The following is a 56,160-nucleotide window of genomic DNA, read 5'->3' on the forward strand; positions in this document are numbered from 1 at the left end:
CAGCCTGAGCCTCTACCAGGTCATCCGCGAGTTGCAGACGCTCCTCGCGGTCTGGACCGGCGCCTGCCCCACCTGTCACCGTGACATACCCACACCCATACCAACCTGACCAAGCACTACTAGGGTCGGGCTCATGAGCAGCCGCAGCCTGGACCTTCGCGATGTCACGATCCGCTATGACGACCTCGGCCCCGGGGACGGGCCGCCCGTGGTGCTCGTGCACGGACACCCGTTCGACCGAACGCTGTGGGCGCCCCAGGTGGACGCGCTGGTCGCCGCCGGGTATCGGGCGATCGTGCCCGACCTGCGCGGCTACGGCGCGAGCGGGGTGACGCCAGGAACCGTCCCGCTGGCCGACTTCGCCGACGACATCGCCGCCCTGCTCGACCACCTGGACGTCGCACAGGCCGTGGTGGGCGGGGTGTCGATGGGCGGCCAGATCACCATGGAGATCCAGCTGCGGCACCCGGCGCGCGTGCGCGCCCTCGTGCTGTCGGACACGTCGTTCGCCGCCGAGACGGAGGAGGGCAGGGGGGCGCGCGAGGCGATGGCCGACCGGCTGCTCGCCGAGGGCATGGACGGCTACGCGGCCGAGGTCATCGACCGGATGCTGACCCCGTACAACGTCGCCGAGCTGCCCGACGTGGCCGCGCGGGTCATGGCCATGATGCGCGCCACGGACCCGAGGGGCGCGGCGGCCGCGCTCCGGGGCCGGGCCCAACGCCCGGACCACCGCGCCACGTTGACCGCCGTGCGGGTGCCGACGCTGATCGTGGTCGGGGCGGACGACGCGTTCACGCCGGTGGCCACGGCGCGCGAGATGCACGCGCTGATCCCGCGCTCGACGCTCACGGTGATCCCACGCGCCGGACACCTCCCCGGCGCGGAACGCCCGGCCACGTTCAACGCCGCGCTGCTGGACTTTCTCGGCACGCTGGATCGTTGAGGCCCCGGGCGGCCACCGGACGCCCTCCCGTCCGCCGCCCCGCGAAGCCCCGCAGGGACTTTACCTTCCGGTTGGTAAAGTGGACCCATGGCGACCGACACCAAGCTCCGCATCCTCGAAGGCGCCCTCGATCTGCTGCGCGCCGAGGGCGGTGGGGCGATCACCCTCGAGGCGACGGCCAAGCGCGTCGGGCTGACCAAGCCCGGGCTGATGTATCACTTTCCGACCAAGGACGCGCTGATGCTGGCCGTTGTCGATCACGCCGCCGCGCAGTGGGAACGGCTCCTGATCGATCGCGCGGGGCAACCGGCCGAGGCCGCCACCCCGTTCCAGCGCATCAGCGCCTATGTCGAGGTGGCGCTCACCGAGTCGTTCGACCGCGCGGACTTCGCGATCTACTCCGACGCCGCCTACCGCGACGCCTACACCGCGACCTGGATCCGCCGCCTCGACCCCTGGCTCACCGTTCCCGACGACCTGCCCGAGCCGGTGCGGGGCAGGCTCGTCGCCGCCCGGCTGCTGGCCGACGGGTACTGGACGGCCGCCGCAACGGGCGTCTTCCCCGCCGCCGAGCGGGACCGCGCCGCCCTCGTGGCCGTGGCGCGTGACCTGCTGAGGCAGGAGACGGCGCCGTGACCAAGTGGCTGCTGCTGTGCGCGGCGATCGCGTGCGAGGTCACCGCCACCCTCTCGCTGCGGGCCGCCCTCGACCACGCGGCCTGGTACGCGGTCGTGGCGGTCGGCTACCTCGCCTCGTTCGTCGCGCTGAGCCTCCTGCTGCGCACCGGCATGGGCATCGGCGTCGCCTACGGGATCTGGGGCGCGTCGGGCGTCGCGCTCACCGCCGTGCTGGCGACCGTGTTCTTCGGCGACGCGCTCACCGCCACCATGGGCCTCGGCATCGCGCTCGTCATAGGCGGCGTCCTGTGCGTCGAGCTCGGCTCACAGGCCGCACAGGCCGCCCGGGCCGCTCAGGCCCGCGAGGCCCGTCGGGAAGGACCGACACCATGACCTGGATCCTCCTCGCGGGCGCGATCCTCAGCGAGGTCGCCGCCACCCTCTCGCTGCGGATGGCCTCCCAACCCGGCGGCGACAGGCGGTGGTTCGTCGCCGTGGGCATCGGCTACCCGGTCGCGTTCAGCTTTCTCGCCCTCGCCCTCGACGCCGGTCTCGCGCTGGGCGTCGCCTATGGCATCTGGGCCGCCGCGGGCGTCGCGCTCACGGCGCTCGCCTCACGCGTCCTGTTCGACGAGCCGCTCACCCGCGTCATGGCCCTCGGCATCGCGCTGATCGGCGCGGGCGTCCTGCTCATCGAGCTGGGCGCCGGTCACCACTGAGGGCCGCGACGCATGGCCGCGCGGCGATCCGCCTCACGCGGGGCGGATCGCGCTGTGCCAGGGCATGATGTCGATCGCGTCATACTTCACGACATCGCCGGGCTTCGGCGCGTGGATCATCGTGCCGTTGCCGATGTAGAGGCCGACGTGGCTGATGTCGTCGTAGAAGAAGACCAGGTCGCCGGGTTGCAGCGCGTCACGCGTGACCGGGGTGCCGAACGTCACCTGGTCGAACGTGACGCGCGGTATCTCCACGCCCGCCTCGCGCCACGCGGCCTGCGTGAGCCCGGAGCAGTCGTAGGAGTTGGGCCCGGTGGCGCCCCACACATACGGCTTGCCGAGCTGCGCCTCCGCGAACGCGATCGCCGCGTCCGCCTGGCTCGCGTCCGAGCCACCGTCCGAAGGGGGCGGGGGCGTGTCGGCCTCCTCGCGCGCCGCCTCCTCGCGCGCCGCCTCCTCGCGCGCGGCTTCCTCCGCCTCGCGCTCGGCGCGTTCGCGGGCCTCGCGCTCCTCCCGCTCCTGGCGCGCCTGCTCGGCGAGGCGTTCGGCCTCCTCGCGCTCCAGGCGCTCGAGCTCGTCGAGCTCGGCCTGCTCCTCGGTGGTCAGCTGGTCGAGCAGGGTGCGCGCCTCGGCGAGCTTCTCCTGGACGCGTTCCTTCTCCTCCGCCAACTCGTTCTCGGCCGACTCCAGTTCGGTGAGCTCGGCGGTGGCGGCCGCGCGCTGCTCCTCGGCCTCGGCCTCCCGGTCGGCGAAGTCGTCGAGCGCGTGCTGCTGCGCGTCGCCGAGCCGTTCGAGGGCGTGCTGGGTGGTGAAGAAGCTGCGGAAGTCCTCGGCGAGCAGCAGCGCGGCCGTGTCGGGCATGCCGCCCGCGCCCGTGCGGTACTGGGCGGCGGCGTAGGCGCCGAGCGTGCGGCGCGCGTCGTTGACCCGGTCGGTGGCGGCGGCGGCCTCGTCCATCGCGGCGTCGGCCCGGTCCCGCTGCTCCTCGGAGGCCTCCTCGGCGGCGTTGTACTCCTGCGTGGCCAGGCCCGCCTCCTGGTAGAGCGCGTCGACCTCCTCGCGCACCGCGAGGGCCCGCTCGCGCGCCGACTGGGCGCGGTCGCGCTGCTCCTCGATCTCAGGGGTGTCCTCGTCATCGGCCGACGCGGTCGACGAGCCGAGCAGGGTGGCGGAGGCCAGGGCGAAGGCCCCGACGCCAACGGCCCCGCGGCGGGCCGTCGTTGAGTCCAGGATGCCGACGCGCGGCTTGCGGTGCGAGGCCAAGGCCGTGTCCTCTCCTCCGGAGTGCTCCGGTGCGTGCACCACCCGGCGCACACCACCTGGCGCTGCACGCTAACCACTCGAAGGGGGTCTTGTGAAGGCCGATGTGCGATCTGCGCGCAATCATTCCGTGACCTTGGACACGTGGACGGGCGGGGAGTTCGCGGTGCGGGCCGACCGAGCGGGCCGACCGCTCGGCGGGCCGCGCGACCGGCCGGACAGGCGTCGGCGCCCCGCGCCGGGGTCGGTCGCCTCCTCGGGGGGCCGACGCGGCGCGGGGCGCCGGAAGCGGGAGGCGGCTGCCCCCCAACGTCCCTTACAGGTCCGGGATCTCGGGGACCTCGGGGATCTCCGGCATGTCGGGCAGCTCCGGGATCTCCGGCATGTCAGGGAGCCCGTCGGTGAGTCGCTCGAAGCTCTCCTCGGTGCCGTCGCCCCACGTGACGTTGAGCTGATCACCCTCGACGGCGACCGTGCCCTCGGTCCAGGCCGCGTCGGCGGGCTCGCAGGTCAGGGCGAGCGCGTCGCCCTCGATCGTGCCGCTGCACACGGCGCCGGACGCGGCCTCCATGTAGGCGACCTGCCCGGCGAAGACGCTGAGTGCGTTCCCCGCCGACGTGAGCCAGTTGCCCTCGGGGTCGCCGCCACCGGCCGCGTCGTCCTCGCCGCCGGTCGCGCCCCCCTCGTCTCCTTCCTCTTCCCCGGCGCCACCCTGCTCCTCGGACTGCCCCTCGGTGGTGGTCTCCTCGTCGCCGTCGTCGCTGCTACAGGCGCCGACGAGCAACGTCACCGCCGCCACCGCGGGCAGGGCGAGCCGTATTGACCTACGCATGAATTCCCCTCGTCGATGGTTGTACGCGCACAGCCTAGGGGGCATCAAGGACAGGGCAGTCCGCCTCCAGCGGGTACGGGGTCCGCGTGCTGTCCTGCTGGAGCGCGCGCAGGAACTCCGTCATCTCCGTGGCGACCGGGGCGTGGCGGGCGATGATCCCGGCGGCGCCCCCGGGGATCCCCGTGGGCCGCTCGCCCTCGGCGCAGGCCCGCACGAACGCCGCGCGTTCCTCGCCCCACAGCCCGTACAGGGCGGTGACCAGCCAGATCACCAGGTGGTTCGAGGTGTAGCAGCGGTCATAGGTCCGGTGACGGCGGAAGAAGTCGGCCTCGTCGGGCGACAGTTCGAACCGGTCGGAGAGCGAGAGGCCGTAGTCGCCGAAGAAGAGGCGCCGCCCGTCCGTGAGGATGTTCTCGAAGTGGGCGTCGAAGTGCAGGAGCCCGCGGCCGTTCATGAACGAGACCCCCGCTTCCAGCTCGCGCTCCACCATGGCGCAGGCCACGTCGGCCGCCTCGTCGCCCGCCTTGACCTGGGTGTCCAGCCACCGGTGGAGGTTGTCGGGGATGTACTCGAGGAAGAGCGCGACGCTCGCCGACGACCGCTCGAGCGCCTCGAGTCGGCGGCGCACCGACGTTCCGCCGCCCCAGTGGGCGACGACGCGTTCGATGTCGGCCAGCTCGTCGGGCAGCGACGAGGAGCCGGGGAGCACCCGCCAGTGGTACATGAGCGGGAACCCCTCATGGTCCCCCGCGAGCACCCAGTTGGTCGTCATGGTGTGCACGGCCAGCTCGCGCCACGCCCCGAAGCCGGGCCCGCCGACGCCGTACTGGCAGAAGGTCGGGAGCCCGAACACGTTGGCCGTCGACCTGACGTTCCCCGGCTCGAGCTCGACGTCGGTGAGCGGCACGCGCTTGACGAAGACCCGGATCCCCGCGACGTCGAGCAGCGCCGACGCGCCGCCGATCCCGGCCCCGAAGGGGGTGGCCGCGTCCACCCGCTCGGCCAGCGCGCGATCGCCGAGCAGGGACAGGGCCGTGGAGACCGCGCCATAGGCCGCGACCCTGGAACCCTCGGGCGCCGAACTCATCGGCGCCCGGGAAGAATTGGTACGCATGTTCCGCACCGTAGCCGGAGCGGCCCGCGGCACGCGGGGCACGCACGTGGTGCGGGCGCGCCGGTCCTGGCCCGCCGTCAGGCGTTGCTGGTGCCGAAGCGGCGCCGGGGGCGGCCGGTGATCCAGCGGTACGCGGCGCCCAGCCACACGGCCTGGACGAACGCCCCGACGGCGACACCGGCCCAGGGCAGCGGCCCCGACAGCGACGTGAACCACAGCGAGGTCGGCGCCGTGACCGCGAACGCCCACACCCCGACGAGGCTGGCGTCCTCGTGCGCGACGAAGAGCGCGTCCACGGCGACCCACGCGACGACGGCGGCCACGAAGGCCAGATAGCCGAGGGCCAGCGGGTTGAGCACATAGTGGCGGAACGCCGTGCCGAGGGAGCGCGTCGAGGCGTCCATGTCGAACCTCCTGAAGGCCAGGGATACATCCGTCCCTAGGATCGCCGCGGGAAGCGCCCGCCGCATGAGTACCCGTACTCATGCGCGGCCCGTAACCTCGGGCGACGAGGCAGTTGTTCTGGCTCAGGTACCAGTCGTGGTACTGCCATTGCCCCCGTCCCGCGCCTTGACCTGGAGCCCACTCCGGGTGTGAGGCTCTGCGGCATGCGCTTCTACTCGCCGAGCCAGGCGGCCGAGCAGACCGGCTTCAGCCTGGACACGCTCCGCTACTACGAACGGATCGGCCTGCTCCACTCCATCGACCGGACCGCCGGTGGCCGCCGCCGGTACAGCGACAACGACCTGGGGTGGCTGCGCCTGTTGCGCTGCCTGCGGGACACGGGCATGCCGATCGCCGAGATGATCCGGTTCGCCCGGCTCACCCGGGACAGCGAGGCGACCGTGCCCGAACGGCTCGCCGTCCTCGAGGGGCACGACGCGCGCATCGAGGAACGGATAGCGCGGCTGCGCGAGCAACAGACGCAGATCCGCGGGAAGATCGACATCTACCGCTCCCGCCAGCAGACCCCGCCGAGCCCGGTCGCGTAAGTGCGTGCGTGGACCCGGGCGTAGCCGAAGGCCCCCGCCGCCGGAAGGGCGACGGGGGCCGACGTCGGGGTCAGCGCTGCGAGAACGTTCAGTTGCCGAACACCGCGTTGCCGAACCCGATCACGTTGAGGCTGTTGCCGCACAGGTTGATCGGCACATCGACCGGGATCTGAACGAGGTTGCCCGACACCAGGCCGGGCGAGCCCGCGGCGCCCCTGCGGCCCGGGCGCCGCTCTTGTGGAGGCAGCCGTGCGCGGCGCCCGGCTCGCCGCCCTTGCCCGGCTCGCCCTTGTCGCCGTGACCGTTGGCCACCGCGGGCCCGACGCACATCACGGCCAGCGCGACGCCGAGGCCCGCGGTCGCGGCGAGGTTCGTGCTCTTGTGGAGGGTGGGATTCATGCAGGGAAGGTTCCAGCGGCCACCCCGCGAACCCCGCATCGAAAAGGCCCCCTTCACCCACCCGGGGCCCAGATCCCCCGCCGATGGACCAATGTTCAGCCCGGCCGACCCCATCGCCCCGCCCACCTGGCCCGCACCGCGTGCCGCTGAACGATGGCGCGCGCCGCCGTCGCTCACGGACGGTCGGCGTCAGACGCCGCGGCCTCTTTCCCAGAGTTCTTCGACGTGCTCCGCGAACCGGTCGAACAGCCCTCCATCCCCGCACCGGCGCAGACGCAGCATCGGGGAGTCATGGCCGACCCCTCGGGCCAGGTGCGGCGTGACCAGCGCCTCCCGGTCGAAGCGGAAGACCGACAACGCAACGTTCTCGATGCTCTCCCGCTGACGCGTCACGTCTCCTTCCGGATCGCCGATCAGGAACCTGATACGGCAACCCATCTCCGCTTTGCGTCGCAAGGCGTCGACGTAGGCGGGCTGATCCAGCCACAGAAAGTAGTTGGTGTACCCGGCCAGGGTGATGCTCTCGGCGGCGCCCCGGGTCAGCTCTCCCCACACGGAGGAAGGGCAGGCGGAGCGGTACGGGTAACTCCGGACAAGCTCTCCGGTCCGTCCCGACCTTGAAGCTGTTCCTCACGGCCTTGGGCCACAACATCTGTGCCTCAGCTCCCAACGCCGCTGCGGCGTCCTCTCGGTTTCGCGCGTGCGGGACCAACTCGTCGTCGGCGATCCACCGTTCGACCGTCTTCCCCGAGACTCCCACCCGCGTGGCCAACTGCCGTGGGGAAAGCCCGGCGTCAGCCGTAGCAGTGCGCAAGGAACTGCTCAAGGCATCCCCAAGGGACGTTTGGGCGTTCTCAACGGTACCGCCCAGACGCCCCAACGGGCTGCGCCAACGACGCGCCATGACGCGGCTCCTTTGCCAGGTCTGCGGAGGACGCGCCGACCACAACGACGACGGCGTCCTCTGGCTCCTCGGCGAGGATCCGCGGGATCCGGCATCCTGGCCCGAGGACCTGCTCACCTCTCACCCCCCGCTGTGCCTGCCGTGCGCCGCGAAGTCCGTTCGTCTCTGTCCCCACCTGAGCCAGCGGTATGTGGCCCTGCGCGTACGAGAGTTCTACCTGGCCGGTGTGTGGGGCACGCTCCATCGCCCCGGCTTCCCCCTGCCCGTCGTGGCCGACGCGGCGGGGGTGGCGTTCGACGACGGGCGCCCGCGCTGGCTGCGCGCCCACTCGTTGATCACGCGGCTGGAGACCTTCACACCCGTAGACCTCGCAACGGAGACCCACTGAGACGCGCCACACGACCACGCGGTCGAACGCCCCGGCCACCCACCGCCGTACAACGCCCGCACGCCTCGGCGCGGTCGTCGCGCACCCACGCCGGGGGCCCGGGAGGGCCGGATCGCACCACGTACGGCGGGTGGGACGGCCCGAAGAAGGCCGCCGGGGCAGGGCTCAGTGCCGCTCCACCGCGTTGCAGTAGGGCAGCCCATCGCCCAGCCGCCCCGCGCAGAAGCGCCCGATCAAGTCGGCGAACTCCGCGGGCCGTTCGAGGGGCATCAGGTGGTCCGCCTCCCTCACCGTGGTGAAGGAGGCCGAGGGGAAGAGGCCCGCGACCTCGCGCACGGTGGACGGCGCGCACAGGGTGTCGAACTCCCCGGTGACCGCGAGCATCGGGACGTCGGGCACGGGCAACGGGCGGTAGACGTCGTGGCCGAGCAGGCGGGCGATGTTCTCGACGGCCGCCTCCGCCTCCTGCGTGGCGCGCCTGAGGAACTGCCGGTACAGCAGCCGGGAGACGGCCGCGCGCCTGCGCACCCGGCCCAGCGTCGGCGGCGACATGAACGTCTCGACCATGATCGCGGCGATCCGCTCGTGCTCCGCCCGGGCGCGCAGCTCCTCGAACTGCCGGGCCATCTCCGCGAACGCGGCCGGGATCGTCAGCCGCGTGCCGACCAGCGCGAGGCGGTCGAGGAAGCGCGGATACCGCTGCGCGAAACGCAGCGCGACCATGCCGCCGTAGCAGACGCCCACCAGGTTGACGCGTTCGAGGCGCAGCTCGCCCAGCATGTGCGCGACGGCCCCGGCGAGGAAGTCAGGCCCGTGGCGGGCCGGGAGGAAGTCCGCGTCGCCATAGCCGGGGAGGTCGACCGTGACGACGGTGCCGAGGGACGACAGCAGCTTGGTCTGCGGGGCCCACGAGGACTTGTCCTGCTCCGAGCCGCCGAGGATCACCACGGGGCGGACGCGGGCCGAAGGCTGGGCGACGATCCGGCACGAGTAACGGAAGCCGTCGAGGCGGAGGTTGCGGTCGACGGGTGCGCACGGCGCCGGACTCGCACCGGACAACGGTGCGTCGACTGCGTCTCGGCACGAGACGGATCGCACAGACATGGGCCGCTCCCGCAGGTGGTGACAGGGGACGCAGCGTCGCAGATGCGGGCGGGGAGCAGGCCGCCCACACGCCCATTCGGCGGCTCCCCGTCACCCACCGCGAGGCGACCGTTCCACCGGAGGCAGGGGAGGCGCCCTCCGGCCCACGGCGCAACCCGCCTCGGGCGCAGGCACGCGGCCCAGGACCGGCCGCCGCAGGGCGCGCGGCCCACATACCCACCGCTCCCCGGGTCTTGACGGGGTCCTGTCAGCCGCCCACGATGCTCTGGGAGCGCTCCCACTCGCCCATGTCCAGACGTCCGAAGGATCGAGCCGTGACCCACCGTCCTTCCCATCCTCCCCACGCGCCAGGTCGCGTCCCACGCGGCAGGCGACTCGTGGGCGCCACCCTCGCCGCCGGGCTGGCCGCCGGCGCCCTCTCGCTCTCGTCGCCGACCGCCGCCACCGCCCAGCCCACCAACATCATCGACAACGGCGACTTCGCCTCGGGCACCGACCCGTGGTGGTGGACGGAGAACGCCCCGAGCGCCAACGTCGAGGGCCGCCTGTGCTCCGAGGTGCCCGGCGGCACCGTCAACCCGTGGGACGCCATCGTCGGGCAGGACGGCATCGCGCTCGCCGAGGGCGAGTCCTACGAGCTGAGCTTCACCGCCACCTCGACCGCGCCGCTGACCGTGCGCACCAACGTCCAGCAGGCGGTGGACCCCTGGGTCTCCGAGCACTCGTCGGCCGACCCGGTGTCCGAGACCGCCGAGACGTTCACCCACGTCTTCACGGCGAGCACGGACCACGCGGCCGCGCAGCTGGCGTTCCAGGTGGGCGGGGGCGACGACCCCGTCACGTTCTGCCTTGACGACGTCTCCCTGACCGGCGGCGCCGAGCCCCCTGTCTACGAGCCGGACACCGGCTCCCCCGTCCGCGTCAACCAGGTCGGCTACCTCACCGAGGGCCCCAAGGCGGGGACGTTCGTCACCGAGGCCACCGAGGCGCTGCCCTGGACGCTCAACGACGCGGCGGGCGCCGAGGTCGCCAGCGGCACGACCGAGCCGCGGGGCGTGGACGCGATCTCCGCGGAGAACGTCCACACGTTCGACTTCAGCGAGGTGACGACCGAGGGCGAGGGTTACACGGTCACGATCGGCGAGGAGACGAGCGAGCCGTTCTCGATCGGCGGCGAGCTGTACGACACGCTGCGGACCGACGCGCTGGCGTACTTCTACCACAACCGCAGCGGCATCGAGATCGACGCGGACCTGGTGGGCGAGGAGTACGCGCGCCCGGCCGGGCACGTCAACGTCGCGCCCAACCAGGGCGACGACGGCGTCACCTGCTGGGCCCAGGACCCGTGCGACTACACCCTGGACGCGGCGGGCGGCTGGTACGACGCGGGCGACCACGGCAAGTACGTCGTCAACGGCGGGATCGCCGCGGCGCAGGTGCTCTCGAACTACGAGCGCACGCTGACCACCGAGGGCACGGGCGGCGACGAGCTGGGCGACGGCGCGCTCGCCGTTCCCGAGCAGGGCAACGGCGTTCCCGACATCCTCGACGAGGCGCGCTGGCAGCTGGACTTCCTGACGGCGATGCAGGTCCCCGCGGGCGAGGAGCTCGCGGGCATGGCGCACCACAAGCTGCACGACGCGCAGTGGACCGGGCTGCCGCTGCTGCCGCACGAGGACTCCCAGCCGCGCGAGCTGCACCCGCCGTCCACGGCGGCGACGCTCAACCTGGCGGCGGCCGCGGCGCAGGGCGCGCGGCTGTTCGAGGCGTACGACGCGGACTACGCGGCCGAGCTGCTGGCCGCGGCGACGACGGCGTACGAGGCGGCGCGGGCCAACCCGGACCTGTACGCGGACCCGCTCGACGGCACGGGCGGCGGCGCGTACAGCGACAACGACGTGACGGACGAGTTCTACTGGGCCGCCGCCGAGCTGTACATCACGACCGGCGACGACGCCTACCTGGCGGATGTGACGGGCTCGGAGCTGCACGGCGACGCGGAGGCGATCTTCCCGCCCGGCGGCTTCGGCTGGGGCTCGACGGCGGCGCTCGGCGCGTTGAGCCTGGCCACGGTGGACAGCGGGCTGAGCGACGCGCGGCGCGCGGAGTTCAGGGGGCTGGTCACCGAGGCCGCCGACGGGATCAACGCGACGGTCGCCGCGGGCGCCTACGGCGTGCCGCTGCCGGACGAGAACTTTGTGTGGGGCTCCAACAGCCAGGTCATGAACAACATGGTCGTGCTGGCCACCGCCCATGACCTGACCGGCGAGAGCGCGTACCGGGACGGCGTGCTCAGCGGGATGAACTACCTGCTGGGCCAGAACCCCCTGAACCTCTCCTATGTCACCGGCTACGGCGAGCGGTACGCGGAGAACCAGCACCACAGGCACTGGGCGAACCAGCTCGACGCCACGCTGCCCAACCCGCCCGCGGGCTCGGTGGCGGGCGGCCCGAACGCCAACCTCGAGGACCCGATCGCGTCGGACCTGCTCGAGGGCTGCGCCCCGGCGATGTGCTACGTCGACCACATCGAGTCGTACGCGACCAACGAGGTCACCATCAACTGGAACGCCCCGCTCGCGTGGCTCGCGTCCTACGTCGACGACCTGGGCGCGGGCGGCGGCGAGGGGCCGGGCACCGGCGAGCCCTCGGTCTGCGAGGTGTCGTATACCTCGAACCGGTGGAACGGCGGCTTCACGTCCGAGGTGCGCGTCGGCAACACGGGCGAGACCCCGATCAGCCCGTGGGAGCTGTCGTGGTCGTTCGACGACAGCCAGCGGATCACCAACGCGTGGAACGCCTCGGTCACCCAGAGCGGCCGTGACGTGGTCGCGCGGCCCGCGGCGTGGAACCGCACGGTGCCGCCCGGCGGCTCGGTGACATTCGGCTTCCAGGGCACGGCCTCGGGGTCGGTCGGGGATCCGGACGCGTTCACGCTGAACGGCGGCGCCTGCGACGTCGGCTGACCGCCCCCGCACGGGCCGTTCCGCCCCCCGCCCTTGGGGCGGGACGGCCTCCCCGGCCCGTCGGCCGCCGCTGCGGCCGACGGGCCAGGTCGTTCGATTCCGAAGGCCGTAGGGCCTGTCTGACAATCCCCGGCGGGCTCGCGACGACTGGCATCCCGCCTGGCCGCGTTGCCGAATCGCGCGAGTACGTCCCCCGGACTCCGTCCGGGAGGTGCCCCCACCGTACGAGCTGCGATCCGGCGCCTTGCCAGGCGGGCGCCATCCGCCGCTCGCTGATCCACCGGGGATTATCAGACAGGCCCTAGGCTGGCGGTATGCCTGTCTCACGGACCAGGAAGCCCAAGCAGAAGCCGCGCGAGCCGGCGCGGCCCGAGGCGCGTGGGCGCCGGAGCGCGCTCCGGCGGCTCACGGCGGCGCTGATCGCGGCGTTCCTCGTGTGCGTGCTGGCGGTGGGCGGCCTCTCGGCGCTCTCGGGCGGCGGCGACGGGGGCGCGGACGGCGAGGGCGACGGGTCGGTGCAGCCGCTGCCGTCGGACCACCCCGCGCTCGACGTGGCCCGCAGGGACGCCGACGACCCGCTGGCGCTCGGCGAGGCGGACGCGCCGGTCGTGATGATCGAGTACGTGGACTTCCAGGACGCGTTCAGCGGCATCCACGCCCGTGAGACGCATGACGCGCTGGTGGCGGAGTACGTGGAGAGCGGCGAGGTGCGGATCGAGTTCCGCAACTATCCGATCAACGGGCCCGAGTCCGACTCCGCGGCGCGCGCGGCGTGGGCGGCGGGGCAGCAGGGACGTTTCTGGGAGTTCTACGCGGCCGCGCTCGCCGAGGAGTTCCACCAGGGCAGCGGGCGGTTCGACGAGGAAGGCGCGCGGGCGCTGGCCGAGGAGGCCGGGGTGGCCGACGTGGAGCGGTTCGCGGCGGACATGGAGTCGGACGAGGCGTTCGACGCGATCCAGCGGGACGCCGACGAGGGGTTCGACCTGGGGGTCACCAGCACCCCGTCGTTCATGATCAACGGGCAGGCGATCGAGGGCGCCAGGCCCGTCGACGAGTTCAGGGAGCTGCTCGACCAGTTGATCGAGTCGGCCCCTTAGCTCGCCGAAACGACACGAGCGATCACTCTGCGCCATGACGTGCGCGGGCAAACGGTCACCGGTCGCCGTGATGCGGACGATTGCCGCCAATGCCGATCGGATGGCCGTGAGGGGTCCCTCGGCCGGTCTAGCGTCCTCCTCCATGGCCAAGCATCGGAAGAGCCGCCTCTGGCGGCGGACGCACCGAAAACCCATGCCCGTCGCCCTCCGCGCCGCCGCCACGCTGACCCTGGCGGGCGCCGCGTCGGGCACCATGCTGGACGGCTCGGCCCTGGCCGAGCCCGAGCCGACGCTCGCCGAGGTCGAGGAGCGCGTGGACGCGCTGCACGCCGAGGCGGAGGAGGCGACCGAGGCGTTCAACGCCGCGACCGAGGCGGCCGATGACGCCGAGGCTGACCTCGACGACCTGCGCGACCGCGCCGCCCGCCGCACCGCCGAGCTGAACGAGGCGCGCGACGCGCTCGGCTCCCAGGCGGGCGTCGAGTACCGCACCGGCGGCCTGCCCGCCACGCTCCAGCTCGCGCTGTCCGCCGACCCCGATGACTTCCTGCGCCGCGCCGACCTGGTGGACCGCGGCGACGTCGGCAGGGCCAGGGCCCTGCGCGACGTCGAGCAGCGCGTCCGCGCCGTCGAGCGGCTGCGCGAGGAGGCCGAGGACCGCGCCGAGGCGCTGGCCGAGGCGCGCGAGCGCGCGGCCGAGCAGCGCGAGGTGATCGACGACCGCATCGACGAGGCGGAGGAGCTGCTGGCCACCAGGACCGCCGAGGAGCGCGAGCGGCTGCTCGGCGAGGAGCGGTCAGGGCCTGTCGCCCCCGCGAGCGCCGCCGTCGCGACCAGCCCCAGGGCCGCGGCCGCGGTGAGTTACGCCTACGCGCAGCTGGGCAAGCCGTACGGCTGGGGCGCCACGGGCCCCGACGCGTTCGACTGCTCGGGCCTGACCCAGGCCGCGTGGCGCGCGGCGGGCGTCGCGCTGCCGCGCACGAGCTACGCCCAGGTCGACACGGGCACCCGCGTCCCGCGCGCCGAGCTGGCCCCCGGCGACCTGGTCTTCTACTACTCGGGGATCAGCCACGTGGGCCTCTACGTGGGCAACGGCCAGATCATCCACGCCTCACGCGCCGGCACCCCGGTCCGCATGGCCCCGGTCGACTCGATGCCGTTCGCCGCGGCCACCCGACCGGCGTAACGCCCCCGGCCGGGGAGGCGCCCGGCGTCCCATGGGGGGCGCGCCGGGCCCCGGCCGGGAAAGGCCCGCTCATCGGCGGGCGGCGCGGGGCGTTCGCGGGTATATCTCAAGAGTGCGGTCCCCGATGAGGCGGTCCCGCCCCGGGTGCGCGACGCCGACGCGTTCGAACGTTCACACGCTCGAACGGGGCATCGGCGAGCGGATGTTGACGTTCAAGGGCGCACCCACGCCGGGCCGGTCCCTGGCGTCCCTCGCGGCGTGGCAAACTGTCCGGCCTGCAACACCGACCCCCGAGCGGCCCCCACCCGATACGAAAGGTCGGCATCGCCATGTCTGTGACGCAACAACTGGGCGGGCCCGCGGCCCGCGGCCCCCTCCCCGGTACCGGCGGCCCGGGCGGCGGCCTGCGCGAGAGCGCGGCGCGGTTCGCGCTGCTGCCGCTGCGGCTCTTCCTCGGCCTGACGTTCCTCTACGCGGGCGTCGACAAGTTCACGGACGCGGGCCCGTTCAGCGACACCATGACCGCGGACACCGTGGAGCGGATGCTGGACGCGTCGAGGGACCAGGCCGCGGCGGGCTGGCTGACCGATCTGGCCCTCGACCACCCGGCCGTCTTCGTCAACGGCACGGCCGCGGCCGAGATCGCGGTGGGCGGCTGCGTGCTGATCGGCCTGGCCACGCGCTGGGCGGCGGCGGGCGGCGCGGTGCTGGCCCTGGCGTTCTGGCTGACGATCAGCTGGAGCACCGACCCGTACTACTTCGGCTCCGACCTGCCGTTCCTGATCGGCTTCCTGACGCTGCTGCTCGCGGGCGCGGGCCCGATCGCGGCGGAGCGCGTCATCGCGGCGCGGCAGGCGCGCAGGAGCGGGCGGCTGTTCGGCTAGGGCCTGTCTGATAATTCCCGGTGGATCAGCGAGCGGCGGATGGCGCCCGCCTGGCAAGGCGCCGGATCGCAGCTCGTACTCAGCCGTACTCGCGCGATTCGGCAACGCGGCCAGGCGGGATGCCAGTCGTCGCGAGCCCGCCGGGGATTGTCAGACAGGCCCTAGGGGCGCGGGCGCCCGCGCTCGACGGCGCGGCGCCGCGCGCGGCGCGCCGTCAGCGCGACCACGGCCACCGCGGCCGTGCACGCGAGCCCGAGCGGCAGCAGCGCGAACAGCACCGGCAGCGGAACGTCCGCCTCGCCCGAGGCGCGCAGCACGTGCAGGCCCGCGATGGCCAGCACGACGAGCCCGAGCACGAGACGCGCGGGCTCGAAGCGGTGCGGCCTGCCCGAAGTCGTCCTCCTCATGCCCGCTCCACCGCCAGCACGCCGAGTCCCATCCCGAGCCGCAGCTCGACGCTGCCGCTCGGCGTCACCCCGTCCGGCGGGGCATAGGTGTCCGTCCGCTCCTGGTCGATGCCGCCCCACGTCTCGTCGGGGAAGCCGCCCTCCGGCCAGGCCCCTGGCCGGGGACCGTAGTCGAACGCGCCCATCCCCATCTCCACGGTCACCGTCACCTCCGCGTCGCGCGGCACGATCACCCGCACCTGCCCCGCCCCCGCCTCGACGCCGGTGCCGAGCACCTCACCGGGGGCGAGCTCGATCGCGCTCAGGTCGAGCACGGCGGTGCCCGAGCCCAGCTCGTACCCGTCGCGGACGGCCGACGCGGTCGCCGGGCTCCACCGGGTGTCGGCCCAGCTCGTCGTGATGTTCTCCGGCAGGACCGAGGCGCCGGCGAGCAGCACGCCCGTCGTGACGACCGCGACCACGGTGCCGCCGCCGAGGCGCCCCCAGAACGCGCTGAGCACGAGCCCGGCCCCGAACACCGCGAGCGCGGACGCGAGTCCGACGACCAGCGTCGTGCCGAGCGGCTCGCGGTCCCACGCGGCGGCCGTGCCGAGCACCGCGGCGCACAGCGCGAGCAGCAGCACGGGCCCGCCCAGCCTGGCCTCGCACTCCCCGGGCGGCACCGGCGACCGCGGCGGCGGAACGGACCAGGGATCGCGCGGGCGTTCGACGTCGGGGACGCCGGGCGGCGGACCCGGCGGCAGCAGGTCGCCCGGCGACGCGTCGGCCGGACCCCACAGATAGCGGGGGCCGCCAGGCGCCCCGGGGCCGTGCCACCACGCGGGCCCGTGCGGGGCGGGCGGGGCGTGCGCCTCGGGCGGCGCCTCGGCGACGACCTGCGCGGTCGCCTCGTCCACGGGCGCGCCCGCGGCCCGCGCGCTGCGCGTCGCGTCGCGTCGGCGCTGCCACAGCCCGACCCCGGCCACCGCGCCGAGCAGCATCACCGAGAACCACGTGCCCGAGCTGCGGCGGCCGAGCGAGGCGAGCAGGAGCCCGCACCCGGCGACGATGAACAGCAGGGCCGTGAGCCCGGGGCCCTCCACGCGCCCCGAGAGCATGCGGCGGCCCTCGTTCTCCTCCTCCTTCTCGAACGGGATGAGCAGCCACGCCACCCCGTACGCCACGAAGCCCACGCCCCCGATGACCGAGAGCACCGCGAGCGGCACCCTGACGATGACCGGGTCGAGGTTGTAATACCGGCCGAACCCCCCGCACACGCCGCCGATCACCTTGTGGCGGCGGCTTCGGGTCAGCTGGCCGCCCTCGGGCCCCGGCTCGCGCCCTCCCTGGGGCTCCGGGGGCGCGAAGGGCCGCGGGGGCGCCTCGGTCGCGGAGTCGTCGGTCATCCCCCCATGGTGACGCAGCCGCGCCACGCCCGGATCCGGGGTGGCCCCGGAGGAATCCCTGAGCCGCCTCGGGGGGCACCCCTGATGCCGCCTTGACGCCGTTCGTGTGACGATCGAGGCATGACGACCGCCACCCCCGCAGGCGCGGGCCTGGACGAGGCCCCGGTGCGGAAGCTGTACCGGAGCGCCGAGGGCCGCTGGCTCGGCGGGGTGGCCCAGGGCCTGGCCGGTCATCTGGCCCTGCCCGTCTCCTGGGTGCGGATCTTCTTCATCGGCCTGCTCCTGTCGAACGGCCTGGGCGTGCTGCTGTACGGCATCTTCTGGTTCGTCGTCCCGCTGGGCGCGGCGGCGGCCAAGCCGGTGGCGCCGCGCAGGCGGCTGTTCCAGCGGCCCGACCGGGGGCAGTTGATCGCGGGCCTGGTGTGCGCGGCGACGCTCGGCGTGCTGGCCGCGAACGTCCAGTTCCCGATACGCGGCGGCTATCTGTGGCCGATGCTGATCATCGGCGTCGGCGCGGCCGTGGTCTGGCGCCAGGCGGACAACTCCCGGCGCGCGCACTGGGCCGAGGCGACCCGGCGCAGCCGCTGGCTCCCCCTGGCGCGCACCGGCGCGGGCGTCGCGCTCGTGTGCGGCGGGGTGGGCGCGTTCGTCGTGGGGCGCAGCGCCTCGGGCGACGGCAAGGGGCTGGCGCTGGTCGCCCAGGCGTCGGTGGCGCTGCTCGTCGGGCTCGCGCTGATGGTCGGCCCGTATGTGGTGCGGATGGTGCAGGACCTCAGCGAGGAGCGCACGATGCGCATCCGCGCCCAGGAGCGCGCCGAGGTCGCCGCGCACATCCACGACTCGGTGCTGCACACCCTCACGCTGATCCAGCGGAACGCCGAGCGGCCCCGCGAGGTCGCCAGGCTCGCCCGCGCCCAGGAGCGCGACCTGCGCGCATGGCTGTACAAGTCGGCGGAGCGCCAGGCGCAGCCCGACGAGGACGACGAGCCGGGCACGTTCGCCGAGTCGGTGCGGAGCACGGTCGCCGAGGTGGAGGACCACCACGGGGTGCCCATCGAGGTGGTGTGCGTCGGGGACTGCCCGCTCGACGAGCCGCTGCTCTCCCTGCTCCAGGCCGCGCGCGAGGCGATGGTCAACGCCGCCAAGTACGGTGGAGAGGGCGGTCCCGTACGGGTGTTCGCCGAGGTCGAGGGGCGTACCGTCTTCGTGTCGGTGCGCGACCGCGGCCCGGGGTTCGACCCGGACGCGGTCCCTGACGACCGGATGGGCGTGCGCGAGTCCATCATCGGCCGGATGCAGCGCAACGGCGGCAGGGCGCGGGTCCGGTCCACACCGGGCGAGGGCACGGAGGTCGAGCTGACGATGGAGCGATCGGAATGACGAACGGGCAGGGTTCACGCGGCGGGGCGGACCGGCCCCTGGCCCGGGTGGTGCTGGTGGACGACCACCGGATGTTCCGCGCCGGGGTGCGGGCGGAGATCGGCCGCACCGAGGAGACCGGGGTCGAGGTCGTCGGCGAGGCGGGCGACGTCGACCAGGCGGTGACCGTGATCAAGGCCGCGCGCCCCGATGTGGTGCTGCTCGACGTGCACCTGCCGGGCGGCGGCGGCGTGGAGGTGCTGCGGCGCAGCGCCCCGCTGATGTCGGCGACGGACCACCCGGTGCGTTTCCTCGCGCTCTCCGTGTCGGACGCGGCGGAGGACGTGATCGGCGTGATCCGCGGCGGCGCGCGGGGCTATGTCACCAAGACGATCACCGGGGCCGACCTGGTGGACGCGATCTTCCGGGTCGCGGACGGGGACGCGGTGTTCTCGCCGCGCCTCGCGGGCTTCGTGCTCGACGCGTTCGCCTCGTCCGACGCGGCCCCCGTGGACGAGGACCTGGACCGGCTCACCCAGCGGGAGCGCGAGGTGCTGCGGCTGATCGCCAGGGGCTACGCGTACAAGGAGGTGGGCAAGGAGCTGTTCATCTCGGTGAAGACGGTGGAGAGCCATGTCTCGGCCGTGCTGCGCAAGCTCCAGCTCTCCAACCGCCACGAGCTGACCCGCTGGGCGGCGGCCCGCCGCCTGGTGTGACCCCCGCGCGGGCTCACTCCCACTCGATGGTGCCCGGCGGCTTGCTGGTGATGTCGAGCGTGACCCGGTTGATGTCGCGGACCTCGTTGGTGATCCGGGTGGAGATCCTCGCCAGCAGGTCGTAGGGCAGCCTCGACCAGTCGGCCGTCATCGCGTCCTCGGACGTCACGGGCCGCAGCACCACGGGGTGGCCGTAGGTGCGGCCGTCGCCCTGGACGCCGACGCTGCGCACATCGGCGAGCAGCACCACGGGGCACTGCCAGATCTGCCGGTCGAGGCCCGCGCCCGTGAGCTCCTCGCGCACGATCGCGTCGGCCGCGCGCAGCAGGTCGAGGCGCTCGCGGGTCACCTCGCCGACGATGCGGATGCCGAGCCCGGGCCCGGGGAACGGCTGGCGGTGCACGATCTCCTCGGGCAGCCCGAGCTCCCGCCCGACCATGCGCACCTCGTCCTTGAACAGCTTGCGCAGCGGCTCGATCAGCTCGAACTCCAGGTCGTCGGGCAGCCCGCCGACGTTGTGGTGCGACTTGATGCTGGCCGTCCCCGTGCCGCCGCCCGACTCGACGACATCGGGGTAGAGCGTGCCCTGGACGAGGAACGCGACATCCTCCCCCGCCTCGCCCGCCTCCGCGACCAGCTCGGCCTGGGCCTGTTCGAAGACCCGGATGAACTCGCGGCCGATGATCTTCCGCTTCCGCTCGGGGTCCGACACCCCGGCGAGCGCGTCGAGGAAGCGGTCGGCCGCGTCGACCACGCGCAGCCGCACGCCCGTCGCGGCCACGAAGTCCTTCTCGACCTGCTCACTCTCGCCCTGCCGCATCAGCCCGTGGTCCACGTAGACGCACGTCAGCTGGTCGCCGATGGCCCGCTGGACGAGCGCGGCCGCCACCGCGGAGTCCACGCCGCCCGACAGCGCGCAGATGGCGCGCCTGCTCCCGACCCTGGCGCGGATCTCCTCGACCTGCTCGGCCACGATCGATCCCGTGGTCCATGAGGGCGTGATCCCGGCGCCTCGGTGGAGGAAGTGCTCGAGCACCTGCTGGCCATAGGTGGAGTGCAGGACCTCGGGGTGGTGCTGCACGCCGTAGAGCCGCCGCCCGTCGTCCTCGAACGCCGCGACGGGAACGGTGTCGGTCGAGGCCGTCACCGTGAACCCCTCGGGCGCGGCCGAGCACGCGTCGCCGTGCGACATCCACACCTGCTGCTCGGCGGGGGTCCCCTCGAACAGCGTCGAGTCGGGCACGCTCACGCTCAGCACCGTGCGGCCGTACTCGCGGGCCCCCGAGTTGTCCACGGTGCCGCCGAGGGCCTGGGCCATCAGCTGGAAGCCGTAGCACATGCCGAAGACGGGCACGCCCGCGTCGAACAGGGCGGGGTCGATGCCGGGGGCGTTCTCCGCGTAGACGGACGCGGGCCCGCCGGAGAGGATCACGGCCCGTGGTCTCCTGGCCAGGATCTCGGCCACGGGCGTGGTGGAGGGAACGATCTCGCTGTACACCCGGGCCTCGCGCACCCGGCGGGCGATCAACTGCGCGTACTGGGCGCCGAAGTCGACGACGAGGACCGTGTCGGTGTCCCCCCGCGCCTGGTCTTCCGCTGCCGCGTCTGCCACGTCTGCCACGAAATGAGCTGCCTTTCTCGCCTTCCCAGCGCGTCCCCCACGCGCGTCCCCTCGCCTCCCGCGAGTCTACCGACGGCCGAGGCGGAACGATTCCTCCTCCACTCCTCCTCCACCGGTACCGGCTGGTCAGGGCCGTCGGCCGGTGGCATACTCGCCGCGTGATCCGTGTGGCGCGCCTCCGCTCCTTTACCTATGGCACCGGCCTGGCCGGCTGCCGGACGGAGCGTCGCGCACCGCGTTGACCAGCGACATCCTTCGCGCCCCAGGCCCAGAGCGGCGGCCTGGGGCGTTTGTCGTACCGGGCGGCGGCGGACGGACACCGGGGCTCCCATCGGTCCATCAGGACATCAGATCGAGGAGATCTCCATGACGCACACGACGAGCGAGACCGCGGACGATCCCGTCGCCGAGGGCCGTGAACGGATCGACGCGCTCGACGACCGGATCATCGCGTTGATCAGGGAACGGATGACCGTTTCCGATCGGATTCAACGGGCCCGGCTCGCGTCCGGTGGGCGCCGGATCCAGCTGGCCCGCGAGATGGAGATCCTCGGCCGCTACCGCGAGGCGCTCGGCAGGCCCGGCACCCAGCTCGCGATGACGCTGCTCGAGCTCTCCAGGGGACGCGCCTGAGCCGCGCGCCCACCCGTTGACGGGCGTCACCCGTCCGGAGCGTGACCGGTCGCCGCCGGGCTTCGTTGAAGGGGGTGTCCCCGGGGCGATGAGGTGCCCCGGTCCTCGCGGTGTGGCGGGGGCCGGGCGCCGTGGGACCTCGCTCCGGTGCGGTGGCCGGGCAGCAGGGGACAGCAGGCCGGTCACGTCCTGAGGGCGGCCGGTCCTCGGGACGCCGGGGACCGGCCGCCCGGGGCCCGGGTACCGGCTCTTGCGGTACTCCTGCCCGTCGCGCACGATGCGGAGGGACACCTTCAGACCAGTTGGCGGACCACGGCATACCCCCTCCAATGGTCCGACCAACGGCGGCGGCGCCTGCCCCCGGGCGCCGCGCCCAGCACCGGCGCCGCCCTGTCGCCCGTGCTGAAGCGGGGCCCCGGCCAGCACGGCCGGGGCCCCGCCCGTGTGGGTGCCCCGTGTCTCTTCCGTAATCCTTTCGAGCACAACCCTTTGCCCCGCGCGGCGGTCCTAGCAAGTGTCACCCCGGATCGCGGCCCCGACCGCGCCCGCGGTGGCCGCGGACTCCCCGATGAAGGACGCCCCATCGGGTCCGAGGGCGCCCGCACAGACCGAAGGGGCCCGTTCCTATTCCCCCGGGGGATGGGCCCCTTCGCCCCTCTCACGTCCCACCTGCCCCAAGGGCCCCTGAGACCCCTCCGGCACCTTGGGCACCGACAGCACCACGGTGGTGCGCAGCGCGCCGAACGCCGATCGAGGCACCGCGGGGGCGCGCGGCGCGACGGGCGCGAGCGGGCGGTAGGCGGCGCCCTGCGGCGGACGGGGGTCGGGCGCACCCGCGTTGGGCCACAGCGCCATGGCGCGTTCCGCCTGGGCGGTGATGGTCAGGGACGGGTTGACGCCCAGGTTGGCCGAGACGGCCGAGCCGTCCACGACCGAGATGCCGGGGTGGCCCCACAGCCGGTGGTACGGGTCGACCACGCCGTGCGCGGGGTCGGCGCCGATGGGGCAGCCGCCGAGGAAGTGCGCGGTCAGCGGCGTGCCGAGCAGCTCGCCCACGTTGGTCCCTGCGAAGCCGCCGATGTCATCGGCGATCGCCCTTGCCGCCTTCGCCCCCTCGGGGATGTGGCGGGGGTTGGGCGCGCCATGGCCCTGACGCGCGGTCAGCAGGCCACGGCCTGGGCGGCGCCGACGCAGGCGCGTGGTCAGGGAGTTGTCGTGGGTCTGCATCACCAGGGCGATGATGGTGCGTTCGGACCAGCGGCGGTGGGAGAGCGACATCAGGAAGAGCAGCGGGTGGCGGGCCGCGGTCGCGGCGTACGCCAGGGGCGCGGGCAGCCGCCCGTCCACCGGGAACTGCTGGATCGAAAGAAAGCCCATCGCGTTGGAGCCGCGGCCGTAGCGGACCGGCTCGATGTGGGTGTGCTCGTCGGGGTGGATCGAGGACGTGATGGCCACGCCCCTGGTGAAGTCGAGGTCCGCGTCGGCGCCGTGCCGCGCGCGGTAGCGACGGGGGGTGGTGCGGGCGCCCACGAGCGCCTCGGAGTTGGTGCGGGTCAGGGTGCCGAGCCGGTCGGACAGGTGGGGCAGGGCGCCGGTGACGCGCATCCGGTGCAGCAGCGTCTGGGTGCCATAGGTCCCGGCGGCCAGGACGACCCGGTGGGCGCGCAGAACGCGTTGCGCGCGGGAGCGCGCGTCCGTGCGCCGGGTGGTGACGGCGTATCCGTCGTCGCCCTCGAGGGGCGCGAGGGCCGTGACGGTGGTGAGCGGGTGGATCTCCGCGCCCGCGCGTTCGGCGAGGTGGAGATAGTTCTCGCCGAGGGTGTTCTTCGCGCCGTGGCGGCAGCCGGTCATGCACTCGCCGCACTGGAGGCAGGCACGGCGCGACGGGCCCGCGCCGCCGAAGTACGGGTCGGGCACCTCGGCGCCGGGCGCCACGGCGGGGGCCGTTCCTCCGGCGTCCAGGCCGTCGCCGAAGAAGACGCCGACCGGGGCGTGGTGGAACGTCTCGCCCACGCCCAGCCGTTCCGCCGCGGCGCGCAGATGGCGGTCGGACGGGGTGTCGGTGGGGTTGACGCGGACGCCGAGCATGCGCCTGGCCTGGTCGTAGTACGGCGCCAGCTCGCGCCGCCAGTCGGTGATGCCGCCCCACTGGCGGTCCTCGAAGAACGCGGCGGGCGGGACATAGAGGGTGCCCGCGTAGTTGAGGGAGCCGCCGCCCACCCCGGCGCCCGCCAGGATCATGACATTCCCCAGGACATGGATGCGCTGGATCCCGAAGAGGCCGAGCCGGGGCGCCCAGAGGTAGTCGCGCAACGCCCATGAGCTGCGGGGGAGTTCGTCCCTGGCGAAGCGGCGGCCCGCCTCCAGGACGGCGACCCGGTAGCCCTTCTCGGTCAGCCGCAGCGCGGCCACGGCGCCGCCGAACCCCGAGCCGACGACCACCACGTCGTAGTCGTACGCCGCGCCGCCCATCTACCGGATCCTCAGCGCCTTGAACGCCCGCAGCGAGCGGGTCATGAGCGCCGCGTACCGCCGGTCGTCCATGCCGAGCGAAGGGCCGAGCGGCAGCAGCCGCTGGCGGGCGACGGTCTGCGACTCGGTGAACCTGAGGATCCCCTCGGCGCCGTGCCTGCGCCCCACGCCCGAGTCGCCCATGCCGCCCATGGGCGCCCTGACGCTGCCGTAGGCGGCGGCGTAGCCCTCGTTGACGTTGACCGTCCCGGCGCGGAGGCGGGCGGCGACGGCCGCGGCGCGGCGCGGGGAGCGGGACCAGACGCTGGCGTTGAGGCCGTACGCCGTGTCGTTGGCGCGTTCGACGGCCTCGTCGTCGTCGGCGACGCGGTGGAACGCGACGACGGGGCCGAACGTCTCCTCGGCACCGACGGCCATGTCGGGGGTGACGCCGGTGAGGATCGTGGGCTCGTAGAAGTACGGGCCGAGGTCGGGGCGGGCGCGCCCGCCGGTCACGACGCGAGCGCCGCGCGCCACGGCGTCGTCCACGTGCCCCGCGACGGCGGCGAGGCGGGCGGCGGAGCAGAGCGAGCCCATGTCGGTGCCGTAGGCGAGCGGGGCGCCGAGCCGCATGGCCTCGGTGCGCGCGGTGAACGCGGCGAGGAACGCGTCGGCGACCGCCTCGTGCGCGTAGATCCGCTCGGCCGACACACACAGCTGGCCCGCGGAGGAGAAGCACGCGCGCACGGCCCCCGCGGCGGCCCGTTCCACGTCGGCGTCGTCAAGGACCAACAGGGCGTTCTTGCCGCCCAGTTCGAGGCTGGCCCCGATCAGCCGCTCCCCCGCGATCCGCGCCACCTCGCGCCCGGTGCGGGTCGAGCCCGTGAACGTCACATAGTCAGCCCGCCGCACCACCTGAGGGCCGACCACGGGCCCTTCGCCCAGCACGATCTGCCACACGTCGGCGGGCAGCCCGGCCTCGATCATCAGGCGCCGCGCCCACAGGGCGGTCAGCGCGGTCTCGGTGTCGGGCTTGGTGACGACGGCGTTGCCCGCGATCAGGGCGGGCAGGGCGTCGCCCGCGGAGAGCTCGAGCGGGTAGTTCCAGGGGGCGATCTGCCCGACGACGCCGCGCGGATGGCGCAGCTCGGTGACCCGGGTCAGCGCGGGAACGGCCCCCAGGTGCCGCCGCGGCCGCAGATGGGCCGGGCCCTGCCTGGCGTAGTGGCGGGCCGCGATGGCCACGCCCTGCACCTCCTCGTGCGCGTGCAGCCGCGCCTTGCCGGTCTCCAGCTGCACCAGGTCGAGCACCTCGTCCTGGCGACGCAGCAGCAGATCGTGGAAGCGCAGCACGACCCGGCACCTGCGCCGGACGCCCCACGCCTCCCACGCCGCGCGTGCGGCGCGGGCGCGGGCGAAGACGACGTCGATCTCGTCGCCGACAAGCCCCGGCAGCTCCGCCAGCACGCCCCCGGTGAGCGGCGTGTGGCACACGATCGTCCCGCCGCCCACCACGCCGTCGACGAGACCGGCCACCACCGCGTCGGGCACCGGCCCCTCGGTCGCCAACTCAGTCGTCATACGGGGAGGGTAGGGCCGCCCGCGACCCTTGCCTACCCGTCGGTAAGAAGGTGTTCGCTGCGCGGGCTTGGCGGGGGCGGCTACGGGCTGGACGTCCTCCCGTTCGCCGTCGGCCGACCGCTTCTTTCGTGGTGGGTGCGGGTTACCGATGGCACCTACGGGAGGGGGGGCGTCGGGTGTGCGGCCGTCTCTGTCACCGGTCGGTGTCGTTGTGGGTTGCGACCGTTCGCCAAACGGGCGCAGGCGGATACCGCTTTGCGGGTGGCCGACTTCCGCGTGGTCGGCCGGGGTGGCGCGCACCCTTCGGGCCTGCCCTGGCCGCCGCTCTCGTCGTTCACCGCGCGCACGTTGAGCTTATGTAGCGGGCCCGGTGCTTATCTGCCACTTACGCGGGGTCGGGGCCTCTTCTGAAACGGCGCACACTTTGTGTTGAACAAAACGTGCCTCGTGTGAAAAGAGACCCCGACCCGGCATAAGCACCACATAAGCGCCGCACTGCCGAGACGGCCTGCTACATCAGCTCGTCGGACATCAGGAATGAAAACGCTTCGGGCGGCCAGGGCAGGCCCGAAGGGTGCGCGCCACCGCAACCGACCACCGGGAAAACGGCCGCCAAGTACGGTCGCGGCTGCGCCCGTTCGGCGAACGGTCCCGGCCAGCGACGAGAGCTACCGTTTACCGAGGCGGCCGGTCACCCGACGCCCCCTCCCCCGTAGGTGCCAGCTCTTACCCGCACCCACCACGAAAGTGGAGGTCGGCGGACGGCGAACGGGAGGACGTCCAGCCAGTAGCCGCCGGGCGCTCAACGAGGCACCACGGCCGACGGCAGGAACCACCGGACCCTCCGTGGCCGCCCGGCCCCCCGGCTACGGCCGGTAGCTCTCCGCCGCCGCCGTATAAATCTCGTCGAGCCGCTCACGCTGCTCCGCGGGCCCCTCGACATACACCACGTGATACAGGCCGTCGATCAGCAACGCCCGGTTGAACGCGGTCCGTTCGCCGCCGTCGTCGCGCCAGTCGAAGATGCCCTGCGCCCACGAGATGCCGTCCTCGTAGTCCTCGTACAGGCCCGTGGAGCTGCGGTACTGGTACGCCCGGTACGGGTCGAGCTCGCGCTGGTCGCTCAGCTGGTAGTCCGTGGGCTCGGCCGCGACCTCCGCCGCGCTGTCGCGGCCCGGCACGAACAGCAGCCGCAGGCCCTCGCCCGAGTAGACGATCTGCCCGTCGCCGTTCGGCCCCTGGCGCTCCCAGCCCTCGGGGACCGTCGCCGAGAAGCCCTCCGCGTCCTGGGTCTCCATGAAACCGGCGGGTGGCGGCGCGGGCTCGGAGTCCTCCTCGGCGGGCGACGGATCCGTCGCGCCCTCCGTCGGATCGGCCGAGGGCGACGGCTCGCGCTCCTCCGCCGGAGGCGACTCGCGCCCCGCGGGCTCCTGCGACTCGGGCCCAGGCGGCGCCGAACCCCCTTCGTCGGTCCGTTCGTTGTCGGTCATGAACGCCATCACATACGCGATCGCCCCGGCCATCCCCAGCAGCACGAGCGTCAGCAGCGCGCGCCCAAGACGGCGCGGGCTGTGCTCCCCGCGCTGGCGCGGGCGCCGGCGCGGGCCGACCAACTCGCCCCGACGGCGCACGATCGGCAGCCGCCGAGGGTCGGCCGGGCGGCCCGGCTCAAGGGCGGGGGGCGCGGTGACCGTGCGCCGCCCCACCTCGGGCTCGGGCGCGCTGCGCAGCAGCGAGCGCAGCCAGCCCCGCAACTCCTCGGCGCTCAGCCGCTCGGTCGGGTCCTGCCGCAGCAGCGACTCGATGATGGGCCGCAGCGCCCCGCAGTCCTCGGCGAACGCGGGCTGCTCCGCGCACACCGCCTGCGTCAGCTCGGCCGCCGACTCCTCGGGGTAGGGCGGATAGCCCTGGACCGCGCGGAACAGCAGCGCGCCGAGCGCCCAGAAGTCGGCCGGGGGGCCGACGGGCGGCGCGAGCCGCCAGTTCGCGTACACCGGGCCCGCCTGCTCAGGCGCCCAGCGCTCGGTGACGGCGCCCACGGTGGCGATGCGCGCCTGGCGCGCGCGCTCGGCGGCCCTGGCGCTGTCGGGGCCCCGGTAACGGTCGTCCCCGCCCGCCCCCGGCATGGGAACGGACACCGTCGACGGCGCGGGCGCCCCCGCCGGGACCTGGATGGACACGGTCGACGGCGGCTGCGCGGGCGGCCCCGCCTGGGGCTGCTGCGGCTGACGCTGCGGAGGCGGCGCCTGACGGGGCGTGGGCTCCCAGCCCGTCCGCACCGGATGCGTAGGCCGCCCGGCGCCCGGCAGCTCGGTCGGCCCGGTGCCCGCGCGCTGCGCCGCACCGGCCTGGGTGCCCGCCCGGTACGCCGCGATCGCGCCGCTGCGCGCGGCCCGCTCGGCCGCCGTGGGCGGGCGCGCCCCGCGCTCGGGCGCGGCGCCGCCCTCGAAGTCCCAGGAGGCGGGCAGCCGTTCACCCGTCTCGGGCCCCGACCCGCCGCCCTGCTGCCGCATGCGCGCGACAAAGCCGCTCGTGCCGTCGCCCCCTGGGTGCGGCGGCGGCTCCTGGCCCCCGTCCTCCACCCGGGGAACGGCCCCGGTGTCCCAACGGCGGTACGCGTCCGGCACCGGCCCACCCCGCGGCCCCGCACCCGAAGCCCCGGAAGGACCCGAAGGCGCCGCGGGCTCCGTCCCCCACGGCTCGCCCCGCGAAGGTCCCTGGACGGGCTCGCGCGGCTGGAACCCCGGCGGCAGCCCGCCCTGCTCGCGCACGCGCGCCGCCAGCTGCCCCGGTGTCTCGGCGCCGGGCGGCAGCGGCGGACCCTGCGCGGGCCCGGGCTGCGGGCGTTGCAACGCCTCGGACTGCGGCGGCATGTGGGGCGGCAACGGGCCGCCCTGCGGCGGCGCCTGAGGCGGCGGCGCCTGCTGCTGCGGGGCGCGCGGCCCCGCCGCGAACGTGTCGGGCACGTCCGAGGGCAGCGGGTCGTACCCGCACAGCACCTCCTCGGCCGCGCCCGCGGCCAGCCCGGTCAGCACCGCGCGGCCGTCCTCGCAGATCAGCACGGTGCGCGCCGTGACGTTGCGGTGGGTCCAGCCCTGCGCGTGCACGATGCGCAGCGCGGCCAGCACGTCGGCGGCCACCTCGGCCGCGCGGAACGGGCCGAGCCGCTCCTCCGCCAGCATCGCGGCCAGCGGCCTCGCGGGCACTAATTCGCTGACGATCCAGAGCCCGTCGCCCTGCACGAAGACGTCGAAGACCTGGTCGAGCCTCGGGTGGTCGGGCAGCCTTGCCGCCGCCGCGGCGGCCTCGACGGCGCGCCGCACCACCGGGTCGTCGGGCTGACGGGTCGCCCGCTCGCTCCCACCCCGCACCACCGCCGGACGGGCCCTGCCGACCTCGTCGAGCGTCTCCGCCTCGACGACCTCGGGCAACGGCACCTGCCGCACCAGGACTTCCTGGCCACTTGCGGTGTCAAAGGCCCGTGACTCGATGAGCTCGAACTCGTCCGAGGGAGTCCTCGGGAGCCGATAACGATCTGCCAGAAGCCGTCCCGCATAACTTTCCACGATGCCTCCCCACCGCGTGCGAGCCCCCCGCGCCGGATCCGGCCTCTCACCATACGCGCCTGGGCTACCCCGCGGCTACGGTCCGTCAACTGCTGATAATGCTCAGTCCAAGGGCTGGAACGTCGCGAAGGCCGTCTCGCGCAACGTGCGGCACGCGTCGCCGTTCCACTCGTCCTCGGGGCAGGTGATCATGATCGCGTAGCCGTGACTGTCGTCTATTCGGAAACCTCTGTTCAGTACGTGGACACCCGTACCCCCTTCGGTGCGCAGGAACTCCCAGTCGGCGACGGTGGGATAGTCCCGCCACTCGACGGTCTCGATCGAGAGGCGCTCGTAGTCGTTGCTGTTCCCGCGGACGGCGGGCTCGAGGGCGCGCCACGAGGCCTCGGCGTCGTCCTGGGGGTTGCTGTTGAAGTCGACCTGCACCTTGGGGCCTTGGCGGTCGGGGGCGCTGTAGATGCCCCCGGAGTTCTGGCCGGCTATGTCGACGCGCTGCCAGCCCTGCGGCAGTGACATCCGGAAGTTGAAGTCGGCGTCGACGACCTCGTCGTACCCGGCGGGGGTGCCGGGGAGCGAGGCGTCGGGGTCGGCCTCGGGCTCGGTGCCTGGCGGCCCGCCCTCGTCGGCCGACGGATCCTCGTCGGCCGACTCCCCCGGGTCCCCCGCGTCCCCTGCGTCGCCGGAGTCGTCGGCCGGGGGGTCCTCCTGCGCCGGACCGTTCTCGGCGTTCTCCTCGTCGTCGGCCGGGGGGCTGGCGGGCTCCTCCGTGGTCCCTTGGCCGCCGGTCTCGCCGTCGTCGTCGCCGCCGAGCGTCGCGGCCAGGGCGGCGCCGATCAGCGCGAGGACCGCGACCACGACGGCCGCGATGACCAAGGTGCGCCGACGCCCCGCGGCGAGGCGCGCGCGGTACGTCGTGGTCGTGCTCGACGAGCCGTCGCCCGGCTCCGGGGTCGGGGCGTCGGAGGCCGGGGCCGCCACCGGGACCGCCGGGGTGGGCGCGGGCGTCGGGGCCGGGTCGGCAGCCGACCCCTTCCCCTTGCCCGGCCGCTCGGCGAGGCCGACCACCAGGGTCTTCCCCGCGTCCGCGGCCTTCTCCCTCTCGGCCTTCTCGGCTTTCTCGGCCTTCTCCGCGCTCTCCGCCTCGGCCAGCGCGGCCGTGAGCAGCCGTCTGGTCTCCGGCTCGTCGAGCCGCGCGGCCGGGTCCTTCTTGAGCAGCCCGGTCACCACGGCGGTCAACGGGCCCGCCCGGCGCGGCGCGGGCACCGGGTCGTGCATGACGGCGGCCAGCGTGGCGATCGCGCCACCCTCGTCGTAGGGCGGGCGGCCCTCGACGCAGCAGAACAACAGCGCGCCGAGGGACCACAGATCGGCGGGCGGGCCCGGCTGCTGGCCCCTGGCGCGCTCGGGCGAGATGTAGGAGGGCGCGCCGACGAGCATGCCGGTGGAGGTGATCGACGGGTCGCCCTCGACCTTGGCGATGCCGAAGTCGGTGAGGACGACGCGCCCGTCCTCGTCGGCGATGAGAACGTTCGACGGCTTGACGTCGCGGTGCAGGATGCCGCCGGTGTGCGCGGCGCGCAGCACGTCGAGGACGGCGAGGCCGATCGCGGCGGCGCGCGCGGGCGGCATCGGCCCGTCGCGGCGCACGATGTCGGCGAGCGAGCGCCCCTCGATCAGCTCCATCACGATCCACGGCCGCGAGCCCTCGTCCACCACGTCGTAGATGGTGACGACGCCCCTGCTGCGGATCTTGGCGATCGCCTTCGCCTCGCGCAGGGTGCGCGTGATCATGCGCTTGCGCTCGCCGTCGTCGACGCCGGGCGGCAGCCGCAGCTCCTTCACCGCGACCTCGCGGCCCAGGATCTCGTCGGTGGCGTGCCAGACGGTGCCCATGCCGCCACGGCCCACGACGGCGCCGAGGCGGTAACGCCCGTTGAGCAGGCGGGCACTTGACCGCTCCACCGCCACCGTCGTCTCAGGGGACGCGTCGTCATCCGGCGCGTCCGCGGCGACGGCCCCGTCCGACACCTCGTCCGACGCCCCGTCCGACACCTCGTCAGCCTCCGCGCCCCCGGCGCGCGCCGAAGCGTCGCGCGACGCGTCGCCGCGCGGCTCGATGCGCGGATCGGCGCGCGGCTCATCGCGCGCGCCCGCGTCGCCCGCCTCGGCCCCGGCACCCGCGTCCGGCGCCTCGCGCGCCTCGTTCTTCGGGGCGTTCCGCGCCTCGGTGTCCCCGTTGTCTTGGCCCATGCGTCCCCTCCGGCTTCCCCGGCCATTGTCACCCATTCCGCCGACACCGGGGTGACCGGGCGCATCACGCCATCGCTACGGCATCACCACCGCGGCCTCGGGCCGCTCACCGTTGCCTCACAGCGGCACGGTGTCGGGCGCCCCCAACCTGGCCGCGTCCGCCGTCTGGTCGTCCGGCTGGAGCTGTGACTCGCGCTCGGCCTCGACCCGCTTCCTGTAGTGCTCCACCTCGCGTTCAACCTGGTCGGGCGTCCAGCCGAGCACCCCGCCCATCAGCTCGGCGCACTCGTGCGCGCTGCGCGTCCCGCGGTCGAACGTCTCGATCGAGATCCGCGTCCTGCGCGTGAGCACGTCCTCGAGGTGCCGGGCGCCCTCGTGCGAACAGGCGTACACGATCTCGGCCTTGAGGTAGTCGTCGGCCGCGGGCAGCGGCTCGCCGAGCCTGGGGTCACCGGCGATCAGGTCGAGCAGCTCCTCCGTCAACGAGCCGTACCGCCGCAGCAGATGCTCGACCCGCGCCTCGTGCAGCCCGACGCGCGTGGCGAGCCTGGCCCTGGCGTTCCACAGCGCGTGGAAGCCCTCGGCGCCCGCGAGGCGCACCTCCTCGGTGCAGCACGCCGCGACGCGCTGGTCGAGGCCGTGCACGGCCGCGTCGACCGCGTCCTTCGCCATGACGCGGTAGGTCGTGTACTTGCCGCCCGCGACGACCACGAGCCCCGGCACGGGGTGCGCCACCGTGTGCTCGCGCGACAGCTTGCTCGTGGCGTCCGACTCCCCGGCGAGCAGCGGGCGCAGCCCGGCGTAGACGCCCTCGACGTCGTCGCGGGTCAGCGGAACGGCGAGCACGGCGTTGATGTGGTCGAGCAGGTAGTCGATGTCGGCGCTCGATGCCGCGGGGTGCGCCTTGTCGAGGTCCCACGCGGTGTCCGTCGTGCCGATGATCCAGTGCCTGCCCCACGGGATGACGAACAGCACGCTCGTCTCGGTGCGCAGGATCAGCCCGGTCGCCGAGTGGATGCGGTCCTTGGGCACCACCAGGTGGATGCCCTTGGACGCGCGCACATGGAACTGCCCCCGCTCCGCGATCATCGCCTGGGTGTCGTCGGTCCACACCCCGGTGGCGTTGACGACCTGCTTGGCCCGCACCTCGTACGTGCCGTTCTCCTCCAGGTCCCGCACCCGCACGCCCACGACGCGCTCCCCCTCGCGCAGAAACTCCGTCACCCGCGCGCGGTTGGCCACGTGCGCCCCGAAGCCCGCCGCGGTGCGCACCAGCGTGGCGACGTAGCGCGCGTCGTCCATCTGGGCGTCGTAGTACTGCAACGCCCCGACCAGCGCGTCCTTCTTCAGCGCCGGCGCGACCCGCAGCGCGCCGCGGCGCGAGAGGTGCCGGTGGTGGGGCAGCCCGCCGGTGCGGCCCGACGAACGCGCCATCAGGTCGTACATCGCGACGCCAGTGCCCGCGTAGACGCGCTCCCACGCACGGTGCTTGAGCGGATAGAGGAACGGCACGGGCCGCACCAGGTGCGGGGCGATGCGGTCGAGCAGCAGGCCGCGCTCCTTGAGCGCCTCGCGGACCAGCCCGAAGTCCAGCATCTCCAGGTAACGCAGCCCGCCGTGGATGAGCTTGCTCGACCTGCTCGAGGTGCCCGAGGCCCAGTCCCGCGCCTCGAGAAGCCCCGTGGACAGCCCTCTGGTCACCGCGTCGAGGGCGGTGCCCGCCCCGACGATGCCTCCTCCGATCACGAGCACGTCGAGCTCGCGCTCCGACATCCCGGCCAGTGCCTCGGTCCGCTGTTCGGGCCCCAGTGCGACTGTCCTCACGCCTGCCTCCTCATCGGCCGCTCCGCCAGTGTGGGTGTCACTCGCTCGCTCGCCTGCTCGTTCGGGTCATGTCCCGCTAACGATGCTCCCCCATTTCCGCCGCTTTGGCGCGCCATCGATCCACCCCGGCGGTCAATCGGCTACATCTGTCATATATGCCCCTAAGCAGACAGACCGGGCAGAAGGGAGCCGTGCCGCGTATGCCCGCCGATCTCGCGGTTCTCGGCCTTGAGCAGCTGGGACTGCCCGCCGCCCAGGCCGCCACCGCCGCCGGAGTCGCCACCGTCGGCTTCACCCCCGAGCACGCCACCGCCACGTGGCTGAACGCGGGTCGCGCCCCCGCCGGTGGCGCGCTCTCCGCCGCCGAGTTGCGCCGCATGCTGGCCACCGGCTTCCGCGCCACCAGCGACCCGGCGGTGCTCGGCCGGGTCCGCACGGCGCTCATCTGCGCCCCCACGCCCCCGGGCGCCGGGCGCGCGCCGGACCTGGGCGCCCTGCGCGCCGTCACCGAGGCACTCGCCGCGCACCTGCGCCCGCGCACCCTGGTCGTGGTGGAGTCCGCCGTCCACCCCGGCACCACCCACGACGTCGTGCGCCCCCTCCTCGAACGCGGCTCCGGGCTGCGCGCCGGGCGCGACTTCCATCTCGCCTGCGCTCCGGGGCGCGGCGACCCCGGCGGGCGCGCCCCCGGCAGCGCCCCCCGCGTCATCGGCGGCCTCACCCCCGCCTGCACCGAGGCCGCCGCCGCGTTCTACGGCCGCCTCACCGACAAGGTGGTGCGCGCGAAGGGCGTGGCCGAGGCCGAGGCCGTCAAGGTCCTCGAGACCAACTTCCGGCACGTCAACACCGCGCTCGTCAACGAGATGGCCGTGCTCTGCCACGATGTGGGCATCGACCTGTGGGACGTGGTCCGCTGCGCGGAGACCCGCCCCCACGGCCCCGCCCCGTTCCGCCCGGGGCCCGGCGTCGGCGGCCACGCCGCGCCGATGGACCCCGGCGGGCGACTGCGGCTCGTGGGCCTCGCGCGCGAGGTCAACGAGCGCATGCCGCGTTACGTCACCGAACGCGCCGCCGCTCTGCTCAACGAGCACGGCAAGTCCGCGCGCGGCGCCCGCGTCCTCCTGCTCGGCGTCACCCACACGCCCGACGTGCCCGACCTGCCCGACGAGGAGGCCACCCCGGCCCATGAGATCGCCACGCGGCTGATGGCCCTGGGAGCCCAACTCACCTACCACGACCCGCTGGTGGCGCGGTGGCGCGTCGCGGGCCACCCGATCCCACGCGCCGTCGCGCTCTACGAGGCCGCCGCCGACGCCGACCTCACGCTGCTCCTCCAGCCGCACGCCACCTATGACCTCCAGGGCCTCGCCGCCAAGGCCCCCCTGCTGCTCGACACCCGGGGCGCGACCCCCGCGGGGGCCGCCCACCGGTTGTGAGGCCCCAGACCCTTCGCCTACGGTGCAGGGCCCATGAACCCCCCTCGACCGATCTCCCGCCGCTCCTTCGTCGGCCGCTCCGGCGTCGCCCTGCTGGGCAGCGTGGGCGTACTGGCGAGCGCCCCCGGCGCGTTGGCCTGTGAGCACGCGGGCGTGCGCGCCCCCGGCTATGGCCCCCTGCTGGCCGACCCGGAGGGCCTGATCTCCCTCCCCGAGGGCTTCGCCTACCGGGTGCTCACCCGGGCCGGGCACACCACGCTCACCACGGGCGAGCCCACCCCCTCCCACCACGACGGCGCGGGCGCGTTCGAGGGCCCAGGGGGCTCCGTCCTGCTGGTGGGCAACCACGAGCTGGACGGCCCCCGTTCGAACTGGCGCCACCCCGTCCCCCTGGCCGATGGCCTGGTCTACGACCCGGCGGCCTCGGGCGGCTGCACCGTCGTCGAGATCCCGCCCGACGGCGGCCCCGTCACCGAGTGGGTCGGCATCGCGGGCACCTCGACCAACTGCGCGGGCGGCACCACCCCCTGGGGCACCTGGCTCACGTGCGAGGAAACGGCCGACCGCGCGGGCGAGAACGGCATGACGGCCGACCACGGCTATGTCTTCGAGGTGGACCCCCTCAACGCGGCGGCGGGCCGCGACCCCCGCCCGATCAAGGCCCTGGGCCGCTTCGAGCACGAGGCCGCCGTCGTCGACCCGACCGCGGGCCACCTCTACCTGACCGAGGACGCGAGCGGGCCCAACGGCCTGTTCTACCGCTGGACCCCGCCCCGCGGCTTCGTCCACGGCCCTGGCGCGCTGCGCGGGCTGCCCGACGACGCGGGAACGCTCCAGGCGTTCCGCTGCACCGACGCCGAAGGCCGCTTCGTCGACGACCTGAGCCGCGCCACCGGGACCGGCACCGTCTACGACGTCACCTGGGTCGACGTTCCCGACCGCGACGCCCGTTCCACGCCGATCCGCGAGCAGTTCGACGAGGGCCGGGTCACCAGGGGCCGCAAGCTCGAGGGCATGTGGTGGTGCGACGAGGGCGCGTATGTCGTCTCGTCGTACGCCCGCGACGAGAGCCCCGGCGCCCCGCACGACGGACAGGTGTGGCTCTACGACCCGGGGCGGCACACGTTCACGCTGAAGGTGCTGCTCGGCACGGGCGCCGACCCGCTCGCCCCTGGCCGCACCGACGGCCCCGACAACATCACCGTCTCCCCGCACGGCGGCCTGGTCGTCGCGGAGGACGGCGAGGGCCACCAGCAGCTGTTCGTCGCGGACGAGGAGGGGCGCACGTTCCCCCTCGCGCGCAACGAGCTCAACCTCGGCACGCCCGAGCGGCCCTCCTACGGGGAGTTCGCCGGGGTGACCTTCTCACCGGACGGCACCACCCTGTACGCGGCCATCCAGGACCCCGGCATCCTGCTGTCCATCACGGGCCCCTGGCGCCGGTGAATCGCCTGCCGCGGGCCACCCCCGCGAAACGCCACGCACCGCAGGCCCGCCCCCGCGGGCGCCCCCGCGAACACCGCCCCGAAGGCGGCACCCCGCCGCCGGACGTCCACAACACCCGTCACCCCGCACACAGAGCGACCACCCCCCGCAGGACACCGCCCCGCGCGAAGCGCGGACCCCCGCACCCACAACACCCCGCATCACAGCCCCCGTTGCCACACACCGAGCGCTCCCCTGCCGCAGGCGCACCCCCGCAGGGCACCGCCCCGCGCGAAGCGCGAAGCTCCGCCCGCGCCGCAGGCGCACCGCCCCGCCGAAGGCGCACCCCCGCGCGAAGCGCCAAGCACCGCCCGCGCCGAAGGCGCGAGGAAACGCAGGCGGGCAGACACCCACACACACCAACCACCTCCGCCGCAGACGCACCCCCGCGCGGAGCGCAGAGCACCACCCGCCGAAGGCACCCCCCGCGCGAAGCGCGAAGCACCCCCCGCGCCGAAGGCGCGGCAAAGGACGGGCGGGCAGCGGACAACCCCGAAGGCACAGCGCCCAGCGTTCAGCGCGAGCGCGCCACCGTCACCTCGACGCGCTGGAACTCCTTCAGCTCCGAGTACCCCGTCGTCGCCATCGCGCGGCGCAGCGCCCCGAAGAAGTTCATCGAGCCGTCCGGGATGTGCGAGGGCCCCGTCAGGATCTCCTCCGTCGTGCCCACGGTCCCGAGGTGCACCTTCTTGCCGCGCGGCACGTCCTCGTGCACGGCCTCCATGCCCCAGTGGTGCCCGCGCCCCGGCGCGTCCGTCGCGCGCGCGAGCGGCGACCCCATCATCACGGCGTCCGCGCCGCAGGCCACCGCCTTGGGCAGGTCGCCCGACCACCCCACGCCACCGTCCGCGATGACGTGCACATAACGCCCGCCGGACTCGTCCATGTAGTCCCGCCGCGCCGCCGCGACATCCGCCACGGCCGTGGCCATCGGCACCTGGATACCCAGGACATTCCGCGTCGTGTGCGCCGCGCCCCCGCCGAAGCCGACGAGCACGCCCGCCGCCCCCGTGCGCATCAGGTGCAACGCCGCCGTGTACGTCGCGCAGCCGCCGACGATCACGGGCACGTCGAGCTCGTAGATGAACTGCTTGAGGTTCAGCGGCTCGGCCGCCCCCGACACATGCTCGGCCGACACGGTCGTGCCGCGGATCACGAAGAGGTCGACGCCCGCGTCGAGCACGACCTTCGAGAACTGCGCCGTCCGCTGCGGCGAGAGCGCCGCCGCCGTCACCACGCCCGCGTCCCTGACCTCCCGCAGCCGCCGGAAGATCAGCTCCTCCTTGATGGGCGCGGCGTAGATCTCCTGGAGGCGCCCGTTCGCCGTGGCCTCGTCGAGCCCGGTGATCTCGTCGAGCAGCGGCCGCGGATCCTCGTAACGGGTCCACAGGCCCTCGAGGTTGAGCACCCCCAGGCCGCCGAGCTCGCCGATCCTGATGGCCGTCGCGGGCGAGACCACCGAGTCCATCGGCGCCGCGAGGAACGGCAGCTCGAAACGGTAGGCGTCGATCTGCCAGGCGATCGAGACCTCCTTGGGGTCGCGGGTACGCCTGCTGGGCACCACGGCGATGTCGTCGAACGCGTAGGCCCGCCGCCCCCGCTTGCCACGGCCGATCTCGATCTCGGTCACGAGGAACCCCTTCCTTGGACGTTGCTCAGCGCCGCGAGTAGTTCGGGGCTTCCGTCGTCATCTGGATGTCGTGCGGGTGGCTCTCCTTCAGCCCGGCCGCGGTGATGCGGACGAACCTGCCCCGCTCCTTGATCTCGGGCACGGTGCGCCCGCCGAGGTAGTACATCGACTGGTGCAGCCCGCCGATCAGCTGGTGCACCACGGACGCGAGCGGCCCGCGGTAGGGCACCTGGCCCTCGACGCCCTCGGGGATCAGCTTGTCGTCCTCGCCGACCTCCTCCTGGAAGTACCGGTCCTTGGAGTACGAACGCTGCTCGCCCCGCGACTGCATCGCCGCCAACGAGCCCATCCCGCGATACGACTTGAACTGCTTGCCGTTGATGAACAGCAGCTCGCCCGGCGACTCCTCGCACCCCGCGAGCAGGCTGCCGAGCATGACCGTGTCGGCCCCCGCGACCAGCGCCTTGGCGATGTCGCCGCTGTACTGGAGGCCGCCGTCGCCGATCACGGGGATGCCCGCGTCGCGCGCCGCGAGCGACGCCTCGTGGATGGCCGTGACCTGCGGGACGCCGATCCCGGCGACCACGCGCGTCGTGCAGATCGACCCCGGGCCCACGCCCACCTTGATGCCGTCCACGCCCGCGTCCACGAGCGCCCGCGCGCCGTCGCGCGTCGCGACGTTCCCGGCGACGACGTCCACCGTGTGGTTCGACTTGATCTTGGCGGCCATGTCGGGCACCAGCCGCGAGTGGCCGTGCGCGGTGTCCACCACGAGGAAGTCGACGCCCGCCTCGATGAGCGCCTCGGCCCGGTCGTAGGCGTCCCCGGCCACGCCGACCGCCGCACCGACGATCAGCCGCCCCTCGGCGTCCTTGGCGGCCCTGGGGTACTTCTCGGCCTTCACGAAGTCCTTGACGGTGATCAGGCCGCTGAGCCTGCCCTCGCCGTCCACGAGCGGAAGCTTCTCGATCTTGTGCCGCCGCAGCAGCTCCATCGCGTCGTCGCCCGAGATCCCGACCCGCCCGGTGACCAGCGGCATCGGCGTCATGACCTCGCGCACCTGGCGGCCGCGGTCGGGCTCGAAGGCCATGTCCCGGTTGGTGACGATCCCCAGCAGCCGCCCCGCCGCGTCCGTGACCGGCACGCCGCTGATGCGGAACCGCGCGCACAGCTCGTCGGCGTCCCGCAGCGTGGCGTCGGGGCGGATGGTGATCGGGTCGGTGACCATGCCGGACTCGGACCGCTTGACGCGGTCGACCTGGGCCGCCTGGTCCTCGATCGACAGATTGCGGTGGAGCACGCCCGCCCCGCCCTGCCGCGCCATGGCGATGGCCATCCGTGCCTCGGTGACCTTGTCCATGGCCGCGGAGATCAGCGGAACGTTCACCCGGACGTTGCGCGAGAGCCGCGACGACGTGTCGATGTCGCCCGGCGCCATGTCCGCGGGGCCGGGCAGCAGCAGCACATCGTCGAAGGTCAGCCCGAGCGCCGCGAACTTCTCCGGCACCTCACCCGCGTAATCAGTCATGACAGCCTTTCCCACGCAACCCGCATGGCTGTCCATGCTACGGCTCCGTCCGGGTGCCCCTCGACCGGCCGTCCCACGCCAGGGACCCGGGCCCTCAACGCCCCGCGAGCGCCCGCAGCCTGGTGAGCGCGCGATGCTGCGCCACGCGGACGGCCCCCGGCGACATCCCGAGCTTCTGCCCGGTCTCCTCGGCGGTCAGCCCCACCGCGACGCGCAGCAGCACCAGCTCCCGCAGGTGGTCGGGCAGATTGGCGAGCAGCTTCCTCGCCCACTCGGCGTCGCTGCTCAGCAGCGCCCGCTCCTCGGGCCCGAGGGAGTCGTCGGGCCGCTCGGGCATCTCGTCGGACGGCACCACCGTGCTGCCGGGGTGGCGCAGCGCGGCCCGCTGGAGATCGGCGACCTTGTGCGCGGCGATGGCCACGACGAACGCGTCGAACGGGCGGCCCGTGTCCTGGTAGCGCGGCAGCGCGCACAGGACGGCGAGGCACACCTCCTGAGCGAGGTCGTCCACGAAGTGCCTGGCCTCCCCCGGCAGCCGCGCGAGCCGGACGCGGCAGTAGCGCAGGGCGAGCGGGTGCACATGGGCGAGCAGGTCGTGGGTGGCCTGGGGGTCCCCCGCGGCGGCACGATGGACGAGGGCGCCGATCCCCGCTGTCTCGTCATCGCGCATCGGTCCATGGTGCACTGTCGCCGCTGGGTCCGGACCACCGCCGACGGAGTTGTGCACCGAAGCGTTATGTGCGCCGGGAGCGTTGCGTGCGGGAGCGCCGAACGACATGTCCAGAGCCCTCCCCTCACGCCTGGCCGACTCGTCCCCAAGGAGCGTCATGCTTCCAAGGATGCGTCACCCGCGCGGCTTTTGGTCGAGCTCTCCTCACCGGACGGGGCGACAGCGGCCGACCGCACTCCCCGTCCGGTGCGGTCGGGCCGGATCAGCGGACGAGTCCCCAGCGGAATCCCAGCGCGACGGCGTGCGCGCGGTCGGAGGCGCCCAGCTTCTTGAACAGCCGGCGCGCGTGCGTCTTGACCGTGTCCTCGGAGAGGAAGAGCTCGCGGCCGATCTCGGCGTTCGACCGGCCGTGGCTCATCCCCTCGAGCACCTGGATCTCCCGGGCGGTGAGCGTCGGCGCCGCGCCCATGTCCGATGACCGCAGGCGGCGTGGCGCGAGCCGCCACGTCGGGTCGGCGAGCGCCTGGGTGACGGTGGCGCGCAGCTCCGCGCGCGAGGCGTCCTTGTGGAGGTAGCCCCGCGCGCCCGCGGCGACGGCGAGCGCGACGCCGTCGAGGTCCTCGGCGACGGTGAGCATGATGATGCGCGCGCCGGGGTCGGCGGAAAGAAGGCGCCGAACGGTTTCCACACCCCCGAGCCCGGGCATTCGGACGTCCATCAGAATCAGGTCGGAACGGTCGGCACCCCAGCGGCGCAGGACCTCCTCGCCGTTGGCGGCCGTCGTGACCCGCTCAACGCCGGGCACGGTCGCGACCGCGCGGCGGAGCGCCTCCCGGGCGAGCGGGGAGTCGTCGCAGACAAGGACGGAAGTCATGGTCGCCCTCCGCAGCTGATGCGCATCACCTTGAGCCTCCAGGCACAGTCGTGTGTGTCGTCATCTGTGCGATTGACAGCCGTGTCAACCGCCTCCGCCCTCTCAACGACGGTCACCCGAAAGAGTTACGGCCTCCAACCTCACAGCAGCAGCACTGTACGTGACCGCTCGGTCACGTGGGGGTCGCCCCGGACAAACACGCCGAACATCCGTTTTTGACCTATTTAGACCTTATTGGCCATCTCGGGGTGTCTATGACCATATTCGGCTGGTAGTCATATTTACATCTACATTCCTGAGCCTCGATGACGATGGGACACTGTCATGGCAGATTTCTCCCGCCTTCCGGGCCCCAACGCCGACCTGTGGGACTGGCAGTTGCTCGCCGCCTGCCGGGGCGTGGACAGCTCGTTGTTCTTCCATCCCGAGGGAGAGCGCGGGGCGGCGCGCAGCGCTCGCGAAGAGGCGGCGAAGGAAGTGTGCATGCGCTGCCCGGTGCGTACCGAGTGCGCCAAGCACGCGCTCTCCGTCCGTGAGCCGTACGGCGTCTGGGGCGGGCTGACCGAGGACGAGCGCGAGGAGCTGCTCGGCCGCGCGCGCCGCGACCTGGTGAACGCGCACCCACAGGCGGGCGCCCGCTGACTCCGAGTACCGTCGTGATATGACAACTGCATTGGTGACGGGAGCGACGGCGGGCATCGGCGCCGCCTTCGCCCGCCGGCTGGCCCGCGACCGGCACGACCTCGTGCTCGTCGCGCGCGACGCCGACAGACTCAGGCGGCAGGCCGCCGAGTTGCACGACCGGCACGGGATCGAGGCGAGCGTCCTCCCTGCCGACCTGTCCACCGACGAGGGCATCGGCGCGGTCGAGAAGCGGCTGTCCGACCCCGAGCACCGGGTCGATCTCCTGGTGAACAACGCCGGGTTCGGCCTCAAGGGCGCCTTCCTCGACGTTCCGCTCGCCGACGAGCTGCGGATGCTGAAGGTGCACTGCGAGGCGGTGCTGCGGCTGACCTCGGCGGCCGTCGAGCCGATGAAGGAGCGCGGCGGGGCCGTGATCAACGTGTCATCGGTGGCGGCGTTCTTCCCCCGTGGCACCTACAGCGCGTCCAAGTCGTGGGTCGTGCAGTTCACCGCGGGAGCGGCGCGCGACCTGGCGGGGAGCGGGGTGCGGCTGATGGCGCTGTGCCCCGGCTTCGTGCGGACCGAGTTCCATCAGAGGGCCTCGATGGACATGGAGTCGCTTCCCGGCTGGATGTGGCTCGAGGCCGACCGCGTGGTGGACGCGGGGCTCAAGGACCTGGACCGCGGCAAGTTCGTGTCGGTCCCCGACCCGCGGTACAAGATGATCACGGGCACTTCACGCCTGGCCCCACGCAACTCGCTGGCCAGCCTCTCCTCACGCGTCGGGCGCCGCAACGGGCCCAAGCGCGGCCGCTGAACGCGCGCGGGCCCCGCCCCTCCACCGGTGAGTTCGGCGGCGGAACGGGGCCCGCGGGCGGTCCGTCCGAGCGTTCGCCCGATCAGTGCGCGTGGCCGTGGCCGTGGCCCGCGGCGGCCTCAGGCTCCTCTTCCTTCTTCTCGACCACCAGCGTCTCGGTGGTGAGCAGGAGGGAGGCGATGGAGGCGGCGTTCTGGAGCGCGGAACGCGTCACCTTCACCGGGTCGATCACGCCGTCCTTGACCAGGTCGCCGTAGACGCCGGTGGCGGCGTTGTAGCCCTGGCCCTTGTCGAGCTCGGCGACCTTCGAGGTGATCACATAGCCCTCGAGGCCGGCGTTCTCCGCGATCCAGCGCAGCGGCTCGACGGCGGCGCGGCGGACGATCGCCACGCCGGTGGCCTCGTCGCCGGTCTTGCCGAGGCCGCCGTCGAGCACCTTGGCGGAGTGGACGAGCGAGGCGCCGCCGCCGGGGACGATGCCCTCCTCGACCGCCGCGCGGGTGGCCGAGATGGCGTCCTCGAGGCGGTGCTTCTTCTCCTTGAGCTCGACCTCGGTGGCCGCGCCGACGCGGATGACGCACACGCCACCGGCCAGCTTGGCGAGGCGCTCCTGGAGCTTCTCGCGGTCCCAGTCGGAGTCGGTGGCGTCGATCTCGGCGCGGATCTGGCCGACCCTGGCCTCGATGTCGGCCGACTTGCCCGCGCCGTCGACGATGGTGGTGTCGTCCTTGGTGATGGTGACGCGGCGCGCGGTGCCGAGCACCTCGAGGCCCACCTGGTCGAGCTTGAGGCCGACCTCCTCGGAGATCACGGTGCCGCCGGTGAGGGTGGCCATGTCGCCGAGCATCGCCTTGCGGCGGTCGCCGAACCCGGGGGCCTTGACGGCCACGGAGTTGAACGTGCCGCGGATCTTGTTGACGACGAGGGTGGAGAGCGCCTCGCCCTCCACATCCTCGGCGATCAGCAGCAGCGGGCGCGAGCCGCCGGACTGCATGATCTTCTCCAGGAGCGGCAGCAGGTCCTGGATGGAGGAGATCTTGCCCTGGTGGATCAGGATGTAGGGGTCGTCGAGGACGGCCTCCATGCGCTCCTGGTCGGTGACCATGTAGTGCGACAGGTAGCCCTTGTCGAACGCCATGCCCTCGGTGAAGTCCAGCTCGAGACCGAAGGTCTGGGACTCCTCGACGGTGATCACACCGTCCTTGCCGACCTTGTCCATCGCCTCGGCGATGAGCTCGCCGACCTGCTTGTCCTGGGCGGACAGGGCGGCGACCGCGGCGATGTCCTCCTTGGAGTCGATCGGCCGCGCGCTGGCGCGCAGGTCCTCGGCGACCGCCTCGACGGCGGCGTCGATGCCCCGCTTGAGCCCGGAAGGCGAGGCGCCCGCGACCACGTTGCGCAGGCCCTCGCGGACCAGCGCCTGGGCCAGGACGGTGGCGGTGGTGGTGCCGTCGCCCGCGATGTCGTTGGTCTTGGTCGCCACCTCCTTGACCAGCTGCGCGCCCAGGTTCTCGTACGGGTCCTCGGCCTCCACCTCGCGGGCGATCGTCACGCCGTCGTTGGTGATGGTGGGGGCGCCGAACTTCTTGTCGATGACGACGTTCCGGCCACGGGGACCGATGGTGACCTTGACGGCGTCGGCGAGCTGGTTGACGCCGCGTTCGAGGGCGCGGCGGGCGTCCTCGTCGAATTTCAGGATCTTCGCCATGGGTGTGGGTGTCCCTTAATGATCTTCGGAAAGAACGCCACGCCCCGGCCCCGGCTGTCTTCTCAGCTCAGTCGCGGGTGACGGGGCGCGGCGGGAAAAGCGTCGGTGCCGTACGCGGTCTTACTTCTCGATGATCGCGAGCACGTCGCGGGCCGAGAGGACGAGGTAGTCCTCGTTGTTGTACTTCACCTCGGTGCCGCCGTACTTGCTGTACAGCACGATGTCGCCGACCTTGACGTCGAGCGGCAGGCGGTTGCCGTCCTCGAAACGGCCCGGGCCCACGGCAAGGACGGTGCCCTCCTGGGGCTTCTCCTTGGCGGTGTCCGGAATGACCAGGCCCGAGGCCGTGGTCTGCTCGGCGTCGAGCGGCTGGACCACAATGCGGTCCTCGAGCGGCTTGATGGCAACCTTGGAGCTGACGGTCGTCACGATCCGACCTCCCCCTTCGGAGATCTCACGGGGTCTTCTATGGGCTGTTGGCAACGTCGGTGGACCCGTCGTCGCGGGTGCCGGATCCAGCCTGTCGCACGTATCTGGCACTCATCCAGTGAGAGTGCCAACGTCGAGACTATGCGTCGGTTAGCACTCAGTCAACTAGAGTGCCAAGTGACAGGGCGGGCGCCGCCCTTCGGGGGCGTGCGCGCCGGCGGAAACGCGCCTGAGCAGGGGGTGTTGGGCGCGGTGGGGCGCGTTCGCGGCCGGTGCGCCCCGGCGCGTCGCGGGGCGCGTGGACGGCCTCGGACGCGGTCGCTGTGTGCGGTCCTCGTGTGCGGTCTCGGATTCCTCAGATGTAGTCCTCCAGGCGCGCGAGGGCGAAGCCCTGCTCCGTGACGGTGTCGATCACCCGGCGGACCATGTCGGTCATGCTGCCCGACCACTCGGCCTCGCCCCTGAAGTGGGTCAGGATGATGTCGCCCGGGTGGAACTTCCTGTCGTCCCTGCCCCAGTCGATCCGGTCGGGGAACGCCTCCTGCGCCCACAGCGGCACCACCTCGACCCCGCACGAGGCGGCGGCGCGGAGCGTGTCGCGGTCGTAGGCGCCGTAGGGCGGGCGGAAGAAGGGGGGGCGCTCGCCCAGCTCCTTCTCCAGCGTGTCCTGCTGGCGGCAGATCTCCTTGCGCTGCTCGGCGTAGGAGAGCCGGGTCATCTCGGGGTGGTTGACGGAGTGGTTGTGCATGCCCGCGCCGTCGCGGACGGCCTTCCTGAAGTAGCCGTAGTCCTCGCGGGCCACCTCGTCGGTCAGGAAGCCGCTGTAGGGCACGTCGAGCTGGCGCAGCATCGCCAGGAGGTCGGGGTCCTTCTCGGCGCCGTCGTCGATGGTGAGGAAGACGACCTTCTCGTCCGTGGGGACCTGGACGATGACCGGCGGCAGCCCGGCGCCCTTCACATGGCCCGGCTCGGCGGTGAGCTTCGGCTTGCGCTCGGGCGGGGCGGGCGCGTGCAGGGGCGCGCGGCGCAGTCCCCAGCGCTTGGCGGCGACGGCACGGCGCGTTTCGGCGCGTTCGAGCCGCTCGGCGTACTCCTTGACCGAGACGAAGGCGCGCTCGGGACGCCCCAGCGAAGGCGGGGCGTTGGCGTCCACGGTGGTGGGCCAGCCGTCGTCGCGCCCGCCCTCGTCGGGCAGCAGGAAGGGAGGCAGCCCGGCGCCCGAGCAGATCAGGGCGAGTAACGCCGCACCCGAGAGCGCGCCGCAGCGCCGCGCCCGGCGTGGAACGTGTTCCCCCAGTCGCTCCCCAATTTGTCCTACTTGTCCGATAATCCTCATGGCTCGGGATGGTGCCACCCATGACCCCCGCACCCGCGCACGCCGTTCCGGACCCGCGGGGAGAATGACTCGGGTGGCCGCACCCGATCCCGACACCGATCCCGACGCCTTCGAAGCCCTGCTGAGCGAGCGGGGCGAACGGCTCATGACCGAGCTGCGCGACATCACGCCCGACCGCGAGCTGGCCGCGGCGACCAGGCTGCGCCGCGATCACCCGCCCGAGCTGGTGAGCGCCGCCCTCGCCCAGGCCCGGCTGCGGCAGCGCGCGGCGGCGAAGTTCGGGGCGGACGCGGAGCGGATGTTCTTCACGCCCGACGGCGTGGAACAGGCCACGCGCGCCCCCGTCGCCGCGTGGCGCGCCCGCCGTTTCGCCGAGCTCGGGGTACGGCGGGTGGCCGACCTGTGCTGCGGCATCGGCGGCGACGCGATCGCCCTGGCCAGGGCGGGCATCTCGGTGCTGGCGGTGGACCGCTCGCCGCTGGCGTGCGCGGTCGCCGAGGCGAACGCCGCCGCGCTCGGCCTGGCCGACCTCGTGACGGTGCGCCGCGCGGCCGTGGAGGACACCGAAGTCGCGGGCTGCGACGCGGTGTTCGTCGACCCCGCGCGGCGCCGGGTCACCGGAGGCCGCGTCTTCGCCCCCGAGGCGTACTCGCCGCCGCTGTCATGGGCCGTCGAGGCGGCGGGGCGCGTTCCCTACGCGGCGCTGAAGGTCGCCCCCGGCGTACCGGACGAGGCGATCCCCCCGGCGGCGTCCGAGGCGGAGTGGGTCTCGCACCGGGGCGAGGTGAAGGAGGCGGTGCTGTGGTTCGGCACGGGCGACGCCGGGGCGGCGCCGCGCCGGGCGACGCTGCTGCCGGGCGGCGACACGGTGGCGGGCCCGGCGCGGCCCGCGCCGGTGGGCCCGGTGGGCCGTCACCTGTACGAGCCGGACGGCGCGGTGATCCGCGCGCATCTGATCGCCGACGTGGCGGAGCGCATCGGCGGCCGCCTCCTCGACCCGTCGATCGCGTACCTCACGACAGACGAGCCGCGCACCACGCCGTTCGCGACGGGCTACGAGATCACGGACGTCCTGCCGTTCGGCGTGAAACGGCTGCGGGCGCTGCTGCGCGAGCGCGGGGTGGGCCGGGTGACGGTGAAGAAGCGGGGCTTCGCGGTGACGCCTGAGGAGCTGCTGCGGCAGCTCAAGCCGAGGGGGCCCGGCGCGGCGACGGTCTTCCTGACGCGGGTGGGGAAGGTGCCGACGATGCTTTTGGGGCGGCGCCACTGAGGTTTCCCACCCGCCCGCCCTTGTTCCGGGCCCGGGCTGCTGCCGCCCTGACTTCCGCCGGACCCGGCCCCACCCGCGCCGCCCACGGCGAGGAGTTCGCCCCGGGGGGCGGGGCCGTCCGGCCTCCCGGCCGGGGGATGGGCTCGGGAACCGGCCCGGCCACCCGGTCTCCGACCGGACACCTGACGGCACCCCGCCTCCGGCGAGAATTCACCCCACCCACCCGCCCTTCCTCCGGGCCCGGGCCGTCCGGCCTTCCGGCCCTCCGCCCGGGAGTTCGCCCCCTGGGCGGGACCGCCCTCCAGCAGGAACGGCCCCACCCACCCGCACTCGGCGGCACCGGCGGCCCGTGGCCGCCACCGCCGCGCTCCAACGGCGAACGGCCGGGGTTCGCCCGGTCACCGCTCCGCGTCCGGCTCCGGGGCGAGACCACCGGGTTCACGTCCAACCCCTCGCCCACCCGGAACACACGCCCCGTGTGCGACGCCAGCGGCCGGATCTCGGTGACCGGGCGCGGCGGCTCGGCCTCGGCGACGAAGACGCCGTTGAGCGTGCCCGCCCACGTGCAACGCCCGCAGCCGCCGGACCGCCAGGGGCGCGCGGCCCTCGCCACCGCGGGGTCAGGCCGCGCGCGGCCTGTCATCCACGCGTTCGAAACGCCAGCGGTGCACGGGCCTGGCCAGCAGCTCGTCCGGCGGGGGCGGCAGCTCGGGGAGGTCGGCGGACAGCGCCGCGTTCTCCCACCAGGTGATCACCAGCACCCGCTCTCCAGGCGCCGTGAACGCCTCCCTGCGCGCCGGCACGGGGCTCAGCTCGCGCGCCCGCGCCCACGCGAGCAGCTCCGCGCCCCGGCCCTGCGCCGCACGCGCCTCCCACATCAGCGCCACCGTCGCCATCAGTGCGCCGCCGCGACATGCGTGCGGGTCACGGGGAGCGAGGAGTCCGCGGGCAGGTCGAGCGCCGAGGGCGCGCGCCCGCGCGTGACCATTTCCGCGCCGAGCGCCGCCACCATCGCGCCGTTGTCCGTGCACAGCCCGGGGCGCGGCACCCGCAGGGTCAGGCCCGCCGCCGCGCAGCGCTCCTCCGCCATGGCGCGCAGCCGCGAGTTCGCGGCCACGCCGCCGCCGATCATCAGGTGGTCCACGCCCTCGTCGCGGCACGCGCGGATCGCCTTGCGCGTCAGCACGTCCGTGACCGCCTCCTGGAACGACGCCGCCACATCGGCGACCGGCACGTCATCGCCCGCGTTCCGCCGCGTCTCGACCCAGCGCGCCACGGCCGTCTTCAGGCCGGAGAACGAGAAGTCGTACGGCGCGTCCCGCGGCCCCGTGAGGCCGCGCGGGAAACGGATCGCCCCCGCGTCGCCCTCCCGCGCCAGCCGGTCGATCGCGGGTCCCCCCGGGAACCCGAGCCCCAGCACGCGCGCCACCTTGTCGAACGCCTCGCCCGCCGCGTCGTCGATCGTCGCGCCCAGCGGCCTGATGTCCGACGTGATGTCGGGGGCGAGCAGCAGCGACGAGTGCCCGCCCGAGACCAGCAGCGCCATCGTCGGCTCGGGCAGCGGGCCGTGTTCGAGCTGGTCGACGCAGATGTGCGAGGCCAGGTGGTTGACGCCGTACAGCGGCTTGCCCAACGCGTACGCGTACGCCTTGGCCGCCGAGACGCCCACGAGCAGCGCGCCCGCGAGCCCTGGCCCCGCCGTCACGGCGATCGCGTCCAGGTCGGTCGCCGCCACGCCCGCGTGCGCCAGGGCGCGTTCGATCGTGGGGACCATCGCCTCCAGGTGCGCCCTGCTGGCGATCTCGGGGACCACCCCGCCGAAGCGCGCGTGGTCGTCCACGCTCGACGCGACCGCGTCGGCCAGCAGCGTGTGGCCGCGGACCACGCCCACGCCGGTCTCGTCGCACGAGGTCTCGATGCCGAGCACGAGCGGTTCGTCAGCCATCGTCCTTCGTCTCTCCGTCGTCGTTCCCGGGCGCGGCGCCGTCGGAACGGTCGTCGAGCGCGCGGCGCATCACCAGCGCGTCGTGGTTGCCCGGCTGGTAGTACCCGCGGCGCACGCCGATGCGGACGAAGCCGAAGCGCTGGTAGAGGCGTTGCGCGGGCGCGTTGTCCACGCGGACCTCGAGCAGCACCTCGTCGCAGGCGAACTCCTCGGCCGCGGCGAGCAGTTCGGCCAGAACCAGGGCGCCGAGGCCGCGGCCCTGCCGGGCGCCCGTGACGCCGATCGTCATGACCTCGCCCGACGCGCCCGCCACCGAGAGCCCGCCGTACCCGGCGAGCGTTCCGTCGGGCGCCTCGGCCACCACGTAGTGGCGCGTGCGCCCCGGGCCGCGCGCCCCCGCCAACTCGGCCCAGTACATGGCCTCGGACCACGCGTCGCGCGGGAACAGCTCGGCCTCGAGGGCGAGCACCCCTGCCATGTCCCACCAGCGCATCTCGCGCAGCGCGACGCCGTCCCTTCCGGTCACCGCGTCCCCCGTCGTCATGTCCGGGTCACCGCCTTGTAGCCGGTGGGCACGCGCGCGTCAGGGCGGCGCAGATACTGGGGGCGCGCGCCGGGCAGCGGCTCCCCTGCGGACAGGCGTTCCGCCGCGAGCGCCCCCAGCGCGACCGCCGACACATGCGCCGGAAGGTCCTCCCGCACGCCCGTGAACGCCTCGGGATACAGCCGCGCGCCCGCGCCCGCCGCGGGCAGCCCCGCCACCTCGCCCGCGATCTCCGCCGGGCGGTCCACCGCGGGCCCTGCCACCCGCGTGCGGGCGTCGGCGTAACGCGCCCAGTACACCTCCTTGCGCCGGGCGTCGGTCGCGACGACGAACGGCTCGTCGAGGCCCGTCGCATACGCGAGCGCGTCCAGCGTTCCCACGCCGTGCACCGGGATCGAACGGGCCGCGCCGAGCGCCTCCGCCGTGACCAGGCCCACGCGCAGCCCGGTGTAGGGTCCTGGGCCCGTTCCGACGACGAGGCCCGTCACCTCGCCGAGGCCGCGCCCCGCATCGGAGAGGACCCGGTCGACGGCGGGCAGCAGCAGCTCGCCATGGCGGCGGGCGTCGATCTCGTCGGAGGCGGCGAGCGCCGCGCCCCCGTCGCGCCCGGCCTCGTACAGGGCCACGGTGACCGCGGGCGTCGCGGTGTCAAGAGCGAGCAAGAGCACGCGGCAAGCCTACGGCTCCCCGAACGGCGGGCCCGTGCCTGGTAGCGTCGCTCCGATCCGACGCGTTCCCCTCCCGGCTCCCGTGGACCCGCAGACTCGCAGAAGGGCGGCAGCGAAACCGTGGCGCGCCATACCTCAGGCTCCGGCTCCGGTGTCTTCGTCACCATGCTGACCGTGGGCGCCCTCGCCGTCGTCGCCTTCTTCGCCTACCAGGCCTCCGCGTCCGACGACAGCCCCGCGGCGGCCGGCGCCCAGCCCTCCCCCTCGGCGTCGCCCGAGGACGGCGCGGGGGGCGCGGAGGGCGGGAGCGAGGGGGAGGGCGACGAGGGGCCGCCGCCCGTTCCCGCCGAGTCGGGCGAGGGGCGCCGGGTCGTCTACTCGGTCGGCCAGCAGCGCGTGTGGCTCGTGGAGACGAGCGCGGGCGGCTCCGAGGAGATCGTGCAGGGCACCTACCGGGTCTTCCCCGGCGGCATCGACCCGGCGCCCGGCGCGTACGCCGTCACCTCGCGGAACGCGCAGGGCACCGGCTCCGACGGGGTGGCCATCGAGCACACCGTCATCTTCCACACCACCGCCGAGGGAACGGTCCACGGCTTCTCCGCCGCCCTCGACGGCTCGACGCCCGACCCCGAGTCGGACCAGGGGACCGGCGCGATCCGGCAGACGCGCGAGGACGGCGACGCGATGTGGCTGTTCGCGACGGCGGGCGTCACCGTCGTGGTCGTGGCCTGACGGCCCGCCGGAGCACCGGCTAACGCGCCAGGTCCCCCAGCGGAACCCCGCGCCAACGCGCCCCCACGCCCATGAGCGTCACGCGCCGCGACTCGGGCTCGCCGTCGCCCGCCGCGTCGTTCCCCCCGGTGCCGTTCCCCGCTGCGCCGTTCTCGCGGTCGATCACCACGTGCAGCCGCTCGTCCGACAGCTCCTCGACCCGGCCCTCGCCCCACTCCACCGCCACCACCGAGTCGGGCAGCGCCACATCGAGGTCCAGGTCCTCCATCTCGTCAAGGCCACCGCCCAGCCGGTAGGCGTCCACGTGCACCAGCGGCGGCCCGTCGCCGAGCGGCGGGTGGACGCGCGCGATCACGAACGTCGGCGACGTCACCGCGCCCCGCACCCCGAGTCCCTCGCCGATGCCCCGGGTCAGCGTCGTCTTACCCGCGCCGAGCGGCCCGGTCAGCAGCACCAGGTCCCCGGCGCGCAGCAGCGCGGCCAACCGGCGCCCGGTCTCCCGCATGCGCTCCTCGCCGGTCACGGTGAACGACACGGGCGGCGCGGCGGGCGAAGGCGAGGACCCGGGCGGCGACGGCTCAGACAGCTGGCTCATGGAACCGGATGCTACGCGCGAGCAGCCGCGCCAGCTGCTCGTTGGCCTCCCGTGGCCGCTCGAGCAGCAGCAGGTGGCCCGCGTCAGGCAACACGACGAGCTCGGCCCTCGGCAGCATCGCGGCGATGTGCTCGCTGTGCGACGCGGGGGTCACCTCGTCCCGTTCGCCGCCCAGGACCAGCACGGGCAGGTCGGCGGCGAGGCCGTTGAACACCGAGAGCGCCTGCTCCTTGTCGTGCCAGCCGAACGCCGGGTAGAACTCCGCGACCACGTCCACCGGCACCGAGGCGATCAGCCGCTCCGCGAAGCGCGCGACCCCGGGGTCCACAGCGTCGGGCGCCCCGAAGGAGTAACGCCGCACCAGGCCCGAGTACAGCTCGCCCGACGCGCGCAGCGCCCGGTCCACCAGCGCGGGCTGCGAGCCGAGCACCCGCAGCACCCCCGGCACCACGCGGCGCGCGACGCGGACGGCGGCGGCGGGGAAGCCGTAGGTGACATCGGCGAGGTTCCCTGCCGATGTGGCCACGAACGCGACGCCCGCCACCCGCCGCGCGACATAGTCGGGGAACTGCTCGGCCAGCGCCATGATCGTCATGCCGCCCATCGAGTGCCCGACCAGCACCACGGGCCCCTCGGGCGCCACGGCGTCGAGCACCGCCTTGAGGTCACGCCCGAGCAGGTCGATGTCCACGGGCTCGGTGACATCGGCGACGACCCGGCCGCGGCCCCGCTCGGAGCGGCCGTGGCTGCGCTGGTCCCAGTACACGGCGCGCACCAGCCCGCGCAGGGCGGCGCGTTGGAAGTGCCACACGTCCTGGTTGAGGCAGTACCCGTGGCAGAACACCACGGTGGGCGGCGGCGCGCCCCGCCCGCGGCGGCGCAGCAGCCGCCCCAGCCTGCCGCGCGGCACCCTGCCCCGGTAGCCCTCGGGCGGCGGGGGCGGGACGACCGGCTCGGCGACCGGGCCGCCCGCGCGGTCGTCCGCGGGCCTGGCGAACGCGCCGACCTCGTCGATCTCGTAGTACAGCTCGGTGCCGTCCTCCGCCGCGACCGTGCCAGGGGTGCCGCGCAGCGTTCCATAGGGGCCGGCGGCGTCGAGGGCGAGCTGGGCCTGGCGGCGCAGCGAGCGGTTCACGGTCAGCCGGTCGACGGCGACGGTGGCGGCCACCGTGCCGATCGCCGCCCCCGCTATCCCGAGGCGCCTGGCCCAGCTCATGACGCGACCGCCCCGGGGCGTTCGCCGAGCAGGACGCGGGGGACGCGCGGCCCGATGCGGGTGACGATCTCGTAGCCGATCGTGCCGGTGGCCCGCGCCCAGTCCTCGACGGTCGGCTCGCCGTCGTCGCCGGGCCCGAACAGCACCGCCTCGTCGCCCACCGCCGCCGAGTCGCCGCCCAGGTCCACCACGAACTGGTCCATCGCCACCCGCCCCGCCACCGTCCGCCACTTGCCCGCGACCAGCACGGGCCCGCTGCCGGACGCGTGGCGCGGGACGCCGTCGGCGTATCCGGCGGGGACGAGCGCGAGGGTCGTCTCGCCCGGCGTGGCATAGCGGTGGCCGTAGCTCACGCCATGGCCCCCTGGGACGCGTTTGACCGAGGCCAGCCAGGCGCGCAACGTCATCACGGGCCGCAGCCCGAAGTCCGCGGGGGCGCCGATCTCGGGCGACGGCGAGAGGCCGTAGACCGCGAGCCCCGGGCGGACCAGGTCGTAGTGCGACGCGGGAAGGGTCAGCGTGGCGGGCGAGTTGGCGAAGTGCCGCACCTCGGGGTCGAGCCCGGCGCGCGCTGCCGTGGCGAGCGCCTCGGCGAACGCGGCCTGCTGGCGGGCGATCGACGGGTGCCCAGGCTCGTCGGCGCACGCGAAGTGCGACCACAGGCCCGTCACCCGGACGGCGCCATCGGCCTCGGCGGCGCGCGCGGCCGACACCAGGTCCTGCCAGTCGGCGGGCTGGCAGCCGTTGCGCCCGAGGCCCGTGTCGGCCTTGAGGTGGACGCGCGCGGTGCGGCCGGTGGCGCGGGCGGCGGCGACCAGCTCGTCCAGCGCCCAACGGCCGCTCACCGAGACGTCGACATCCGCCTCGATCGCGCGCCGCCACGGGCCGCCCGGGGTCCACAGCCAGCAGAGAACGCGCCCGGTGTCGCCCGCCGCGCGCAGCGCGAGCGCCTCGTCGGGCGTCGCGGTGCCGAGCCACGCCGCCCCGGCCTCGCGCGCGGCGCGGGCGGCGGCGAGCATCCCGTGACCGTAGCCGTCGGCCTTGACGACGGCCATCAACTGCGCGTGACCGCTGGCACGTTCACGCAGCGCGCGTACGTTCGAGCGCAGCGCGTCCAGATCGATATCGGCGCGAAGACGCCAGCTTTCGGCCGGGCGGTGATCGTTCATTACCCACCAGTGTCGCAGGAAGTGCGCTGACGCACGGGCCAGACTGGGTCCATGAGGACTGCTTACCGTGTGGAGACCGTCCGGGCCGCCGAGCGCGCGCTGATGGCGCGGCTGCCCGAGGGCACGCTGATGACCAGGGCCGCCGCGGGTCTCGCCGCCGCGTGCGCCGGGCTGCTGAGGCCGCGCACGCGGGGGGCGCGCGTGGTGGTGCTCGCGGGCAGCGGGGACAACGGCGGTGACGCGCTGTACGCGGGCGCCCGGCTCGCGCGGCGCGGGGTGGCGGTGACGGCGGTGCTGCTCTCGCCGGAGCGCGCGCACCCCGGCGGTCTCGCGGCGTTGCGCGCCGCCGGGGGGCGGGTCGCGCCCCCCGAGGGGGCGCGGGAGCTGATCGCGCGCGCCGCGTTGGTCGTGGACGGCATCACCGGCATCGGCGGGCGCGGCGGGCTGCGCCCCGCGGCGCAGGAGCTGGCGGCCGCCGCGGCCGAACGCGCCGTGCCCGTCGTCGCCGTCGACCTGCCCAGCGGCGTGGACGCGGACACCGGCGAGGTGCACGGCGCCGCCGTGCGGGCGGCGCTGACCGTGACGTTCGGCGCGTTGAAGCCGGGCCTGCTGATCGACCCCGCGCGCGAGTACGCGGGGAAGGTGCGGCTCGTGGACATCGGCCTCGGCCCCGAGCTGCCGCCCGAGCCCGATGTCGCCGCCTTCGACGACGCCGACGTGGCCGCGCTGCTGCCGCGCCCCGCGACCGAGACCGACAAGTACCGGCGCGGCGTCGTCGGCGTGGTGGCGGGCTCCGAGCGCTACCCCGGCGCGGCCGTGCTCGCGGTCGGCGGCGCGCTGCGCGGCGGCGCGGGCGCGGTGCGCTACGTCGGCCCGGCGGCCGACGCGGTGATCAGCCGCTACCCCGAGACGCTGGTCTCCGCCGGACCGCCGCACCGGGCAGGGCGCGTCCAGGCGTGGGTGGTCGGCCCTGGCCTCGGCACGGGTCCCGGCCCCGAGCGAACGGTGGCCGAGGTGCTCGACTCCGACGTGCCCGTGCTGGTGGACGCGGACGGCCTGGCGCGGCTCGACATCGAACAGGTGCGGGCACGTTCGGCCCCCACCGTCCTCACCCCGCACGCGGGCGAGGCGGCGCGGCTGCTCGGCCGCGACCGCGCGTCGGTGGAGGCGGGCCGCCTCGCGGCGGTGCGCGAGCTGGCCGAGCGCTACGGCGCGACCGCGCTGCTCAAGGGGTCGACGACGCTCGTCGCCGACGCCACGGGCCCGGTCGTCGCCAACACCACCGGCACCCCCTGGCTGGCCACGGCGGGCAGCGGCGACGTCCTGTCGGGCCTGATCGGCGCCCTCGTCGCCGCGGGCCTCCGCCCGCGCGAGGCGGCGGCGACGGGCGCCCACCTCCACGGCCGAGCGGGCCAGGAGGCGCCGCCTCCCCCGATGGCCTCGACGATCGCCGAGGCGCTCCCGAGGGTCTGGTCGGGGCTCCTCTGAACGGTCGCCTGCGGCTGGCTTGGACGCCGGGCCTCCGGCCCGGGGGGTGGCGCGGGTGGCGCCTCCGGCGGGGGGGCGGTGCGGATGGCGCCTCCGGCGGGGGTTCTTTTCCCCACCCACCCACCCTTTTCCGCCTTCGGCGGGGGGTGGCACCGCCGGACGGCGCCTTCCCGCCTCCGGGCAGGGAGTGGTGCGGGTAGTGCCTCCGGCCCTTTCCGCCTACGGCGGGGGCTGACGGTGGCGCCTTCCCGCCTCCGGCGGGGGGCGGCGCGGCTCCGGCGGGGGCGGTGGTGCGGGCCGGTGGGCCGACGCGGGCCGTCTCGACGCCCGGCCTCCGACCTGGCTGTTCCCCACCCCACCCGCTCCTGTGCCACCTCCGGCGGGGCTGACGGTGGACCTTCCCGACTCCGGCGAGAGGTGGTGCGGATCGGTGGGCCGGGGCAAGCCCGCCTCCGGCGAGGGGTGATGAGGGCGGGTCACCGGTGTGGGGCCGCCCTCCGGCAGGGGGATGCGGGCCGTCTCGACGCCCGGCCTCTGGTGGCGGTGGGACCTTCGGGCCCGGTTCTTACCCATCCAGCCGCGCCCCCTGCGCCGCCTCCGGCGGAAGCGACGCCGAGGCGGGCCTCACCGCCCCCGTCGGAGGCGGGAAGGTCCCACCGTCACCCCTGCCGGGGGGTGGAAAGGGTGGGTGAGCGGGGAACGGTCCGGGCCGGAGGCCCAGCGTCGAGGGGGCCGCACCGGTGCCCCACCCGCATCCCTCCGCCGGAGGCGGGGGCCTCCGTCCGATGGACGGCG

50 protein-coding genes are annotated in these 56,160 nt (G+C 74.0%); 21 read left to right on the plus strand and 29 right to left on the minus strand.

The window, feature by feature from the left end; all coding sequences use genetic code 11:
* Positions 1-133: 133 nt before the first annotated feature.
* From D7318_RS17970 to D7318_RS17985, 4 genes are all read left to right on the plus strand, one after another.
* The gene (locus D7318_RS17970; RefSeq protein ID WP_120698144.1) at positions 134-946 is read left to right on the plus strand and encodes an alpha/beta fold hydrolase; all 813 of its coding nucleotides are present in this window, start codon (positions 134-136) and stop codon (positions 944-946) included.
* A gap of 87 nt (positions 947-1,033) precedes the next feature.
* Positions 1,034-1,582, plus strand: a complete 549-nt coding sequence (locus tag D7318_RS17975) for a TetR/AcrR family transcriptional regulator (RefSeq protein ID WP_120698145.1) — start codon at positions 1,034-1,036, stop codon at positions 1,580-1,582.
* A complete protein-coding gene (locus D7318_RS17980) occupies positions 1,579-1,956 on the plus strand; it encodes a DMT family transporter (RefSeq protein WP_120698146.1) in 378 nt (125 codons plus the stop codon). Before D7318_RS17975 ends, D7318_RS17980 begins: the two co-directional genes overlap by 4 nt.
* Positions 1,953-2,282, plus strand: a complete 330-nt coding sequence (locus D7318_RS17985; RefSeq protein ID WP_120698147.1) for a DMT family transporter — start codon at positions 1,953-1,955, stop codon at positions 2,280-2,282. The genes D7318_RS17980 and D7318_RS17985 overlap by 4 nt, the downstream gene beginning before the upstream one ends.
* A 33-nt stretch (positions 2,283-2,315) precedes the next feature.
* Here the strand turns inward: D7318_RS17985 and D7318_RS17990 are convergent, their stop codons facing one another.
* The 4 genes from D7318_RS17990 to D7318_RS18005 form a co-directional block, all read right to left on the minus strand.
* On the minus strand, positions 2,316-3,545 hold the full coding sequence (locus D7318_RS17990) for a C40 family peptidase (protein ID WP_120698148.1): 1,230 nt from the start codon (positions 3,543-3,545) through the stop codon (positions 2,316-2,318).
* 313 nt (positions 3,546-3,858) lie between these two features.
* Positions 3,859-4,374 carry a hypothetical protein gene (locus D7318_RS17995; protein WP_120698149.1) on the minus strand — a complete coding sequence of 172 codons (516 nt, stop codon included), beginning with the start codon at positions 4,372-4,374 and terminating at the stop codon, positions 3,859-3,861.
* Between the two features lie 34 nt (positions 4,375-4,408).
* Positions 4,409-5,488 carry a protein kinase family protein gene (locus tag D7318_RS18000; RefSeq protein WP_120698150.1) on the minus strand — a complete coding sequence of 360 codons (1,080 nt, stop codon included), beginning with the start codon at positions 5,486-5,488 and terminating at the stop codon, positions 4,409-4,411.
* A 77-nt stretch (positions 5,489-5,565) separates the two neighbouring features.
* Positions 5,566-5,892: an SCO4225 family membrane protein gene (locus D7318_RS18005; RefSeq protein WP_120698151.1), complete on the minus strand. Its 327-nt coding sequence runs from the start codon at positions 5,890-5,892 to the stop codon at positions 5,566-5,568.
* Positions 5,893-6,096: 204 nt separating this feature from the next.
* On the opposite strand from D7318_RS18005, the gene D7318_RS18010 reads away from it, so the two are divergent.
* The gene (locus D7318_RS18010) at positions 6,097-6,480 is read left to right on the plus strand and encodes a MerR family transcriptional regulator (protein WP_120698152.1); all 384 of its coding nucleotides are present in this window, start codon (positions 6,097-6,099) and stop codon (positions 6,478-6,480) included.
* 88 nt (positions 6,481-6,568) lie between these two features.
* Here the strand turns inward: D7318_RS18010 and D7318_RS34970 are convergent, their stop codons facing one another.
* Together D7318_RS34970 and D7318_RS18020 are read right to left on the minus strand one after the other, a co-directional pair.
* Complete coding sequence (locus tag D7318_RS34970) at positions 6,569-7,144, minus strand: chaplin (RefSeq protein ID WP_408055503.1); 576 nt, start codon at positions 7,142-7,144, stop codon at positions 6,569-6,571.
* Entirely contained in the window at positions 7,069-7,434 is a 366-nt protein-coding gene (locus tag D7318_RS18020; protein WP_230423854.1) for a hypothetical protein, read from the minus strand. Before D7318_RS18020 ends, D7318_RS34970 begins: the two co-directional genes overlap by 76 nt.
* A gap of 347 nt (positions 7,435-7,781) precedes the next feature.
* On the opposite strand from D7318_RS18020, the gene D7318_RS18025 reads away from it, so the two are divergent.
* The gene (locus tag D7318_RS18025; protein WP_120698153.1) at positions 7,782-8,171 is read left to right on the plus strand and encodes a hypothetical protein; all 390 of its coding nucleotides are present in this window, start codon (positions 7,782-7,784) and stop codon (positions 8,169-8,171) included.
* A gap of 165 nt (positions 8,172-8,336) precedes the next feature.
* Here D7318_RS18025 and D7318_RS18030 read toward each other — a convergent pair whose 3' ends face one another.
* Positions 8,337-9,230 (minus strand): alpha/beta fold hydrolase, encoded by an 894-nt coding sequence (locus tag D7318_RS18030; RefSeq protein ID WP_230423856.1) that lies wholly within the window; start codon positions 9,228-9,230, stop codon positions 8,337-8,339.
* 422 nt (positions 9,231-9,652) lie between these two features.
* On the opposite strand from D7318_RS18030, the gene D7318_RS18035 reads away from it, so the two are divergent.
* From D7318_RS18035 to D7318_RS18050, 4 genes are all read left to right on the plus strand, one after another.
* A complete protein-coding gene (locus D7318_RS18035) occupies positions 9,653-12,241 on the plus strand; it encodes a glycoside hydrolase family 9 protein (protein ID WP_408055504.1) in 2,589 nt (862 codons plus the stop codon).
* 314 nt (positions 12,242-12,555) lie between these two features.
* Entirely contained in the window at positions 12,556-13,338 is a 783-nt protein-coding gene (locus D7318_RS18040; protein ID WP_120698156.1) for a DsbA family protein, read from the plus strand.
* A 142-nt stretch (positions 13,339-13,480) separates the two neighbouring features.
* Positions 13,481-14,524, plus strand: a complete 1,044-nt coding sequence (locus tag D7318_RS18045; protein WP_120698157.1) for a C40 family peptidase — start codon at positions 13,481-13,483, stop codon at positions 14,522-14,524.
* A 329-nt stretch (positions 14,525-14,853) separates the two neighbouring features.
* A complete protein-coding gene (locus tag D7318_RS18050; protein WP_120698158.1) occupies positions 14,854-15,408 on the plus strand; it encodes a DoxX family membrane protein in 555 nt (184 codons plus the stop codon).
* Between the two features lie 161 nt (positions 15,409-15,569).
* Here D7318_RS18050 and D7318_RS18055 read toward each other — a convergent pair whose 3' ends face one another.
* Both D7318_RS18055 and D7318_RS18060 read right to left on the minus strand, forming a co-directional pair.
* Entirely contained in the window at positions 15,570-15,815 is a 246-nt protein-coding gene (locus D7318_RS18055; protein ID WP_120698159.1) for a hypothetical protein, read from the minus strand.
* Positions 15,812-17,200: a PspC domain-containing protein gene (locus tag D7318_RS18060; protein ID WP_120698160.1), complete on the minus strand. Its 1,389-nt coding sequence runs from the start codon at positions 17,198-17,200 to the stop codon at positions 15,812-15,814. The genes D7318_RS18055 and D7318_RS18060 overlap by 4 nt, the downstream gene beginning before the upstream one ends.
* Positions 17,201-17,320: 120 nt before the next feature.
* Here D7318_RS18060 and D7318_RS18065 point away from each other — a divergent pair, with 120 nt between their 5' ends.
* Together D7318_RS18065 and D7318_RS18070 are read left to right on the plus strand one after the other, a co-directional pair.
* Entirely contained in the window at positions 17,321-18,580 is a 1,260-nt protein-coding gene (locus D7318_RS18065) for a PspC domain-containing protein (RefSeq protein ID WP_120698161.1), read from the plus strand.
* Positions 18,577-19,275: a LuxR C-terminal-related transcriptional regulator gene (locus D7318_RS18070; protein ID WP_120698162.1), complete on the plus strand. Its 699-nt coding sequence runs from the start codon at positions 18,577-18,579 to the stop codon at positions 19,273-19,275. The genes D7318_RS18065 and D7318_RS18070 overlap by 4 nt, the downstream gene beginning before the upstream one ends.
* Positions 19,276-19,288: 13 nt before the next feature.
* On the opposite strand, the gene guaA is transcribed toward D7318_RS18070, so the two are convergent.
* Complete coding sequence (gene guaA, locus D7318_RS18075; protein ID WP_120698163.1) at positions 19,289-20,887, minus strand: glutamine-hydrolyzing GMP synthase; 1,599 nt, start codon at positions 20,885-20,887, stop codon at positions 19,289-19,291.
* Positions 20,888-21,088: 201 nt separating this feature from the next.
* Between guaA and D7318_RS34600 the strand changes: the two genes are divergently transcribed.
* Positions 21,089-21,529, plus strand: a complete 441-nt coding sequence (locus D7318_RS34600) for a chorismate mutase (RefSeq protein ID WP_120698164.1) — start codon at positions 21,089-21,091, stop codon at positions 21,527-21,529.
* Positions 21,530-22,153: 624 nt separating this feature from the next.
* Here D7318_RS34600 and D7318_RS18085 read toward each other — a convergent pair.
* The 5 genes from D7318_RS18085 to D7318_RS18105 form a co-directional block, all read right to left on the minus strand.
* On the minus strand, positions 22,154-24,001 hold the full coding sequence (locus D7318_RS18085) for an FAD-dependent oxidoreductase (protein WP_120698165.1): 1,848 nt from the start codon (positions 23,999-24,001) through the stop codon (positions 22,154-22,156).
* A complete protein-coding gene (locus D7318_RS18090) occupies positions 24,002-25,561 on the minus strand; it encodes a succinic semialdehyde dehydrogenase (RefSeq protein ID WP_120698166.1) in 1,560 nt (519 codons plus the stop codon).
* Between the two features lie 866 nt (positions 25,562-26,427).
* Positions 26,428-29,007 (minus strand): protein kinase family protein, encoded by a 2,580-nt coding sequence (locus D7318_RS18095; RefSeq protein ID WP_230423859.1) that lies wholly within the window; start codon positions 29,005-29,007, stop codon positions 26,428-26,430.
* 222 nt (positions 29,008-29,229) lie between these two features.
* Positions 29,230-31,377 carry a serine/threonine-protein kinase gene (locus D7318_RS18100; protein ID WP_120698168.1) on the minus strand — a complete coding sequence of 716 codons (2,148 nt, stop codon included), beginning with the start codon at positions 31,375-31,377 and terminating at the stop codon, positions 29,230-29,232.
* 117 nt (positions 31,378-31,494) lie between these two features.
* Positions 31,495-33,201 (minus strand): glycerol-3-phosphate dehydrogenase/oxidase, encoded by a 1,707-nt coding sequence (locus D7318_RS18105; protein WP_120698169.1) that lies wholly within the window; start codon positions 33,199-33,201, stop codon positions 31,495-31,497.
* Positions 33,202-33,401: 200 nt separating this feature from the next.
* Here D7318_RS18105 and D7318_RS18110 point away from each other — a divergent pair, with 200 nt between their 5' ends.
* Positions 33,402-34,637: a nucleotide sugar dehydrogenase gene (locus tag D7318_RS18110; RefSeq protein ID WP_120698170.1), complete on the plus strand. Its 1,236-nt coding sequence runs from the start codon at positions 33,402-33,404 to the stop codon at positions 34,635-34,637.
* Positions 34,638-34,670: 33 nt separating this feature from the next.
* Positions 34,671-36,083 (plus strand): alkaline phosphatase PhoX, encoded by a 1,413-nt coding sequence (locus D7318_RS18115; protein ID WP_120698171.1) that lies wholly within the window; start codon positions 34,671-34,673, stop codon positions 36,081-36,083.
* Between the two features lie 553 nt (positions 36,084-36,636).
* Here D7318_RS18115 and D7318_RS18120 read toward each other — a convergent pair.
* From D7318_RS18120 to D7318_RS18135, 4 genes are all read right to left on the minus strand, one after another.
* Entirely contained in the window at positions 36,637-37,752 is a 1,116-nt protein-coding gene (locus tag D7318_RS18120) for a GuaB3 family IMP dehydrogenase-related protein (protein ID WP_120698172.1), read from the minus strand.
* 25 nt (positions 37,753-37,777) lie between these two features.
* Positions 37,778-39,280 carry an IMP dehydrogenase gene (guaB, locus tag D7318_RS18125; protein ID WP_120698173.1) on the minus strand — a complete coding sequence of 501 codons (1,503 nt, stop codon included), beginning with the start codon at positions 39,278-39,280 and terminating at the stop codon, positions 37,778-37,780.
* A gap of 94 nt (positions 39,281-39,374) precedes the next feature.
* A complete protein-coding gene (gene shbA, locus D7318_RS18130) occupies positions 39,375-39,950 on the minus strand; it encodes an RNA polymerase sigma factor ShbA (RefSeq protein WP_329604583.1) in 576 nt (191 codons plus the stop codon).
* Positions 39,951-40,212: 262 nt separating this feature from the next.
* Positions 40,213-40,824 carry a response regulator transcription factor gene (locus D7318_RS18135; protein ID WP_019431595.1) on the minus strand — a complete coding sequence of 204 codons (612 nt, stop codon included), beginning with the start codon at positions 40,822-40,824 and terminating at the stop codon, positions 40,213-40,215.
* A gap of 324 nt (positions 40,825-41,148) precedes the next feature.
* On the opposite strand from D7318_RS18135, the gene D7318_RS18140 reads away from it, so the two are divergent.
* Positions 41,149-41,466 (plus strand): WhiB family transcriptional regulator, encoded by a 318-nt coding sequence (locus D7318_RS18140; protein WP_120698175.1) that lies wholly within the window; start codon positions 41,149-41,151, stop codon positions 41,464-41,466.
* A 19-nt stretch (positions 41,467-41,485) separates the two neighbouring features.
* Positions 41,486-42,265 (plus strand): SDR family NAD(P)-dependent oxidoreductase, encoded by a 780-nt coding sequence (locus D7318_RS18145; RefSeq protein WP_120698176.1) that lies wholly within the window; start codon positions 41,486-41,488, stop codon positions 42,263-42,265.
* Positions 42,266-42,347: 82 nt separating this feature from the next.
* On the opposite strand, the gene groL is transcribed toward D7318_RS18145, so the two are convergent.
* The 3 genes from groL to D7318_RS18160 all read right to left on the minus strand — a co-directional run bounded on the left by groL (position 42,348) and on the right by D7318_RS18160 (position 45,738).
* Positions 42,348-43,973, minus strand: coding sequence for a chaperonin GroEL (groL, locus tag D7318_RS18150; RefSeq protein ID WP_120698177.1), 1,626 nt, complete (start codon positions 43,971-43,973; stop codon positions 42,348-42,350).
* A 120-nt stretch (positions 43,974-44,093) separates the two neighbouring features.
* Complete coding sequence (gene groES, locus D7318_RS18155) at positions 44,094-44,402, minus strand: co-chaperone GroES (RefSeq protein ID WP_113686677.1); 309 nt, start codon at positions 44,400-44,402, stop codon at positions 44,094-44,096.
* 355 nt (positions 44,403-44,757) lie between these two features.
* A complete protein-coding gene (locus D7318_RS18160; RefSeq protein ID WP_120698178.1) occupies positions 44,758-45,738 on the minus strand; it encodes a polysaccharide deacetylase family protein in 981 nt (326 codons plus the stop codon).
* A gap of 64 nt (positions 45,739-45,802) precedes the next feature.
* On the opposite strand from D7318_RS18160, the gene D7318_RS18165 reads away from it, so the two are divergent.
* Positions 45,803-47,008 (plus strand): class I SAM-dependent methyltransferase, encoded by a 1,206-nt coding sequence (locus tag D7318_RS18165; RefSeq protein WP_120698179.1) that lies wholly within the window; start codon positions 45,803-45,805, stop codon positions 47,006-47,008.
* 620 nt (positions 47,009-47,628) lie between these two features.
* Here the strand turns inward: D7318_RS18165 and D7318_RS18170 are convergent.
* From D7318_RS18170 to tsaB, 4 genes are read right to left on the minus strand one after another with little or no spacing between them, the layout of a single operon-like run.
* On the minus strand, positions 47,629-47,904 hold the full coding sequence (locus D7318_RS18170; protein ID WP_120698180.1) for a hypothetical protein: 276 nt from the start codon (positions 47,902-47,904) through the stop codon (positions 47,629-47,631).
* Complete coding sequence (gene tsaD, locus D7318_RS18175; protein ID WP_120698181.1) at positions 47,904-48,953, minus strand: tRNA (adenosine(37)-N6)-threonylcarbamoyltransferase complex transferase subunit TsaD; 1,050 nt, start codon at positions 48,951-48,953, stop codon at positions 47,904-47,906. Before tsaD ends, D7318_RS18170 begins: the two co-directional genes overlap by 1 nt.
* Positions 48,946-49,497 (minus strand): ribosomal protein S18-alanine N-acetyltransferase, encoded by a 552-nt coding sequence (gene rimI / locus D7318_RS18180; RefSeq protein WP_120698182.1) that lies wholly within the window; start codon positions 49,495-49,497, stop codon positions 48,946-48,948. The genes tsaD and rimI overlap by 8 nt, the downstream gene beginning before the upstream one ends.
* Positions 49,494-50,165, minus strand: a complete 672-nt coding sequence (tsaB, locus tag D7318_RS18185) for a tRNA (adenosine(37)-N6)-threonylcarbamoyltransferase complex dimerization subunit type 1 TsaB (RefSeq protein ID WP_120698183.1) — start codon at positions 50,163-50,165, stop codon at positions 49,494-49,496. Before tsaB ends, rimI begins: the two co-directional genes overlap by 4 nt.
* A gap of 165 nt (positions 50,166-50,330) precedes the next feature.
* Here tsaB and D7318_RS18190 point away from each other — a divergent pair, with 165 nt between their 5' ends.
* Positions 50,331-50,897, plus strand: coding sequence for a hypothetical protein (locus D7318_RS18190; protein WP_120698278.1), 567 nt, complete (start codon positions 50,331-50,333; stop codon positions 50,895-50,897).
* Between the two features lie 19 nt (positions 50,898-50,916).
* Here the strand turns inward: D7318_RS18190 and tsaE are convergent, their stop codons facing one another.
* Genes tsaE through alr form a run of 3 tightly spaced genes read right to left on the minus strand, consistent with a single transcriptional unit; the run spans position 50,917 to position 53,832 of the window.
* A complete protein-coding gene (tsaE, locus tag D7318_RS18195) occupies positions 50,917-51,492 on the minus strand; it encodes a tRNA (adenosine(37)-N6)-threonylcarbamoyltransferase complex ATPase subunit type 1 TsaE (protein ID WP_120698184.1) in 576 nt (191 codons plus the stop codon).
* The gene (locus D7318_RS18200; protein ID WP_120698185.1) at positions 51,476-52,708 is read right to left on the minus strand and encodes an alpha/beta fold hydrolase; all 1,233 of its coding nucleotides are present in this window, start codon (positions 52,706-52,708) and stop codon (positions 51,476-51,478) included. Before D7318_RS18200 ends, tsaE begins: the two co-directional genes overlap by 17 nt.
* The gene (gene alr / locus D7318_RS18205) at positions 52,705-53,832 is read right to left on the minus strand and encodes an alanine racemase (RefSeq protein WP_230423872.1); all 1,128 of its coding nucleotides are present in this window, start codon (positions 53,830-53,832) and stop codon (positions 52,705-52,707) included. Before alr ends, D7318_RS18200 begins: the two co-directional genes overlap by 4 nt.
* On the opposite strand from alr, the gene D7318_RS34605 reads away from it, so the two are divergent.
* Positions 53,773-53,907 (plus strand): hypothetical protein, encoded by a 135-nt coding sequence (locus D7318_RS34605; RefSeq protein WP_268987351.1) that lies wholly within the window; start codon positions 53,773-53,775, stop codon positions 53,905-53,907. The genes alr and D7318_RS34605 overlap by 60 nt on opposite strands.
* Positions 53,908-53,928: 21 nt before the next feature.
* Positions 53,929-55,365, plus strand: coding sequence for an NAD(P)H-hydrate dehydratase (locus D7318_RS18210; RefSeq protein WP_120698187.1), 1,437 nt, complete (start codon positions 53,929-53,931; stop codon positions 55,363-55,365).
* Positions 55,366-56,160 lie beyond the last annotated feature (795 nt).

Source organism: Streptomyces radicis (assembly GCF_003626575.1).
Lineage (GTDB): Bacteria > Actinomycetota > Actinomycetes > Streptomycetales > Streptomycetaceae > Streptomyces > Streptomyces radicis.

Bases quoted from the DNA above. Each gene is read 5' to 3' on its own strand.
- D7318_RS17970 (WP_120698144.1), top strand. From the start codon at position 134: ATGAGCAGCCGCAGCCTGGACCTTCGCGATGTCACGATCCGCTATGAC.
- D7318_RS17975 (WP_120698145.1), top strand. From the start codon at position 1,034: ATGGCGACCGACACCAAGCTCCGCATCCTCGAAGGCGCCCTCGATCTG.
- D7318_RS17985 (WP_120698147.1), top strand. From the start codon at position 1,953: ATGACCTGGATCCTCCTCGCGGGCGCGATCCTCAGCGAGGTCGCCGCC.
- D7318_RS17995 (WP_120698149.1), bottom strand. From the start codon at position 4,374: ATGCGTAGGTCAATACGGCTCGCCCTGCCCGCGGTGGCGGCGGTGACG.
- D7318_RS18000 (WP_120698150.1), bottom strand. From the start codon at position 5,488: ATGCGTACCAATTCTTCCCGGGCGCCGATGAGTTCGGCGCCCGAGGGT.
- D7318_RS18005 (WP_120698151.1), bottom strand. From the start codon at position 5,892: ATGGACGCCTCGACGCGCTCCCTCGGCACGGCGTTCCGCCACTATGTG.
- D7318_RS18010 (WP_120698152.1), top strand. From the start codon at position 6,097: ATGCGCTTCTACTCGCCGAGCCAGGCGGCCGAGCAGACCGGCTTCAGC.
- D7318_RS18025 (WP_120698153.1), top strand. From the start codon at position 7,782: ATGACGCGGCTCCTTTGCCAGGTCTGCGGAGGACGCGCCGACCACAAC.
- D7318_RS18040 (WP_120698156.1), top strand. From the start codon at position 12,556: ATGCCTGTCTCACGGACCAGGAAGCCCAAGCAGAAGCCGCGCGAGCCG.
- D7318_RS18045 (WP_120698157.1), top strand. From the start codon at position 13,481: ATGGCCAAGCATCGGAAGAGCCGCCTCTGGCGGCGGACGCACCGAAAA.
- D7318_RS18050 (WP_120698158.1), top strand. From the start codon at position 14,854: ATGTCTGTGACGCAACAACTGGGCGGGCCCGCGGCCCGCGGCCCCCTC.
- D7318_RS18055 (WP_120698159.1), bottom strand. From the start codon at position 15,815: ATGAGGAGGACGACTTCGGGCAGGCCGCACCGCTTCGAGCCCGCGCGT.
- D7318_RS18060 (WP_120698160.1), bottom strand. From the start codon at position 17,200: ATGACCGACGACTCCGCGACCGAGGCGCCCCCGCGGCCCTTCGCGCCC.
- D7318_RS18065 (WP_120698161.1), top strand. From the start codon at position 17,321: ATGACGACCGCCACCCCCGCAGGCGCGGGCCTGGACGAGGCCCCGGTG.
- D7318_RS18070 (WP_120698162.1), top strand. From the start codon at position 18,577: ATGACGAACGGGCAGGGTTCACGCGGCGGGGCGGACCGGCCCCTGGCC.
- D7318_RS34600 (WP_120698164.1), top strand. From the start codon at position 21,089: ATGGCACCGGCCTGGCCGGCTGCCGGACGGAGCGTCGCGCACCGCGTT.
- D7318_RS18085 (WP_120698165.1), bottom strand. From the start codon at position 24,001: ATGGGCGGCGCGGCGTACGACTACGACGTGGTGGTCGTCGGCTCGGGG.
- D7318_RS18090 (WP_120698166.1), bottom strand. From the start codon at position 25,561: ATGACGACTGAGTTGGCGACCGAGGGGCCGGTGCCCGACGCGGTGGTG.
- D7318_RS18100 (WP_120698168.1), bottom strand. From the start codon at position 31,377: ATGGGCCAAGACAACGGGGACACCGAGGCGCGGAACGCCCCGAAGAAC.
- D7318_RS18110 (WP_120698170.1), top strand. From the start codon at position 33,402: ATGCCCGCCGATCTCGCGGTTCTCGGCCTTGAGCAGCTGGGACTGCCC.
- D7318_RS18115 (WP_120698171.1), top strand. From the start codon at position 34,671: ATGAACCCCCCTCGACCGATCTCCCGCCGCTCCTTCGTCGGCCGCTCC.
- guaB (WP_120698173.1), bottom strand. From the start codon at position 39,280: ATGACTGATTACGCGGGTGAGGTGCCGGAGAAGTTCGCGGCGCTCGGG.
- shbA (WP_329604583.1), bottom strand. From the start codon at position 39,950: ATGCGCGATGACGAGACAGCGGGGATCGGCGCCCTCGTCCATCGTGCC.
- D7318_RS18135 (WP_019431595.1), bottom strand. From the start codon at position 40,824: ATGACTTCCGTCCTTGTCTGCGACGACTCCCCGCTCGCCCGGGAGGCG.
- D7318_RS18140 (WP_120698175.1), top strand. From the start codon at position 41,149: ATGGCAGATTTCTCCCGCCTTCCGGGCCCCAACGCCGACCTGTGGGAC.
- D7318_RS18145 (WP_120698176.1), top strand. From the start codon at position 41,486: ATGACAACTGCATTGGTGACGGGAGCGACGGCGGGCATCGGCGCCGCC.
- groL (WP_120698177.1), bottom strand. From the start codon at position 43,973: ATGGCGAAGATCCTGAAATTCGACGAGGACGCCCGCCGCGCCCTCGAA.
- D7318_RS18160 (WP_120698178.1), bottom strand. From the start codon at position 45,738: ATGAGGATTATCGGACAAGTAGGACAAATTGGGGAGCGACTGGGGGAA.
- D7318_RS18165 (WP_120698179.1), top strand. From the start codon at position 45,803: ATGACTCGGGTGGCCGCACCCGATCCCGACACCGATCCCGACGCCTTC.
- D7318_RS18170 (WP_120698180.1), bottom strand. From the start codon at position 47,904: ATGGCGACGGTGGCGCTGATGTGGGAGGCGCGTGCGGCGCAGGGCCGG.
- tsaD (WP_120698181.1), bottom strand. From the start codon at position 48,953: ATGGCTGACGAACCGCTCGTGCTCGGCATCGAGACCTCGTGCGACGAG.
- rimI (WP_120698182.1), bottom strand. From the start codon at position 49,497: ATGACGACGGGGGACGCGGTGACCGGAAGGGACGGCGTCGCGCTGCGC.
- D7318_RS18190 (WP_120698278.1), top strand. From the start codon at position 50,331: ATGCTGACCGTGGGCGCCCTCGCCGTCGTCGCCTTCTTCGCCTACCAG.
- tsaE (WP_120698184.1), bottom strand. From the start codon at position 51,492: ATGAGCCAGCTGTCTGAGCCGTCGCCGCCCGGGTCCTCGCCTTCGCCC.
- D7318_RS18200 (WP_120698185.1), bottom strand. From the start codon at position 52,708: ATGAGCTGGGCCAGGCGCCTCGGGATAGCGGGGGCGGCGATCGGCACG.
- D7318_RS18210 (WP_120698187.1), top strand. From the start codon at position 53,929: ATGAGGACTGCTTACCGTGTGGAGACCGTCCGGGCCGCCGAGCGCGCG.